This is a genomic window from Candidatus Jettenia sp. AMX1, assembly GCF_030263775.1.
Lineage (GTDB): Bacteria > Planctomycetota > Brocadiia > Brocadiales > Brocadiaceae > Jettenia > Jettenia caeni.
Window position 1 is genome coordinate 1 of sequence record NZ_SZPP01000034.1, and the last position, 49,480, is coordinate 49,480.

The 49,480-nt window shown below is 39.3% G+C and carries 43 protein-coding genes, 1 tRNA gene, 1 pseudogene and 1 riboswitch; of the genes and pseudogenes, 33 read left to right on the forward strand and 12 right to left on the reverse strand.

The window, feature by feature from the left end; genetic code table 11:
- The 20 genes and pseudogenes from FBQ94_RS10890 to FBQ94_RS10975 form a co-directional block, all read left to right on the forward strand.
- On the forward strand, positions 1-437 hold a 437-nt coding region (locus FBQ94_RS10890), incomplete at its 5' end, for a transposase (RefSeq protein WP_285442129.1).
- 661 nt (positions 438-1,098) lie between these two features.
- The gene (locus FBQ94_RS10895) at positions 1,099-2,286 is read left to right on the forward strand and encodes a sigma-54-dependent transcriptional regulator (protein ID WP_352246681.1); all 1,188 of its coding nucleotides are present in this window, start codon (positions 1,099-1,101) and stop codon (positions 2,284-2,286) included.
- Positions 2,268-2,330, forward strand: a pseudogene (locus tag FBQ94_RS17470) (hypothetical protein); the annotation flags it as partial. The gene FBQ94_RS10895 and the pseudogene FBQ94_RS17470, both read left to right, overlap by 19 nt.
- Before the next feature lie 184 nt (positions 2,331-2,514).
- On the forward strand, positions 2,515-3,216 hold the full coding sequence (locus tag FBQ94_RS10900) for a glycosyltransferase family 2 protein (RefSeq protein ID WP_007222761.1): 702 nt from the start codon (positions 2,515-2,517) through the stop codon (positions 3,214-3,216).
- The gene (locus FBQ94_RS10905; protein ID WP_040544478.1) at positions 3,213-3,542 is read left to right on the forward strand and encodes a lipid-A-disaccharide synthase N-terminal domain-containing protein; all 330 of its coding nucleotides are present in this window, start codon (positions 3,213-3,215) and stop codon (positions 3,540-3,542) included. The genes FBQ94_RS10900 and FBQ94_RS10905 overlap by 4 nt, the downstream gene beginning before the upstream one ends.
- Positions 3,543-3,612: 70 nt before the next feature.
- Positions 3,613-5,187, forward strand: coding sequence for a glycosyltransferase family 39 protein (locus tag FBQ94_RS10910; RefSeq protein ID WP_007222763.1), 1,575 nt, complete (start codon positions 3,613-3,615; stop codon positions 5,185-5,187).
- A gap of 191 nt (positions 5,188-5,378) precedes the next feature.
- On the forward strand, positions 5,379-5,543 hold the full coding sequence (locus tag FBQ94_RS17475; protein ID WP_352246669.1) for an NmrA family NAD(P)-binding protein: 165 nt from the start codon (positions 5,379-5,381) through the stop codon (positions 5,541-5,543).
- Positions 5,476-6,579, forward strand: coding sequence for an SDR family oxidoreductase (locus tag FBQ94_RS10915; RefSeq protein WP_352246671.1), 1,104 nt, complete (start codon positions 5,476-5,478; stop codon positions 6,577-6,579). The genes FBQ94_RS17475 and FBQ94_RS10915 overlap by 68 nt, the downstream gene beginning before the upstream one ends.
- The gene (locus FBQ94_RS10920) at positions 6,576-6,941 is read left to right on the forward strand and encodes an SCP2 sterol-binding domain-containing protein (RefSeq protein ID WP_007222765.1); all 366 of its coding nucleotides are present in this window, start codon (positions 6,576-6,578) and stop codon (positions 6,939-6,941) included. Before FBQ94_RS10915 ends, FBQ94_RS10920 begins: the two co-directional genes overlap by 4 nt.
- A gap of 25 nt (positions 6,942-6,966) precedes the next feature.
- Entirely contained in the window at positions 6,967-9,309 is a 2,343-nt protein-coding gene (locus FBQ94_RS10925; protein ID WP_007222766.1) for an efflux RND transporter permease subunit, read from the forward strand.
- A gap of 86 nt (positions 9,310-9,395) precedes the next feature.
- Complete coding sequence (locus FBQ94_RS10930) at positions 9,396-10,595, forward strand: phenylacetate--CoA ligase family protein (protein WP_007222767.1); 1,200 nt, start codon at positions 9,396-9,398, stop codon at positions 10,593-10,595.
- Between the two features lie 720 nt (positions 10,596-11,315).
- On the forward strand, positions 11,316-13,541 hold the full coding sequence (locus FBQ94_RS10935) for a peptidase U32 family protein (RefSeq protein WP_007222768.1): 2,226 nt from the start codon (positions 11,316-11,318) through the stop codon (positions 13,539-13,541).
- A gap of 106 nt (positions 13,542-13,647) precedes the next feature.
- Positions 13,648-14,934, forward strand: coding sequence for an aspartate aminotransferase family protein (locus FBQ94_RS10940; protein WP_007222769.1), 1,287 nt, complete (start codon positions 13,648-13,650; stop codon positions 14,932-14,934).
- A gap of 11 nt (positions 14,935-14,945) precedes the next feature.
- The gene (locus FBQ94_RS10945) at positions 14,946-15,539 is read left to right on the forward strand and encodes a cytochrome b N-terminal domain-containing protein (protein WP_007222770.1); all 594 of its coding nucleotides are present in this window, start codon (positions 14,946-14,948) and stop codon (positions 15,537-15,539) included.
- Between the two features lie 42 nt (positions 15,540-15,581).
- On the forward strand, positions 15,582-16,031 hold the full coding sequence (locus tag FBQ94_RS10950; RefSeq protein WP_007222771.1) for a hypothetical protein: 450 nt from the start codon (positions 15,582-15,584) through the stop codon (positions 16,029-16,031).
- Entirely contained in the window at positions 16,013-16,996 is a 984-nt protein-coding gene (locus tag FBQ94_RS10955; protein WP_007222772.1) for a multiheme c-type cytochrome, read from the forward strand. The genes FBQ94_RS10950 and FBQ94_RS10955 overlap by 19 nt, the downstream gene beginning before the upstream one ends.
- Positions 16,997-17,004: 8 nt before the next feature.
- Positions 17,005-18,447, forward strand: a complete 1,443-nt coding sequence (locus FBQ94_RS10960; protein ID WP_007222773.1) for a cytochrome c3 family protein — start codon at positions 17,005-17,007, stop codon at positions 18,445-18,447.
- Positions 18,448-18,452: 5 nt separating this feature from the next.
- Positions 18,453-19,415: a cytochrome c3 family protein gene (locus tag FBQ94_RS10965; RefSeq protein ID WP_007222774.1), complete on the forward strand. Its 963-nt coding sequence runs from the start codon at positions 18,453-18,455 to the stop codon at positions 19,413-19,415.
- Complete coding sequence (locus tag FBQ94_RS10970) at positions 19,412-20,107, forward strand: alpha/beta hydrolase (RefSeq protein WP_007222775.1); 696 nt, start codon at positions 19,412-19,414, stop codon at positions 20,105-20,107. Before FBQ94_RS10965 ends, FBQ94_RS10970 begins: the two co-directional genes overlap by 4 nt.
- Before the next feature lie 107 nt (positions 20,108-20,214).
- A tRNA-Ile gene (locus FBQ94_RS10975) sits at positions 20,215-20,288 on the forward strand.
- A 253-nt stretch (positions 20,289-20,541) separates the two neighbouring features.
- Here FBQ94_RS10975 and FBQ94_RS10980 read toward each other — a convergent pair.
- Positions 20,542-21,774 carry an outer membrane beta-barrel protein gene (locus FBQ94_RS10980; RefSeq protein ID WP_007222776.1) on the reverse strand — a complete coding sequence of 411 codons (1,233 nt, stop codon included), beginning with the start codon at positions 21,772-21,774 and terminating at the stop codon, positions 20,542-20,544.
- A gap of 707 nt (positions 21,775-22,481) precedes the next feature.
- On the opposite strand from FBQ94_RS10980, the gene FBQ94_RS10985 reads away from it, so the two are divergent.
- The 8 genes from FBQ94_RS10985 to FBQ94_RS11020 all read left to right on the forward strand — a co-directional run bounded on the left by FBQ94_RS10985 (position 22,482) and on the right by FBQ94_RS11020 (position 34,545).
- Entirely contained in the window at positions 22,482-24,245 is a 1,764-nt protein-coding gene (locus FBQ94_RS10985) for a formate--tetrahydrofolate ligase (RefSeq protein ID WP_007222777.1), read from the forward strand.
- Between the two features lie 222 nt (positions 24,246-24,467).
- Positions 24,468-27,086 carry a preprotein translocase subunit SecA gene (gene secA, locus FBQ94_RS10990; RefSeq protein WP_007222778.1) on the forward strand — a complete coding sequence of 873 codons (2,619 nt, stop codon included), beginning with the start codon at positions 24,468-24,470 and terminating at the stop codon, positions 27,084-27,086.
- A gap of 73 nt (positions 27,087-27,159) precedes the next feature.
- Complete coding sequence (locus FBQ94_RS10995) at positions 27,160-28,464, forward strand: 3-deoxy-D-manno-octulosonic acid transferase (RefSeq protein WP_007222779.1); 1,305 nt, start codon at positions 27,160-27,162, stop codon at positions 28,462-28,464.
- A gap of 8 nt (positions 28,465-28,472) precedes the next feature.
- Entirely contained in the window at positions 28,473-29,639 is a 1,167-nt protein-coding gene (gene metK, locus FBQ94_RS11000; protein WP_007222780.1) for a methionine adenosyltransferase, read from the forward strand.
- A 193-nt stretch (positions 29,640-29,832) separates the two neighbouring features.
- On the forward strand, positions 29,833-31,092 hold the full coding sequence (ahcY, locus tag FBQ94_RS11005; protein WP_007222781.1) for an adenosylhomocysteinase: 1,260 nt from the start codon (positions 29,833-29,835) through the stop codon (positions 31,090-31,092).
- A 7-nt stretch (positions 31,093-31,099) separates the two neighbouring features.
- Positions 31,100-32,410, forward strand: a complete 1,311-nt coding sequence (locus FBQ94_RS11010; RefSeq protein ID WP_007222782.1) for a DUF1015 domain-containing protein — start codon at positions 31,100-31,102, stop codon at positions 32,408-32,410.
- Between the two features lie 366 nt (positions 32,411-32,776).
- Positions 32,777-32,899, forward strand: a riboswitch (SAM riboswitch).
- A gap of 79 nt (positions 32,900-32,978) precedes the next feature.
- Positions 32,979-34,223, forward strand: coding sequence for a threonine synthase (gene thrC, locus FBQ94_RS11015; protein ID WP_040544482.1), 1,245 nt, complete (start codon positions 32,979-32,981; stop codon positions 34,221-34,223).
- A gap of 34 nt (positions 34,224-34,257) precedes the next feature.
- Positions 34,258-34,545, forward strand: a complete 288-nt coding sequence (locus tag FBQ94_RS11020) for a MoaD/ThiS family protein (protein ID WP_007222784.1) — start codon at positions 34,258-34,260, stop codon at positions 34,543-34,545.
- 127 nt (positions 34,546-34,672) lie between these two features.
- Here FBQ94_RS11020 and thyX read toward each other — a convergent pair whose 3' ends face one another.
- Both thyX and cobO read right to left on the reverse strand, forming a co-directional pair.
- Positions 34,673-35,404 (reverse strand): FAD-dependent thymidylate synthase, encoded by a 732-nt coding sequence (thyX, locus tag FBQ94_RS11025; protein ID WP_007222785.1) that lies wholly within the window; start codon positions 35,402-35,404, stop codon positions 34,673-34,675.
- 10 nt (positions 35,405-35,414) lie between these two features.
- A complete protein-coding gene (cobO, locus tag FBQ94_RS11030; protein ID WP_007222786.1) occupies positions 35,415-35,951 on the reverse strand; it encodes a cob(I)yrinic acid a,c-diamide adenosyltransferase in 537 nt (178 codons plus the stop codon).
- 201 nt (positions 35,952-36,152) lie between these two features.
- Here cobO and FBQ94_RS11035 point away from each other — a divergent pair, with 201 nt between their 5' ends.
- Together FBQ94_RS11035 and FBQ94_RS11040 are read left to right on the forward strand one after the other, a co-directional pair.
- Positions 36,153-36,662, forward strand: coding sequence for a cation:proton antiporter regulatory subunit (locus tag FBQ94_RS11035; RefSeq protein WP_007222787.1), 510 nt, complete (start codon positions 36,153-36,155; stop codon positions 36,660-36,662).
- Positions 36,649-37,860 (forward strand): cation:proton antiporter, encoded by a 1,212-nt coding sequence (locus FBQ94_RS11040; RefSeq protein ID WP_007222788.1) that lies wholly within the window; start codon positions 36,649-36,651, stop codon positions 37,858-37,860. The genes FBQ94_RS11035 and FBQ94_RS11040 overlap by 14 nt, the downstream gene beginning before the upstream one ends.
- Before the next feature lie 25 nt (positions 37,861-37,885).
- On the opposite strand, the gene FBQ94_RS11045 is transcribed toward FBQ94_RS11040, so the two are convergent.
- The 7 genes from FBQ94_RS11045 to FBQ94_RS11075 all read right to left on the reverse strand — a co-directional run bounded on the left by FBQ94_RS11045 (position 37,886) and on the right by FBQ94_RS11075 (position 44,478).
- The gene (locus FBQ94_RS11045; protein ID WP_007222789.1) at positions 37,886-38,908 is read right to left on the reverse strand and encodes a radical SAM protein; all 1,023 of its coding nucleotides are present in this window, start codon (positions 38,906-38,908) and stop codon (positions 37,886-37,888) included.
- Positions 38,905-39,468, reverse strand: a complete 564-nt coding sequence (locus FBQ94_RS11050) for a hypothetical protein (RefSeq protein ID WP_007222790.1) — start codon at positions 39,466-39,468, stop codon at positions 38,905-38,907. Before FBQ94_RS11050 ends, FBQ94_RS11045 begins: the two co-directional genes overlap by 4 nt.
- A 51-nt stretch (positions 39,469-39,519) precedes the next feature.
- Complete coding sequence (locus FBQ94_RS11055; protein ID WP_007222791.1) at positions 39,520-39,879, reverse strand: hypothetical protein; 360 nt, start codon at positions 39,877-39,879, stop codon at positions 39,520-39,522.
- A 315-nt stretch (positions 39,880-40,194) separates the two neighbouring features.
- Positions 40,195-41,253 (reverse strand): peptidylprolyl isomerase, encoded by a 1,059-nt coding sequence (locus FBQ94_RS11060; protein ID WP_007222792.1) that lies wholly within the window; start codon positions 41,251-41,253, stop codon positions 40,195-40,197.
- 71 nt (positions 41,254-41,324) lie between these two features.
- Positions 41,325-41,903, reverse strand: coding sequence for a MarC family protein (locus tag FBQ94_RS11065; RefSeq protein ID WP_285442132.1), 579 nt, complete (start codon positions 41,901-41,903; stop codon positions 41,325-41,327).
- Positions 41,904-41,954: 51 nt separating this feature from the next.
- On the reverse strand, positions 41,955-43,313 hold the full coding sequence (locus FBQ94_RS11070) for a sigma-54-dependent transcriptional regulator (protein WP_007222794.1): 1,359 nt from the start codon (positions 43,311-43,313) through the stop codon (positions 41,955-41,957).
- 28 nt (positions 43,314-43,341) lie between these two features.
- On the reverse strand, positions 43,342-44,478 hold the full coding sequence (locus FBQ94_RS11075; RefSeq protein ID WP_007222795.1) for a PAS domain-containing sensor histidine kinase: 1,137 nt from the start codon (positions 44,476-44,478) through the stop codon (positions 43,342-43,344).
- A 360-nt stretch (positions 44,479-44,838) separates the two neighbouring features.
- Between FBQ94_RS11075 and FBQ94_RS11080 the strand changes: the two genes are divergently transcribed.
- Genes FBQ94_RS11080 through FBQ94_RS11090 form a run of 3 tightly spaced genes read left to right on the forward strand, consistent with a single transcriptional unit; the run spans position 44,839 to position 48,447 of the window.
- On the forward strand, positions 44,839-46,359 hold the full coding sequence (locus tag FBQ94_RS11080; RefSeq protein ID WP_007222796.1) for a HAMP domain-containing sensor histidine kinase: 1,521 nt from the start codon (positions 44,839-44,841) through the stop codon (positions 46,357-46,359).
- A gap of 45 nt (positions 46,360-46,404) precedes the next feature.
- Complete coding sequence (locus FBQ94_RS11085; RefSeq protein WP_007222797.1) at positions 46,405-47,058, forward strand: coiled-coil domain-containing protein; 654 nt, start codon at positions 46,405-46,407, stop codon at positions 47,056-47,058.
- Positions 47,059-47,076: 18 nt separating this feature from the next.
- Positions 47,077-48,447 carry a sigma-54-dependent transcriptional regulator gene (locus FBQ94_RS11090; RefSeq protein WP_007222798.1) on the forward strand — a complete coding sequence of 457 codons (1,371 nt, stop codon included), beginning with the start codon at positions 47,077-47,079 and terminating at the stop codon, positions 48,445-48,447.
- Positions 48,448-48,731: 284 nt separating this feature from the next.
- Here FBQ94_RS11090 and FBQ94_RS11095 read toward each other — a convergent pair whose 3' ends face one another.
- On the reverse strand, positions 48,732-48,986 hold the full coding sequence (locus FBQ94_RS11095) for a hypothetical protein (protein ID WP_007222799.1): 255 nt from the start codon (positions 48,984-48,986) through the stop codon (positions 48,732-48,734).
- Between the two features lie 136 nt (positions 48,987-49,122).
- Positions 49,123-49,480, reverse strand: a 358-nt coding sequence (locus FBQ94_RS11100) for a glutamate ligase domain-containing protein (protein WP_285442133.1), incomplete at its 5' end; no start/stop codon positions are given.

The following is a 49,480-nucleotide window of genomic DNA, read 5'->3' on the forward strand; positions in this document are numbered from 1 at the left end:
AAGAGATAAAATATCTCAAGAGCATTCCCGGTATTGGGAGTATCCAGGCGGCGAAGATCGTCTCCCAGGTAATAGACCCGGAGAGATTTAGCAGTAAGTACAAATATTACAGCTACTGTGGGTTGGTGAGGCATAAGAGGATAAGTGACGGCAGGGGATATGGGAGTGAAAAGATTTGGGGAAATCGGATATTAAAATGCGTATACAAGATGGCAGGACATTCGGTTTTAAAGGGTAAGAGCGGTTTAAGGAACTATTACGATACCTTGCGGTTGAGAGGTATCAGTCATGACAATGCCTATAATGCAGTATGTCGTAAGATAGCGGCAATATCTTTAAGCGTATGGAGGAAGAGTGAGAACTATAATGACAGACTGATCACCGGCAATCTGTCAACAGGAACATTATTTTTTCTTGACATGCTTTTTCATAGATGACCATCAGGGTAGTCCTTCGTCAGTTGAGGATATGTTCGGTTTCATCCTTGGAATACTGTAATTCAACGTAAAGAGTAACAATGGAGCATTTCTCCTTAAGTTATCTATAGTTGCTCAAAATACTGTTGGATCGTAAGGGTATGGTATGGATAAGGGCTGTCCAAAAAGGGTAATAGGTAGTAGCATCGTATCATTGCAAAGGAGGAGCGACTGAAGCATCTTAATCCCCCTTGCTCCCCCTTTAGAAAAGGGGGAGACATATAAGTGTTTAGAAAAGGAAGGACTTGGGAATCTCTGTCAAAGGGAAAATACAGGAATTGTTAATCCTCTTTCCTCTCTCACGAAGGAAATACCCGTATCTCCTCTTTTCTCAACACTCGTACATTTCCCCCTTTTCTAAAGGGGGATCAAGGGGGATTACTTCTTCTTTGCTCTGGGCTTTGGCTTGCCCGCAATGACTATGAAAAAATAATCTCTTAGGACAACTTCCGAGTCAGGTTTGCGTCTTTGCAAGGCAAAGGCCTCGCCCTACATCGCCAAGTATTTTATAATAAAAAATCATTTTGAGAATTACGATAATTTTATGGGAAAGAAACCTACTATTATATTTACTGATGACGAAGATACGTTTCGGAATATTATGGCAAAAGAACTAAGCCGCATGGGATATAAGGTAACCTGTTGCGCCAGCGGCGCAGAGACCTTAAAAAATATGCAGGAACGGGATTTTGATGTGGTAATACTGGATATTACGATGCCTGGCATGGATGGCATTGAGACCCTGAGAAAGATAAAAGATCTGGAGTCAACGACAGAGGTAATTATCCTGACAGGCCAGGGCACTATTGAAAACGCTGTTCAGGCTATCAAGTCAGGAGCCTATGATTATCTTACCAAGCCGTGCCGGTTACATGAACTCGATGTGTTGCTGCAAAAGGCGCTTGAAAAAAGGCAATTACAGAGAGAAAACGCACATCTCAAAAGACTGGTAAAAGATGCCCAGGGAACCTCTATCATGGTCGGGAACAGCATTGCAATAAACGCACTATATAAAATGATTCATAAAGTAGCGCCCTCAGACGCAATCGTATTGATTCAGGGGGAGAGCGGCACGGGTAAGGAACTCATCGCTCAAATAATCCACCAGCTCAGCACAAGAGCACATAAGCCATTTGTCGTGGTTAACTGTGCGACCTTACAGGAAACTCTCCTGGAAAGTGAACTTTTTGGGCATATAAAAGGGGCATTTACCGGTGCTACCGAATCACGAATAGGCCTGTTTGAAGTAGCAGACGGAGGCACCTTATTCCTGGATGAGATTGGAGAATTAACGGTTAATACACAAGCAAAGCTTCTTCGTGTTGTTCAATCAGGTGAAGTTCGGCGCGTTGGCGATAACAGGATCATTACCGTAGATACCCGCATACTTGCAGCTACAAATAAAAACCTGGTACTGGAGGTAAAAAACGGAAAATTCAGAGAAGATCTCTATTTCCGGTTAAACGTAATTACATTATCCCTTCCTTCACTGCGGGAACGACAGGAAGATATCCCCATTTTAATTGATCACTTTCTCGATAATTTCTGTCAAAATACACAAAAGAAAAAGCTCCTTCCGGAAGCAATGTCGGTAATGATGCAATATCCCTGGCCAGGAAATATCCGGGAGTTGAAGAATACCCTTGAGCGATTGGTCGTGTTGACAGAAGGCGATACTATCTCTCCTGAGGATTTACCCGATAACATCCGGAACCCACTCCTGACCTCAGGAGAAATAAAAGGGGCGGAGTACTTCATGAAAAACAAGGAAATAAAACACTCACTGCAGAGGCTCTTGGTATATCTTTGAAAACTTTATATAATAAATTAAAAGCTTACCACATTGATCGATAGCTACAGTCTTTTATTCTATGATAATTTCTTTTGGCAATTTATAAAACTTGATATATAATTATTGAGAATAAGGATTATTTCCCGTCTGATACTCGTGTGTATGGACTTCACTTTTCAAATAGGCTTATAAAGGCTGGTACCACACGTTTATGATTTGTGAATTTCTCTTAAGATTCTCCTGTTGATGGAACCGGACATTTCTATCGTTATTCCAGTCTATAATGAGGTCGATAATATAGAACCTCTCGGCAACTCTATTATCAACGCCATGCAAAATCAGAATTATGAGGTAATTTTTGTTAATGATGGCAGCACTGACGGCAGTGGCGATGCATTAGAAAAATGGTGTGCTCAATATACGCACTTCCGTACCATCCACTTTATGAAGAACGCAGGCCAAACTGCTGCCATGGATGCAGGCTTTCGGCATGCCAGAGGAAAATATGTAATCTCTATGGATGCTGATTTGCAAAATGATCCTGCGGATATTCCCAAATTACTTGAGAAACTGAATACCTATGATATGGTATGCGGGTGGAGGCAGAAGAGAAACGATCCGTGGATTAAGCGCATTTCTTCCCGGGTAGCCAATTCAATAAGAAATAGACTCTCATGGGAAGATATTAAGGATACGGGATGTTCCCTCAAGGCTTATCGGAAAGAATGTCTCAATCGGATTAAGCTGTTTCATGGTATGCATCGGTTTTTGCCAACATTATTTAAAATGGAAGGTTTTACGGTTACTGAAATCGTGGTAAACCATTATCCGAGAAAATTTGGGAAATCAAAGTACGGGGTATTTAATAGAGCATTCAGGGCGTTTATAGACCTGTTGGTTATACGCTGGATGAAGAAACGCAAACTTAATTATGAGGTTAAACCATGACGAATTTCGCAGCACATCTTAATGTTTGGGTTATTCTGGGTTTTCTAGGACAATTCTTGTTCGGTTCCCGATTTTTTGTACAGTGGGTTGCTTCGGAAAAGCGCGGTGAAAGTATCATTCCGGAAATATTCTGGTACCTAAGTATGGCAGGTAGTATGATACTTTTGACCTATGCAATCTACCGTAGCGATCCCGTATTTATCATGGGGCAATGTTCAGGACTTTTTATTTATATACGTAATATCATGTTGATCTATAAGAAGAAAAAAGTAATGACCGCTACTCCAAGTAACAAATTCAGTTTACAAAAAACAGTTGCCGAATAAAAAAATTATAACCATTTACGAATCAACTGTATAGAGACATGGTGCACCGTACCCCTACAGTTTGAATTCCATGAATTTCCGTTACAGGGTAACTATCCTGTTTTGTATCTGTCTTTTGACACGTCTGTGTTTCGTTGCACAATATCTCGACAGTTGTGACAGCATAGACTTTGCCTTAGGACTCCGCGATTATGACATATCCCGCCTTCAGCCTCATTTCCCGGGGTATCCGGTATACCTGTTTACTTCATGGCTTTTTTTCAAATTATTTCATCATGATGTTTGGGCGTTAGTAATACCCGGTGTACTTTGTAGTAGCCTTACTATCTATCCGCTTTCTTCACTTGCCAGACACCTGTTCTCCGAAAGAGTCGCACTCCTAACTGCAGTCCTTTACCTTATTAACCCACTCTGCTGGTTGCAGGCTGAGCGGCCCACCTCCGATGCTATGGGTCTGTTTTTTATAATCGCATCTGCTTATTTCCTGTATCGTATAACATTTTCTGATTGTGATAATAATCAATCGTCCGGAAAGAAAATATATCTTCTTCTGGGCAGTCTATGCTTAGGCTTCGGATTAGGAGTACGGCTTTCCTACTTTCCCTTCATTATTTTGTGGATAGCTGTTGTAGTGTACTTAACTACGCGAAGTATACACCTCAAAAAACATAGTACTTTCTATGGATGCACAGGATTTATTACCGGTATATCCTTGTGGCTTTTTCCTCAGATAGCTTATATCGGCTGGTATCATCTTTGGAAAAATGGCCTTTTCTTCTCACATGGCCATTTTACCGATTGGGGTGGTTCGATAGTTACCTTCGGCGGATTGAGGAGAATCGCTTGCCTCGTGAGATCAATATGGGAATATGGACTTGGTGGCTGGTGGTCAGGTTCCTCTTTTTCCCGATTGATACCATCCTTCGTAATGGTGATTTCTCTTCTTTATTCATTCAAACAGCATTTCTCTGACCGACAACGCTGGTTCCTGGGAATGTATATGATTCCTTACCTAATCTGGATTCATTTCGGACAAAATGTTGCAAACCCACGCCATATACTGCCGGTCATACCGATACTGTTACTATTCATTTCCCACGGTCTGTGCAAGGCCTATGAGGAGGTGAGCAGGGACATCTCCATACGAAGAAATATTTTTTTATTCATAAGGTCCTTTCCCGGTTTTCCACCCAAGCCTTATAGAGGAAGAAAGGAAAGAGATGGCAGTCTCACTGCAGCGTACTGCCCTGTACTTTTTATCCTGACACTTATTGTCAGTATGTCAATATTCTCATTGAAATTGGTTATCAGATACCATCACCATATTCCTGCACCAATACGGCTGGTCCAATTTGTTGAAAGGCAGTTTGATAATCTTTCTACAAGGATCTACTGCAGTGAAGAGAAAAGATTTTTTGAGTACTATACACCCTTATGGGATGTAAGAATGGTAAGAAACGCAGCACAACTGAATTTTGACCTGCAATCTTCAATAGATAAACCCCAAAATATCCTCGTAGTCCATGTATCAGGAGAAGATAAACAATTTGGAACAGAGCGCTCATCTTTAATCATGTTTCAGGGAAATCCATATACGGATGGACTATATAAAAATTTGTTTCTCTCCGTATGGAATAATTTATAAAACAGGTAATAATTACCATTATCATCGGTAAATATTACACAGTTCTCTATTCACATTAACAATTCGTAACAGGCAAAATAAAAATTTATTCAGTGTTAACTCCTCCAAATCCAAAGCATCTGGCGTAAATATCTTCCTTACCTGACTTTCCTGAAAGACTTGGTACACTTGTTGCTTATTTAGTAAATTAAATGAGACATAAAACGATACTCATAACAGGTGCAACAGGGTTTTTGGGAAGTTACATTGCAAGGGAACTTTCTGAAGCAGGATTTCATCTCAAACTCCTTGTCAGGAAGAAATCCACCAACAAAAGAATCTGCACTTCATTTACTACGAAAACAGAATCATCTTGAAATAATTGAAGGAGATGTTTCAAAGAATAATTTTGAACTTGATATGATGAATTATTTAAGACTGGCGGAAACTGTTGATGAAGTATTTCACTGTGCTGCGGCTACAAAATTTGATGATGATATAAGTGATGTCCATACCCGTACAAACGTATTCGGGGCGGAACTCATCGCTCTATTCTGTATAACAGGAAAACTGAAGCGACTTCACTATATCAGTACAGCCTATGTCGCCGGAAGAAGACGCGAAACGATTCTTGAAAACGAATTAGAAAAAAAACAGCTATTCAATAATAACTATGAAAGGTCTAAATATATTGCCGAAAGAACTATATCGATGTTTGCCAGGCATTACCAGATTCCCTATACCATCTATCGGCCAAGCATAATTACGGGAGATGCAACCACAGGATACACGAAAAATTACGATAATATTTATGTATTTGGTAAAGGATTGAGCCACCTTAAGAATTATGAGATGCGGGATAGGCGTAAAGGCAATGACCGAACCAATTCAGGCAATGAAAACCATTTTCTATCCTTGAAAGTCCCTGGCGATAAATACGGCACGGTAAACCTGATACCCGTAGATTATGCTGCACGTTCCATTGTTACCATATCCCGGAATGAGGAAAGTTTAAACAAGACATTCCATATCGTAAATCCATCTCCCCCTACTTTAGGTGAACTTGCGGAGTGGATGAGGATCGCAACAGGTGTCCACCATGTAAAATTGATACCTATGCATGAGTTTCAAGCTCAGCAACATACCCTGCAGGAAAAGCTGCTTTTTCATTGGACTAAAGCCTTTCAACCCTATATGTTTGGAGAACCGAGTTTTGACTCCACAGGCACAAGAAATCTGCTCCGTGGCACAGGAATCGAGTGTCCCCTCATTACCCAGGAACTTGTAAATCGTTTTCTCCAGTATGCAATTGATACAAACTGGGGCAATCAAGGACAAACTGCAGCCAATATACATTTCGATGATAGGAATGTGATAAATTCCGACAATACTTTGCACAGTATTAACCAATGAATCAAAGACCAGAAATTCCAGAAAATATTACCCATGCTGAGTATTTTAACCGGTTATTAAAGGACAGGGTAAATATGTCTCCCCTTCCTAAAATATCAGATCTTCATGCTATTATCCAATTCGAGATAACAGATAATGGAAACGGAATATGGAACATCGTGGTAGAAAACGGCCTGGTAAAAGAGGTAACAAAAGAGATATGTGAACAGCCCACGTGCACCTTCACCCTGAACAGCGCAACATTTCTGTCCATTATCAGACGAGAAATAACACCCCAGCAGGCTTTTTTTAAAGGGCAGGTAGAAATAAAAGGGCATATGCTTTTGGCATTAAAGATGAACATCCTTGTTCATTATATGTAATAGGGAAAAAATTCTGGTATAAAAATTGGAAAATTACATCCGAACCATTCTCAAATACAGAAAAGTAATTCTGGCTTGTATTGCCGTTATAACGCTGTTCCTGGGTTATTCTGCCAAAAATATGAGAACCGATAATTCTATAGAAATCTGGCTTTCAAAAAATGATGCAGACCTGGATTATTATAAGAAATTTTTAAATACATTTGGAGATGAAGAGTTTTTGGTTATTGCCTTCAGTTCGGTTACCCTGTTTACCGGAGATCGTATCAAGGAAATTAATACCATAGCTGAAAGATTGAAAAAGTTGAATGGTATTGTACAGGTTATATCATTAGCCGATGTATTTAAAGACACAATCACCTCTTCCCTTTTTAAGGCAAAAATTAAGGCTCAAAACGACCGCTCATATATGAATATTTTTAAGCAACACATACTCACAGACCCAATGTATCAAAATACTATTATTTCCAAAAACGGTAAGACTACAGCTATTATAGCAACAGTTAAAAGCCCTGGACCGGAATCAAGAAGACAACTCATATCGGAAGTAAGAACACTCCTCCATGAAATGACTGACAGATCAGGAGGCACAAAGGATAGGAAATCTCATTATCATCTGGCAGGCCCCTCCGTTGTAAATGCCGAGCTTGACCGTATGTCAAAACAGGATATGGCCAGGTTTACACCGTTTATGTTTCTTATGTCGATCATTGTATTGGGATGTTTATTGAGAAAAGTCTCCGGAGTATTCGTTTCACTATTGACCGTCGGAGTTTGCATATTATGGGTTACGGGTTGCTTTGTATTACTGGGACAAACCATGAATATGATCTCCAATATGCTACTTCCCCTAACCTTCATCATTTCCCTTTCAACCTCAATCCATCTTGTCAGCCATTATTACCACGAGAGAAACTTTTCCATAAGCAATGAAGACGCTGTCTATAACACGATACAGCATATTGGTATACCTATTTTTATGACCAGTATTACAACAGTAATTGGATTTATATCATTGGCTACCAGTAGTATTCCACCCGTTTTTATTACCGGTCTGTTTATGGCCGGATGCGCAGCGCTTACCTTCGTGATCAGTTTAACGTGCATACCCATACTACTTTCCTTTATCCCGCATCAGATTTCCGTCAGTATTACAAACGCTCCCGACACCGGGAAAGGACATACGGTATCCCTCACAGAAAACTGGTTTGCAGAAGGATTAGATAAAGAATACTATTTTCATGCCATGCTATCCTGGCTAGGAGGCTTCATCGTAAAACACAAGACCCTTATACTGCTCTGTGGCCTTACTGCGGGAACGGTTTCTGTACTGGGCATCTCAAGAATCCGGATAGAATCAGACATCATGGCCTCCTTTCCAAAGAATAGCCAAATTGCCAGAGATAACAACTATATCGAGAGGCATCTTATGGGCCTGCTGCCAGTCGAGATCGTTGCTAAGACAACAGATGGCGTTACTCTTCTTCAGCCTGATATACTGAACAATCTGGCATGTCTCCAAAGATATCTTTATAGCATACCCGAAGTAACCAGTTCGCTTTCCATGGTAAACTATATCCAAAAGGCACACCAACGAGCAACCAGCAATAAACCACAGCATTCATTTATTCCGAACACTGAAAAAGAGATAGCCAATTATATGAAGCTGGCTTCTTTCTATGGCGGTAAACAGGTACATTGCTTGCATACAGAAGGATATACCGATGCAAGGATATCAGTACGGATGAAACAGGTAGGTTCAAACCGGTATCAAACTATTATACAATCAATAAAAGAACATATTTCGCAACATTTGAATACAACCGCCCTGTCATGGCACATTACGGGAATTATTCCCCTTCTCATTAACGTACAGGATAATATTCTCCGGAGCGAGATACAGTCATTTTCCCTGGCCTTTTTGTTAACCTTCATTTCAACAGTAGTTGTCTTAAAATCGGTCAGGATTGGACTCATCAGCATCATCCCCAATGTGTTGCCGATTACGATAACACTGGGCTTAATGGGTTTTACCGGTATGAAACTTGATGCAGCAACGATCATGATTGCCAGTATTGCATTGGGAATTTCCGTCGATAATACGATCCATATTTTTTATCGCTTTAAAAAAGAATTTTCTCGTGATGCCGATTATTCAAAAGCGGTATGCCGTACATTGCAGGGAGCGGGAAAAACAGCTCTGTTTACCTCTCTGTCGGCTGCCTTTGGATTTATGGTCTTTTCCTTCTCAGGTTTTAAACCCATACAATATTTTGGCATGTTAACAAGCGTTACTATGGTAAACGCCATTGTATCTGATTTATTTATATCTCCAAGCTGCCTGATGTTATTTAAACCGAGATTTTGAATGGATACAATAATTCGGATTTCTCTGGATAGTATTTTCTTTCTCCACAATTATTGGCACGTAGCCCATACAGGAGATAGTACTACATGAGCAGGATATCTACTCATACTATAAAATATTATGATCTTCTCCAGAAAGAGGACCGGCTCGTCTCAGATCAAAGGGTAAGATTGCTAACAATTCAGGATGCCAAATGGTTTTCAACGTCAAGAGATGCATGGATACAAAAGGTACTATCCATTCACTTTGATCCTGATAGTGGCTCACCATACTGGCTTCAAAAGGAAAAGATTTTAAAGATCAATGCACGAAAGGACATCTCTTCCCTGGAAGATTTACACCTATTAGGTCCTATGGAGGAAGAAGACCTTCGGCGATACCCACTTGAGTATTTTATTCCCAAAATTTACCAGAAGCATAAGGAAAAGCTCATACTGGGAGAAACAGCAGGAACAACAGGTCTCCCAAAAGTAACAGCATATTTAAGAGACGAGTTCTACATCACTTTTGTAGAGTGGTTCAGGTACATTGCAGTACATCGTGGATTCCCAAAAGGTCTTCATTGGTTATGGGTTGGACCCAGCGGCCCCCATATTATAGGCAAGGCAGTCGGTCCTGTAGCAAAAAGCATGGGGAGCATGGATCCATTTTCCATTGATATGGACCCGCGATGGGTAAAAAAACTGAAACCCGATTCCCTCGGATACAACAGATATCTTCATCATATTATTGAACAGGCATTGGACATATTGAAACGCCAGCATATCGGGGTAATCTATTCAACTCCTCCCCTGTTAATGGCTCTGGCTGAAGCGATGAAAATTGAACAAAGAATGGAGATACGCGGCATCCATTACGGCGGAGTTGCTCTCGGAGAAGAACAACTGAGAAAGCTTAGGAATGAACTTTTTCCCAATGCTGTCCATATCGCTGGTTATGGAAATACCCTGTTTGGTCTGTGTATGGAAATTGCAGAATCTCCGCATGGCAATCTGGATTATTACCCACCAGGGCCTCGTATGATTCTCCAGGTTGTTTCAGCGAAAAATGGCATGCAGCCTGATAAACAGCGTCTTACTCAAGTTGTTGAATACGGAGAAAAGGGACAAGTAGTATGCCATCGGTTTGACGAGTCCTTTTTTATCCCTAATATGTTTGAAAGGGACGAAGCCGTTCGAATTGCGCCTACAAAAAATGCTCAATCTCTCGGTATTTATCAGGATGGTGTTAGAAATCCGTCATTATTACATGGATTAGAGGCAAACGTGAAGACAGGAGTTTATTAAAAATACGATGTAAAACCGGCAGAAGGAGAGAATCTTATATGCATCAAGCTAAAATGTGCAAACGGTGAAGAATAACAAACTACCCGTAATCCCCCTTAGTCCCCCTTTAGAAAAGGGGGAAATCCAAACCCCCTTGATTCCCTTTAAAAAGAGGGAGATGGTGAATGTTTTAAAAGAAGGGGAAATGTGTGAGTGATTGAGGAAAGGGGGAAATATATGGGTGTTTTAGAAAAGAGGGAAATTCCTCGTTCCCCCTTTTCTAAACTTATCCTTCTTTCTCCACTTTTCTAAAGGGGGGTTAGGGGCATATGCATCAAGCTAAGCGCTGGTAGCTTGCTATCTTGCTCCCAAACTCTGTTTGGGAGCGCGCGTGTCCGAGAAACTCTGTTTCTCGAATCAAGAAGTATCTGGTCGTATGGTTCCTCAAAACTATAGATTCTCGAAACGGAGTTTCCAAGCAATTACGTTCCCAAACAGAGTTTGGGAGCAAGCTACTAACGAGCTACGAGAACCAATATAGGCCCAAAGGGCTGGAAGTCTATTTTTTTATGGAATAATATTCTTAACTTGATGCATATAGGGGCGAATCTTGTGTTCACCCTGATCGTGAGAAAACGCACAGGTCTTGAATTTACACAAAGGGTGGGCGAACACAAGGTTCGCCCCTACTATGATCCAGCAGTATTTTGAGTAACTACCTTATTATTGAGAGAGGATATTATGAAATTATCTGAAACAGCTATCGAACTACTTGCGCCGGCTGGCCGCTGGGAGACATTAACAGCGGTGATAGAGGCTGGCGCTGATGCAGTATATATTGGTGGTAAACGCTTTAATATGCGGCTTCACAGGTCAGATTTCAATTTTAGTAATGAGCAGATCACAGAGGCTGTGCAATTCGCACATAAGAGGAAAGTAAAACTGTATATTACGGTAAACAATTTGCTTGACAATGATGAACTGGGTGAGATCACACATTTCCTTACCTTTTTACGTGAAATTCAAGTTGATGCTATTATAGTTCAGGATCTGGGGATTTTACATCTCATGCGACAAACGGGAATTCACATACCCATCCATATCAGTACGATGATGAACATTCATAATATTGAATCTGCATTTACCCTACAGGAATTGGGGGTAAAACGTATCGTTACCTCCCGGGATATCTCCCTGTCGCAGGTAAAAGAAATACAGGAAAAAACAGGCATTGAGGTTGAGTATTTTGTACATGGAGATCTTTGTGTTTGCCAAAGTGGACAGTGCTATGCAAGCGGCGTGCTATTTGGTAAAAGCGCCAACCGGGGTGAATGTATGAAACCATGCCGATGGAATTATACCCTTGTGGAAAGCGTCTCGGGACAGCCAATAGGAGACCTCCCTTCAGGATATTTATTGGCAATGAAAGATATGTGTCTCCTGAGGCATATTCCAGACCTTATCCATGCAGGGATCTGCTCCTTTAAAATCGAGGGACGAATGAGGCATGCCGATTTTCTCAGAACAGTAGTGAGTATCTATCGTAAGGCAATAGATGCTTATCTTGATAGCCCCGCTACGTATTATATGAATTCTGCAGAGTATGAGCAATTGTATAACCATCGGGTGCGTGAATTCACAACCTCCATAGCATTTACCCCTGCATCAGCTTCCATTATTGATTTTTCGGGTAATCGTGAACCTCTCTTTTTAAGCCGTGCAGCAAAAGAAACGTCGCTTACAAAAGAAGACATCTACAACAATCCCTTTGAGGACCTCTTCACGGTTCCATGGCTACAAAGAATGCAGGAGATTCCTCCATCTAGTCCCTTCCATAAGGAAAGGAATTGCGATCTCTCCTCCCTTGTTGACAGAGATAGTAGTTCCCCTACCCTTGATGGAAGGGATAGAGGAGAGGAAGAAAACCCTTCGATACCCTCTTTAGGGGAAAACCTCTGTGTTCATCCTTCTGTAACGCCACCCGTTCTCCATACTTCTGTTACAAAATATACAGAGTCGTTACACCCTTTATTATCGGTAAAAGTGAGTTCATTAAGCGCACTCAGAACAGCGCTGGAGCAAGGCGCAGACCGCATATATATCAGCGGTGAGGTATCACCCTTGAGAAAACAGTTCTGGACAAAATCATCCTACCGGGAAGCATGTAAAAGAGTCCACGATACCGGTAAAACTATCGGAATAGGTACGCCGCGGATAACAACAGCCCTTGAAATGGATAATATGGAATGGTTATTCGAACAGGCCTCCCTATCAGGTATTGATTACATCCTGGTTCATAATCTGGGTACCATGCGCCTGGCTATGAAATTTAATGTAAAAGTCCTTGCGGATTATTCTCTGAACATTCTCAATATACAGGCGGTAAACCTTTTAGAGGATCTTGGCGCCTTAGGAATTACCGCGTCTCCGGAATGCTCTTATAAATATTTAAGACAGTTATCTCATGAAATATCTCTGCCTGTGGAATGTATCGTACATGGACCTGTTTCCAGCATGGTACTTGAACACTGCATCCCTGCCATGGTAACTTCTAAATCGCATAAAAAAGACCATTGCAGACAGGTATGTCAATACATGGGATATGCCCTGAAAGATGAACGGGGAGAAATACGCCCAATCGAAATAGACCAATACTGCCGTAATCATCTCTTACTGGCAAGGGATATCTGCGTATTACCTTATCTCCATACGTTTCTGCAAACCGGGATAAAAGCATTAAGAATTGAGGCGCAGTATTATGAAGACGGGTTTATAAAAACCCTGGTTGGCTTATACCATAAGTACTTGAATATAGCGCAAGAATATCCCTATCTCTCATTACCTATACAGGAAAGTGATTGGGATACATTAGCGAAAGAAAGTCCCCGGGGTCTTAATCTGGGTGGCTATACACAAGATATAACACATTCAAAAAGCACAGCAGGAATAATGAGAAGTATCAAATAGTCAAGAGTGCAGGGCGAGGCTTTCGCCTTGCAAAGGCGCAAACCTAAAGGTTTGCCCTACAGAATTGAAATTCCTACGTATATTAATAGTATAAGGAATTATCGTTATGATAATAAACTATATCGGGCCTGATGACATCATTCGGAAAAAACAGGAATATTTGATTCCCTGCGTCTATCACTTCTATAAAAAGCCCATGCAAATTGTCCGGGGCAAGATGCAATATCTGTATGATCATACAGGTAAACAATATCTGGATTTTTATGGTGGGGTATCCGTGATGAATGCAGGTCACTGTAATCCAGAAATTATCGAAAAGATATGTAGTCAAATTGGAACGCTTCAGCATACCACTACCATATATCTAACCCAACCTATTGTGGATCTGGCAGAAAAACTTTTTCAGATTACTCCACAGACACTGAAACGTTCATTCTTTTGTGCCAGCGGGTCCGAGGCAAACGACGGAGCTACTCTCCTGGCTCAATTATATACGAAAAGGCATAAGTTCATTGCCGTTCAGCAGGGACTCCATGGACGCACAAGACTTACTATGAACCTTACCGGTATCCCGATGTGGCGAACAGACCCTTATCCCCTGAGCGATATTGTTCATATCCCTGCCGCATACTGTTACCGTTGCGCATTTGGGCTTACTTATCCCCGATGTGATTTAACATGCGCAAAGCATATTGGAGATATTATTAAAAACGATGACTTTGCTGCCTTTATTATCGAACCGATCCATGGCAACGGAGGCATTATTACTCCGCCACCGGAATATTTTCAGATAATTCGGGAAATCCTCGATAAACACAACGTACTCCTTATAACGGACGAAGTGCAAACAGGGTTTGGCAGGACGGGAGAGATGTTTGCCATTGAGCACTGGGGTGTTATACCCGATATTATGACTATGGCCAAAGCACTAGCCAACGGCACTCCTATAGGCGCCTTTATCACAAATGATAGAATTGCTTCAGCATACACACGTCCCGGAGCATCTACAACAGGTGGCAACCCCGTATCAGCAACCGCAGCGTTAGCAACTATCGATGTTGTTGAAAAATACCAGCTTGTGCAGAGAGCAAAAGAGTTGGGTGATTACTTCAAAGACAAATTAAAAACAGTACAACAAAGTCACAACCTCATAGGAGATGTGCGCGGGAAAGGACTCATGTTAGGTATTGAACTTGTTAAAGAGGACAAAGTCCCTGCTGCAGAAGAAACAGATTATATCCTCGAAGAGTTAAAAGATCGTGGAATCCTTGCAGGAAAGACTGGTATATCGCGTAATGTGCTCACTTTTCAACCGCCTTTGATAATCACCCGCAATAATATAGATCAGGTAGTAGAAACATTGGATGAGGTATTGTCACATACACAAAAATAAAAGTGAAAATAATGCTTCAAAAAGACGTACTACATAATAAAGACCATACAGAAACCATTCATGAGATTGAAAACGAGAATTTTCTCAAGGAATTCATAGAAAGTAGTATCACCAGGCGGTTAATTCCTAAAGGTTTGAGCTGGTTTGGATGTATGGGCGGATTATCACTACTGGCATTTATAATTCAACTGGGAACCGGTATATTTCTTATGTTTTACTTTGTTCCCAGTACAAGAGAAGCGTTAGCCAGCATTCACTATGTAAGCCATAAGGTTTCTTATGGATGGCTTATCCAACGTACCCACGCTATAGGACCACATATTATGATTGGAATGGTACTAAGCCATATGATCCGTATTCTCTTCAAAGGAATCTATCATCATCCGCGGGAGCTGCATTGGGTATCAGGGGCTTGCCTGCTTATCTTAACGTTACTTATGTATTACACAGGGAGTTTACTACCCGCCCACAATGACAAATATTCAACCATACATTTGACATACCTGTATGCTATACACGTCGCAGGTATTCCACTGGCTATGGTAGTATGTATGGGTATGCATTTCTTTATGATTCGCAAAACAGGTATTTATGAACCCCTGTAATAGGTAAAATGGAAAGCAAAACCAGAGGTACTGAGATATAAAATGAAAGACTATACAAAACACAAAAGACCTGAAATGCTCGAACCATTCTTCCCAAATGAGATATTCAGGCATATCATCGTCTCCTGCTTCTTCATTGTTATCGAATTAATCGCCGTTATCGTATTCCCATTGCCTGCTAACTTAGTAATCAAAAAGCCAGATCACATTCCCTGGTTTTTGTTACCCGTGTATAAACTAAACAAACTTATTCACCATGAGACCCTGTTCATTTCTCTCTTAATGCTCTTTGCATTGTTATTTATCTCATGGCCATTTCTTGTAAGCAGAAAAAGGCATACGGCATTACCTATTAACAAGGAACAGGATACCCGTATTCATCATGTTTGCTATACTAGAAGACACGTCAATTTATGGCAAAGTCCAATTCCATTTACCATTGTTATCGTTGTTATTATCTCGGTAGTTATGTTATGTTTTGTAAACCTGTGAAATTACTCCCAAAACTTCTTCCCGTTTTCTTTTCAGCCGTAGGGCTTCTATCATCCGGCTGTGTTATCTATCCTGAATTAGTAGAAAAAGGGATGTATGCTCCGAAATCAGAACGGTGTGGAGATTGTCATAAAGATATTTATAACGAATGGAAGAATTCTCCTCATGCCCGCAGTTTTACAAATGCCGAATTTAAGGAAGAGACGAACACCTATCAGTTTACTTTTTGTTTAGGATGCCATGTCCCGGAAACTATTTTTACGGATAAAAAAATTGAACCACGCAGCGAGAATCTGGCAGAAGGTGTGCATTGTAACAGTTGCCATTTGAATGATTGCAAATTAAGTGGCCCTACGCCTGCACATGGACCGCATCCCATACATGAGAAGAATCAATTCTTTAGAACAAGTGAGATGTGCGGGAAATGTCATATAGGCACATTTCTGGCATGGCAGAAATCAGATACAATTGAAGAGAAAAAGACATGCCAGGATTGTCATATGCCCTCCATAAAACGGAAACTCATTCAGGATGATCCCTGGCAAAAGATATATCCGAAGAGAGAAGGAAAGCAACATCTGTTTTCATCACAAACCTTGTTCGATACACATAACACGTTATTAACCATGTCATTTATAAAGGTCATTCAATGCAATGGCAGGATTGAGGGTATCCTGGAATTAGAAAATACGGGTACCCCCCATGGCATACCTACAGGAGATTATGGATACAGAGAGGTTGTTCTAACAATAGAATTACAGGATGAAGCAGGCCGGGTCGAAGATTTAAAAAAGGAAAGTTTCTTTGTCGAAATGAAAACAGCTCTCCAATACAGGGAAAAAAGATGCATCCCGTTTTATTTTCATTACGATGGCGATTCGTATGCAATTAAGGCCACGATACATCGAATATCCTTTCATAAGGATACGGATATTCTCCTGGCAGAGGTAAAATATACATCGTAACATCAGGTATGTTTAAAGAGGTAAAAGAATTAAATAAAAGAACTGCTGTCAGGCTTGCAATAGCTTCCCTTATAGCGATAGGGATACTTGGTATTACTTTGTTTATCACAGGAGCACAACCGAAGCGCTCACACTATTGTGCTAAATGCCATAATCATGTCTCGTTCAATAATGCGTGTAAAAAATCGTTACCGAAAGATATTGCCTGTATTGAATGCCATACCCATGAGAATAAAATTACGGCTGTACTAGCTCTGGAGATAAGAGATGAACATTGTACTGCAGAGCAGTGTCATCCCTTAAGCAAATTATCAGCACAATCAACCCAATACAAAAAACTGAAACCGTTTCAACATAAAACACATCTTATAAAAGAAAGCAACGAAAACACCGGAAGTCTCAAACTAAGATGCACCTCATGCCATGCCGCTATGAGTGAAGAAAAACATTTTGAAATAGATACCAGTACGTGTAATATATGCCATTTTATTTCGCAATTTGCCACAGCACAATCCCGCTTTCTCACTTCTCCCTCATCTCAAGGAGAAAATGCATCAAAATCGTATACGATGATAAATACCCGGCAACTCGTTCATACAGAGGAGGAGAAAAGATCTGTTTCCGAATGTACCTTATGCCACGATCATATAGAAAAAACTAAAGAGATATATGGAAAGATTTTTGAACATGAGGTGTATGAGAAAAACGAAAAAGTATCCTGCTCTGATTGCCATTTTAAAATCATACAAGGAGATGGAATCGTAGATAAAAACAACTGTTACCGGTGCCATGTAAAGATTTCTGATGCTTTGAATACTGTTTCAGAACTGCACGATATCCATATTGACCAGCATAAGACCGCTTGCACTTCATGTCATACTCCTATTACACACGGATGGCCTAAAACAAGGAATAAGGTTTATGGGGATAATAACCTGAAATCCATCGATTCAAACTATACGATACAGAATTTGATCATGACCGGCCTGGGTGGCATGGGTATTAAAGGTGAACCTGATCCTATGTATCTTGCAACATTGAATTGTTCTGCATGCCATAAGGATGAAGAGTTCTATACAAATGTAGCATCAGAGATATGCAACAATTGCCATGACAAAGGATTTGATACAATAGTATCTGAACAAATGCAATTTGTAAAATTAAGGATACACGTGTTGAGAGCTTTATTGATACAGGTAAAGAGACATCATACTATTGATACAGATGCTATTGTGCGGCAAATTATACTCCGATTACACCCATTACTTTCTTCTCTTATGTATCCTTACAAAGCAGAAAAGAATCTTTTCCCTTTTGATACCATAGTCCATGAGGCAGAAATAAATTATAATCTCATAAAAGAGGATGGCAGTTTCGGTGTCCATAACATTAAGCATGTAAAAGATCTTTTAGACTATAGCATTGCAAATTTAAAACAAATCGTAAAATAAACCCTATGATTAAACCTCTTTTTTTCCTTATTTTTTCTCTTGGCATTATTTCATTACAACAATCAGTTCAAGGGAATAATACTCTTTTACGAAAGCCATACAGGGCAGTAAATTCCATACTATCTCATACGGGAATGGAAATGCGCATTTCTCCTTCTTCAGGAGTGTCTGAAGAGCAATTAGCAAAATCCCAAAATAAATCTCCCTTCCCTACAACTTCTTGTACTGACAGATGCCATGTAAATTATCTGGCATATCGTACTATGTATCAGAAGAAGACTTTCAAACATAAAACACATTCTCCCGATAAAGGTTTGGAATGCCATCAGTGCCACAATAACGATCCGGTTAATAAAAGCACACACGGCAATTTAGTTATACAAAATGAGGATTGTTGGATATGCCATCATAAAAGATCAGGTAAAAAATCCACAGACCCTTTATCCTCGCAAGAGAACGGAAATCTCTTTACCTCCATAGTCCCCCTTAATCCCCCTTTAGAAAAGGGGGACAAGAATTCTCCTTTTATAAAGAAAGATTGGAGAGATTATGGATTTACAGGGAAGAAAAGATCAACAGATAATGGGGATTGCTTGAAGTGCCACGCAGAGGTAGAGCAATATATCAACGGGAGTATTCAAAATATAGGCACAGAAGTACCTGATTGGATGTCTAACTGGGTCTCCTGTACTGATTGTCATAGATTGGAATCGAATGAAAATTCGTTTAAATCTGTGCGAACATATTGCATAGAATGCCACAATCCAGATTACGGGCTGTTATACGATGCGTGGAAGGAGGTTATTGACAGTAAAACTAAACACTTTTACCAAAATAACGCGCATACTTCAAGCATACAATACCGTCTGAGGTTGGTTCAATCTTATGGCATGCACAACTTTCGCCTGTCTCAAATGATCTTAAAATCAATTGAGCCGTTGGCAAATAAGGAGAAACGTAGATCATGATTGAAGAATCTGTGTACCTGTATGCTGATACATTAAAGCTGGAAGGGATATTAACCTATGATGAGGATGCACTTCCATCATCAGCAATCTTATTATGTGCACCCCATCCTAATTTGGGTGGCGATATGGATAATAATGTTATTACAAGCATTGCACGAGTATCGGCTGATATGGGATTTTTATCTCTTCGATTCAACTACCGTGGTGTGGGAAATAGTGAAAGTCACGAGAAGGACATCGTTCAAAAATTTCATTACTGGGAAGAGTCTTTACATGGAAGGAATTTAATGGATGCCGTCACTGACACACAAGCCGCTCTCGACTTCTTGCTTTCACAAATTGCCGTACACGATAGAATATTTGTTGCCGGATATTCATTTGGCGCCCTCGTTGGTATGAAAATGGGCACAGAGAGCAGCAGAGTATTGGCTTTTGCTTCTATCTCCACTCCTTTTGGCCGGTACAATCTTGATTTTTTATCCCATTGTAACAAGGAAAAATTATTTATTTATAGTCAAAACGATTTTGCAACCACGGCAGAGGAGACCGTAAACGGTTTTACAAAAATATCATCGCCCAAAATTTTAGAATTAATAGAGAATAGCGATCATTTCTACAGGAATCAGGAGGATAAGGTTTCACAAAAAGTTTGTTCCTTTTTTAGCCATATCAAGGTTCATGAAAGAAAATAGAAAATAAGGCCACTTTATAAAATCGTAACACTTTTTTCAAAAAACTAAATTGTTACTAAAAATCAAATTGAAAAGAAATAAAATCATGGTATAATTTTACTTTCTCAGGGCCCATAGCTCAGCCGGTTAGAGCAGCGGACTCATAATCCGCGTGTCCAAGGTTCGAATCCTTGTGGGCCCACTTACCTATAAAATCGCATATCCCAGATGGCAAACTCTCAATTAACCAGGGCAAATACAGGATTCGCCCCTACCTCGGTTTTGTATCATATTTTGAATAGAGTGAGTATAGATATTAAATAAAAATCCCCCTATATCTCTTTCTGGAAAATATAGGGGGATTATATACTTTTCGAATTTCACTACCCAATAGTGAATAAAACTTTGTTTTAATTCCTGTTACCGATCAGAAAACAGAGAACAAAATTAAGTTTTTAGAATAGGTATTCGATGCCAATACCATAAATATTCTCTGATGAATCATGGACACCAATAGCATCAGGATCGGAGTAATGGTTAAAGCGGTATTCAGGCCTAAATAAGAGATTCTCTCTCATCTTAATATTACAGGTAAGGGTAACTTCCCATATTGTTTGATCAAAAAATCTTACCCCATCGGTATCATCAAAATACTCGTATCGTACAACTCCCTGAATCCAATTGGTAAAATCATACAAAGCATAACCCGCAACACCCCACCAGTGGCCCGTATTCCCTAAAGCCAGGCCATTTCCGATATCCATTGCAGCATCCTGCGCTTGACCCCAATCGCCATTAAGGATAAATGATAACTTTTCAGTTAGTTGATACGTAGCTACAACATCAAACAAGTGGGTCAAACCCCCATTCGTGCTCCTTCGCTGAACATTAACTGGAATTGGGCCCTTTGGATTATCCCATCCCTCAGCTCCGTGGATTCCTCCCAGGGAAACAAAGGCTTTTTCTGTTGGTTTGTAGGTAAGATACCATCCAAATGACTTTGATGAGTTGTTATCAACAAAGGAATCCCATCCATTGACCCCATAGAGACTCAAACTTACCTTATCGGTAAAATCATAACTAGCGCTTATACCTGTGTGGGTAAAAGGAATAGCATTATTGTAAAGAATTCCATGCTGATAATTGGGGTTATTTATATTTTCTACCAATTCTGCCCCAATCCAGGTATAGAACTTACCAAACCGAAAGGTAATACCACTACCAATTGGCGCCTTCCAGGAAACGTTTGCTGTTGCAACGGTAAAAATATCATCACGGTCTGGATCACTTGTGCCAGGTTCACCCAGAAAGGTAATTCTCTTTGCTTTCTCGCCAAAATACGTATGTAATTGCCAACCTATCGGACTCTCATCAGTAACCGCCTTATCCACAAAGAGTGCAAAGCTCTCAAAGGTAAGTGAGTGATTTTCATTTTCACCAATAAAATTTAGCGGGCTGAGGTTGTTTTGTCCTGAAGGAGCCTCATCGTTATAAAAATAATTTGTATCAACAAAACCACTTACTTTCATATCTTTTAGTAAATTTACAAGTCCACTCTCTTCTGCTGGCATGACCGGCGCTGCTTCTTCTGGTACCACGTCTAAAACTTGTGCAAAAATCGGCGTAGTAAAACCCGCCATTGCACTACATAATATCCCTGCCAACCCCCACTTATATAAATTCTTCATCAGAACTTCTCTCCTTTCCTTCAATAAAAGGGCTTAACATGTAAATCCATACGCCTCAAGGCAATGAGCAAACATACCTATGGTATTTTATATATAGCTCTCCCTCCTTTCCTGACCGTAATTTATTTTATCAAAATAATTAAGAGAGTTACTCCTTTTACTAAAACGAAATTAAGCAAAACAAATACCTTTACAAATATTTCAGAATAAATAAATATTTCAGTATCTATAAATTACAAGCTCACATAAATAGGCTTGCTTAAGTCTGTAAAAATCAACAACTTACTACATACAAGACTTAAAGCAAAGGGAAAAGATACAGATCTTGCGTTTTGATCAAGAGAAATATAGAACTTATGGCATTTCTTTTATCCATTTGAATTTAGCCATAAATGTGGATGATATGGTGCAATGGCTAGCTTAACAAGCTTTTTAATTGCTGCATTTTATATTTACAAAGGCTTTTGTCAATAAAAATCTTACATAATTTAATAAAATATTAATAATCTTAGATCATTTTTCTTGACCTCTATCATTTTATGGTTATAATTTCACACTTCACTATTATTCTGTAATAGATATATATAGGGTTATGAATCGTATACTTTACATTTTACTACGTGTTAAGCAGCCATTTATATAAAAGGCAATTCGAATTTAATTTTAAGGCAATAATATCTTAAGAATATTATTAAGGAGAAAAAACAATGGCGTTGGACCCCACCAAGCACGCGGATTGGGAAATAGCAGAAGAAGCTGAAACCCGAATGAAAACGGTATATCAGTTGGCCGAAGAGTTAGGTCTGGAAAAAGAAGAACTGCTTCCTCACGGGCATTACGTGGCAAAGGTTGATTTTAATAAGGTATTGAAACGGGTTGAGAAAAAGCCCGATGGAAAATTCATTGATGTAACAGCCATAACACCAACACCTCTGGGCGAAGGAAAATCGACCACTACTATGGGATTAGTGCAGGGATTAGGGAAAAGAGATAAAAGGGTTATCGGCGCCATTCGGCAGCCATCAGGAGGGCCGACCATGAATATCAAAGGGTCTGCTGCTGGTGGCGGGCTCTCCCAATGCATTCCGTTAACACCTTTTTCACTTGGGTTGACAGGCGATATAAACGCCATTATGAACGCTCACAATTTGGCTATGGTGGCCCTTACATCCAGAGTGCAACATGAATTCAATTACAACGACGAAGAGCTTGCAAAAAGGAATTTAAAACGTCTTAATATCGATACCGACAGAATAGAACTTAAATGGATTATAGACTTTTGCGCCCAGGCACTGAGAAAAATAATAATCGGTATCGGGAGCAGGATGGATGGTTTTATGATGGAGTCTGGATTTGCCATAGCAGTATCTTCTGAAATTATGGCAATTCTCTCGGTAGCTAAAGATTTAAAAGATATGAGGGAGCGGATAGGCAAAATGGTTGTTGCCTATGATAAAAAAGGCAGTCCAATAACTACTACCGATCTTGAAGTGGCAGGCGCTATGACGGCATGGATGATAGAGGCTATTAATCCGAACCTGATGCAGACTATTGAGGGACAACCGGTATTTGTTCATGCGGGACCTTTTGCCAATATTGCTATTGGTCAGTCCTCAATTATCGCAGACAGACTTGGCTTAAAATTAGGTGACTATCACGTAACGGAATCGGGGTTCGGAGCAGATATCGGATTTGAAAAATTCTGGAATTTAAAATGCCGCTACTCAGGACAACTCCCCAATGCAGCGGTAATTGTTACCACTGTCCGCGCAATGAAATGCCATGGCGGCGCTCCTATCCCGGTACCGGGCCGTCCTTTGGATCCAGCCTACAAAGAAGAAAACGTTGGATGGGTGGAAAAAGGAACAGAGAATCTCATCCATCATATCAACACAGTGAAGAAGGCCGGAATTAATCCTGTAGTTTGCATCAATAACTTCCATACGGATACAGATGCCGAAATTAAAGCAATCCGCCGACTGGCAGAAAAGGCCGGAGCCCGTGTTGCCCTGTCTCAGCACTGGCTAAAAGGAGGTGAAGGAGCATTAGAACTAGCTGATGCAGTAATTGATGCATGCAATCAGCCTAATAATTTTAAATTCCTTTATGACTTAAGCGCTCCTTTAAAAACACGTATTGAACTGATTGCAAAGGAAGTTTACGGTGCAGATGGAGTTGATTATACATCAGAGGCCTTAACAAAAATCAAGATATTGGATAACGATCCTGACATTTCAAAAATGGGAACCTGCATGGTCAAAACCCATCTTTCGATCACCGATAATCCACAATTAAAAGGCGCACCGAGGGGCTGGAGATTACGTATTCGGGATATTTTAACCTTCAAAGGAGCAGGGTTTGTAGTACCAATGGCAGGAGATATAAAACTTATGCCAGGAACCAGCTCTGATCCTGCATTCCGGCGTGTGGATGTTGATGTAAATACCGGAAAAGTAAAGGGAGTTTTTTAGTCCTTTAATTCCTGATTGAGAGACTACGACTGCTGTTTATAAAAGGCTGTTGAACAAAATAGCTCAACAGCCTTTTTTATTCTGTTCCTAAACATTACCTTGACTATATACTTGTATTTGCTTACAATAATCAAGAATATGCCTTTTAATCCTGATAATACTATGATTTTAAGTGAAGAATCTGACTTATAAAATACCGGTAAAATTTTTTAATACTAAGCCATGAGCATATTAACAAAAATATTTGGAACCTCTAATGACCGGTTCCTGAAAAAGATTAAACCTGTTGTAGACCAAATTAATACCCTCGAGACCAGGATGATGTCTCTAACCGATGCTGAGCTTCGCCAAAAGACGGACGAGTTTAAAGAACGGTTATCCAACGGAGAAATCATGGACAATCTCTTGCCGGAAGCATTTGCAACGGTGAGAGAGGCAAGCCGAAGAATCCTGATAGCCCCCAATCCTGATAGTCCTAATCGTACCATGCGCCACTTTGATGTTCAGTTAATCGGTGGTATTGTCCTGCACCAGGGAAAGATAGCTGAAATGGCGACTGGTGAAGGAAAAACCTTGGTTGCAACATTGCCAGCTTACCTGAATGCCTTAGCAGGGAAAGGTGTTCATATCGTTACAGTTAATGATTATCTGGCGAAACGTGATAGAGACTGGATGAGTCCCTTGTATGAATTCTTAGGATTAAAAGCCGGCGCTATTCAATCGCACCAGGAATATGGAGAGAAAAAAGCTGCCTATTTATGCGATATTACCTACGGAACAAATAATGAATTCGGTTTTGATTATCTTCGTGATAATATGAGGGTTCGGTCAGAAGAGCAGGTACAGATTAGCCGGGGTCTGAATTATGCCATTGTCGATGAGGTTGATAGTATTCTTATTGATGAAGCACGTACTCCTTTAATTATCTCTGGTTCGGCAGAGGAATCAACGGAAAAATATTATATAGCAGATAAAGTTGCCAGACGTTTAAAATTCGGAAAGCATTTTGAAATAAAAGAAAAAGAGCGAATGTCGCACCTTACGGAGGAAGGCATTGAGGAAGTTGAGAAACTGCTGAATGTGGATAGCATTTACACCGATAGGAATATGGAGTGGCCACACTACATTGAACAAGCCCTTCGTGCACATCATCTCTTCAAAAACGATAAGGACTATATCGTTAAAGGGGGCGAGGTAGTTATCGTAGATGAATTTACCGGACGTTTGATGGAAGGCCGTGTATGGAGCGACGGGTTGCACCAGGCTGTGCAAGCAAAGGAACATCAGCGTATCAAAGAGGAAAACCAAACTCTTGCAACAATAACACTCCAGAATTTCTACAGATTGTATAAGAAACTTGCCGGAATGACAGGCACAGCAATAACAGAAGCTGCAGAATTTGATAAGATATACAGACTTGAAGTAATTTCTATTCCCACAAATAAACCGATGCGTCGTACAAATTTTCCAGACCGTGTTTATCGGACCGAAAAAGAAAAATTCGATGCTATCATCAAAGAGATTGTAGAAGTACACAAACAAGGAAGACCTATATTGGTTGGGACGGTATCTATTGAAAAATCGGAACTCCTCAGTGAAAAACTCATGAGAGAAGGTATCGAACATGAAGTACTCAACGCCAAACAACATGAGCGAGAAGCGCACATAGTCGCAAAAGCCGGACAACCGGGAAACGTTACCATTGCTACGAATATGGCGGGAAGAGGAACAGATATAGTCCTCGGCGAAGGGGTTGCAACTATGGGCGGACTCCACATTATCGGCACCGAGAGGCATGAGGCAAGGCGTATTGACAACCAGCTTCGTGGCCGAGCAGGACGCCAGGGAGATCCAGGCTCATCCCGATTCTATGTCTCATTACAAGATGATTTAATGCGTATTTTTGCTTCAGAGCGTGTAAGCTCACTTCTCAAAACATTCGGTATGGAAGAAGGTATGGCAATTGAGCATACCATGGTTTCCAAATCTATTGAACGGGCACAGAAAAAGGTTGAAGAGCACAATTTTGAAATTCGTAAACATCTGCTCGAATATGATGAGGTTATGGACGAACAGAGAAAGGCGATTTATACCTTAAGGCAGAATGTGCTTGAAGGTAAGTATCTTCGGGACTATGTAGTTCAAATGATAGAAGATTGTATCAGGGAAATAGTGAATTTCGCTTACAATACAAAGCACAGCAGCGACGAGGAAGAGGCATTTGATCTTGCCGCCTGGTTTAAACAAAAATTTGGTGTAGCAATTGATCTGGATGAGGTTGAAGAAAAAACCCGTCAGAACATAGAAAATTTTTTGATAAAGAAATCTACTGAGACATACGGAACAAAGGAAAATACCATTGGCAAAGATCAGATGGAAAAGATTGCTCAAATACTTTTACTGGAAAAAATTGACACGAAGTGGAAAGACCACCTGTATGCTATGGATCATCTGAGGTCGGGCATTGGTCTCCGGGGATATGCCCAGGTAGACCCGAGAATTGAATATAAAAGGGAAGCGCTCGGTATGTTTGAGGGTATGAATCTCGCAATTAGAGATGAAGTAACGGATCTCATATTTAGACTACAACTGGGAGAAGAAGCGGAGAAAAAAGATATATGGCATCCTGACCACTATGTTCACCAGGAAGTTTCTGGATTAAATACAATACAACAATCTCCGGTTGAAGTTGCGGCTGGTCATATAGAAAATACAACTCCCGAAGCGCCTGTTGAGCAAAAGTTAGAACCCATTAAAGTATCAGTCAAGATCGGTAGAAACCAACCGTGTCCATGCGGTAGTGGCAGAAAATTCAAACAGTGTTGTGGCAGAACCATGTAATTATAGAGTCGTATTCATACTCATAATACTGGCAAAGAACATACAATAAACCTGAAAGCTCATTTCATCTTGCATGCCTACAATTTTCGATGTTATTTACATAACAGCGCTTATCCTCGGTTCACCATATCTTCTTGTGAAATGTATTACCAGTAAACGGCATCGTTCCGGCTTGCTGCAGCGCCTCGGATGGATTACGATAAAACAAGAAAAAAAATCTTGTATATGGATCCATTGTGCTTCAGTTGGAGAAATTTTAACTGTAAAAACACTTGTAAAACACTTTGAAAAAGAGTTTAATAACTTAAGTATAGTAATATCTACCAACACCAACACAGGATTAACGGTTGCAAAGATGCATTTTGCTGAAAAAAACATTTTTTATTTTCCTCTTGATTTAAGCTGGATAATTTATAAGGTACTGGATGTCATACAACCGAAATGCCTCCTATTGATCGAGTTGGAGATATGGCCCAATCTCCTGATAGCAGCGGCCAGAAGGCGTATTCCCGTAGCCTTGCTCAATGCCAGGATATCCGAAAAGTCGCTAAAATGGTATCGCTTCTTAGGTAAGATTTCAAAAAAATTTCTTACAAGCTTAACCATACAAGAAAATATGTATTGCGCAAGATCTAAAATCGATGCAGTCCACCTTATGAATCTTGGTATATCAGAACCACAAGTTACTGTCACAGGAAACATGAAATTTGATAATATAATAACCGCCATTTCTGAAAATAAAAAAAAACAGTTACTGGATTTATTTGAAATTGATACGCGGGATAAGGTTATTATTTGTGGAAGCACACACGAGGGTGAAGAGGCTATTATTCTCAAGATCTTTAAGGAAATGAGTGCAAGATTTACTACATTAAGACTTATTTTAGCGCCCCGGCATATCGAAAGGGTTGATACGATAGCTACCTTAACTGAATCTACAGGGCTCAGGTTTATAAGAAAAACTTCCCTTGACAAGGGGAAAAAGATAGGTGAGCATAAGTACGGAACGGTTATCCTTATTGATACTGTAGGGGAATTACTTACTCTCTATAGCATTGCAGATTGTGTATTTATTGGAAAAAGCCTTGTGCCGCAAGGCGGCCAAAATATAATGGAACCAGCGGGGCTGGCCAAACCGATTATTGCTGGACCGCACACATTCAATTTTCATGAGGAAGTTCGGTTATTAAAAGAAGCAGATGCTATAAAGATCGTTCAGAATGAATCAGAGTTATCCAATGAAATGATGTATCTTTTAGAGCATCCAAATGAGGCCAGGGAAATGGGCAGGAGAGCACAGTCTGTTATCATAAAACAAAAGGGTGCTACAGATCGTAATTTGAAATTGTTAAGGAAAATTTTATTGAAGGAGCGGTAGTATCAGTTATGAAAAAAGGAATTCATTTATTTACTTCGGAATCAGTATCAATGGGGCATCCGGATAAGGTTGCAGACCAGATATCTGATGCTGTACTGGATGCAATGCTTGAACAAGACCCTATGAGCAGGGTAGCATGTGAGACGATGGTTACAACAGGAGTGGCCTTTGTAGCTGGCGAATTTACTACAAAGGCGAACGTTAACATTCCCGATATTGTGAGAAATACGGTAAAAGAGATTGGTTATACAGATGCTTCGATCGGATTCGATTATAATACCTGTGCAGTTATAACGAGTATCGGAAAACAATCACCCGACATTTCACAAGGGGTAAGCGGTGAAGGCCTCTATAAGGAAGAGGGTGCTGGCGACCAGGGAATGATGTTTGGTTATGCCTGCAATGATACCCCGGAACTTATGCCACTTCCGATTATGCTTGCACATAGAATTATTATAAAACTTGCCGAATTGAGGCAAAATAATATCGTGAAATACTTACGCCCTGATGCAAAATCCCAGGTAACAGTAGAATATAAAGATCATAAACCTATCAGGGTCCACACGGTAGTCGTTTCTACTCAACATGCCCCGGACGTAACGTATCAAACAATCAAAGAAGATATGGTTGAAAAAGTTATAAAAAAGGTAATCCCTGCAGATCTCCTGGATAGTAAGACAATCTACCATATAAATCCAACAGGACGTTTTGTAATTGGGGGCCCTCAGGGTGATTGTGGTTTAACGGGGAGAAAGATCATCGTGGATACCTATGGTGGCTGGGGACGGCACGGCGGCGGCGCTTTTTCCGGGAAGGATCCAACGAAAGTCGACCGAAGCGCATGCTATGCAGCCAGACATATTGCAAAGAATGTAGTGGCTTCAGGCCTGGCAGACCGATGTGAGGCACAGGTGGCCTATGCTATTGGTGTAGCAAAACCTCTTGCTATCCATATTTATACAGAGGGTACGGGTAAGATTGCAGACGAAAAACTCACTCAGATTTGCGAAACGGTTTTCGATATGACCCCAAAAGGTATTATTGAACGATTAAAACTCAGGAGACCTGTTTACAAGATTACGGCCAGACACGGTCATTTTGGCAGGCCGGAAGACACCTTTACCTGGGAAAAAACGGATATGGTCGAAGCCTTACGAAAGGCTGCAGGTATTTAAAATCTGATAATAATTCACCGCAGAAAACGTAAAGGGCACAGAGAAATATGGTAATTTATATTTTACAATTCAGACCCATAATCTCAAATCGTAAATCTAGCAGATAAATTTGTTACTCTCAGAGAATCGCTGCAACCTCAGTATTCTCTGCGGTGAATTACATTCTTTCAAAAATGCTAACAAAGGAGAATTCATGAATTATGATATTAAAGATATAAATCTTGCTCCCGGTGGTAAAAGACGCATTGAATGGGCTAACAACGATATGCCTGTTTTGTCCCAGATAAGAGCACGATTTGAAAAGGAGAAACCACTCAAGGGGATGAAAATGTCTGCATGCCTCCACGTAACAGCAGAGACCGCAAATCTCGTGAGAACACTGCAGGCAGGCGGTGCAGATATTGTTCTTTGTGCTTCAAATCCATTATCTACTCAGGATGATGTTTCCGCTTCTTTGGTAAAGGACTATGGTATTTCTGTCTTTGCTATCAAAGGAGAAGACAATAAAACATATTACAAACATATTACATCCGCACTAGATCATAAGCCGACTGTCACCATGGATGACGGCGCTGACCTGGTTTCTGCAATTCATAAAGAACGCAAAGATCTCATTCCACAACTCTGCGGTAGCATGGAAGAGACAACAACAGGTGTAATACGATTAAAGGCTATGGAAAAAGACGGATCACTGAAGATCCCCGTCATTGCTGTAAATAATGCCGACACAAAACATCTTTTTGATAACCGTTACGGGACAGGACAGTCCACCATTGATGGAATTATTCGCGCTACCAGCCTTCTCCTTGCCGGAAGAACAGTTGTTGTCGCTGGTTATGGATGGTGTGGAAAAGGTTTTGCTATGCGGGCAAAAGGTATGGGGGCGCATGTCGTAGTTACCGAAATCAATCCCATTCGGTCTCTGGAGGCAGCAATGGATGGCTTTATGGTAATGCCCATGCTGGAAGCAGCCAGGGTAGGAGATGTATTCTGCACATTAACAGGAAACCTCCATGTGATCCGGAAGGAGCATTTTGAGATCATGAAGAATGGAGCCATTGTTTGTAATTCCGGCCACTTTAATGTAGAATTGGATATTGGCGCTCTGGAGGCTCTGTCTACAAGCGTTAATAAAGATGTCCGTAATGGTGTAGATCAATACATGCTCAGGAACAATAAATCAATTTACCTTCTCGGCGAGGGCCGCCTCATTAATCTTGCCGCAGCAGAAGGTCATCCGGCTTGCGTAATGGATATGAGTTTTGCGACTCAGGCGCTGGCTACAGAATATGCAGTAAAAAATAAGGGTAAGTTAGTTCCAAAAGTCTATGATGTTCCCAAAGAAATCGATCAATGGGTTGCGAATTTAAAATTGAAGTCTATGGGAATTTCCATTGATACCCTTACAAAAGAACAAGAAAAGTATCTCGCTTCATGGGAGGAAGGTACCTGATTACTCTATGGCCATTATAAAACCATTTCAAGGATTACGGTTCAACCAGGATATTATCCATGATATTTCCTCTGTTGTAACACCGCCTTACGATGTGATTTCTCCTCAAGACCAGGAGCGGTATTATCAGGCTCATCCGAATAATATTATTCGCCTGGATCTGGGAAAGGATATTTCCGGCGATACAGAAAAAGTCAACAAGTATACCCGTGCGGCTGAATTCCTGAATACCTGGAAGAAAAATGGGATACTCAAACAAGAGGATGCTCCCGCAATTTATATTTATGATCAGGAATTTCTATCCGGCAATACATGGATAACCCGTAGAGGTTTTATTGCGCTGGTAAAGTTAGAACCTTTTGATAAAGGACATATCTATCCCCATGAGCAAACTCTTTCTGGTCCTAAAGCAGATCGTTTAAAACTTATCCAATCCTGCCAGGCAAATCTCAGTTCTATATTCGCACTCTTTCCCGATGAAAATAACATAATTGATACCTATTTATCTACGATTACTATCGCAAAGCCAAAAGTAGATTTTGTGGATGATGGTGGTGTAAAAAATAAGCTTTGGATCATAAAGGAAAATACTATTATTGACAGATTGATCTCACTTATGAAAGAAAAGCCACTCTTTATTGCTGACGGACATCATCGTTACGAGACTTCATTAACTTACCGGGAGCAAATGCGTAAGGAACAGAGTGGGCTTGGAAATGATTTACCCTTAGATTATGTAATGATGATGTGTGTGTCGATGAATAACCACGGGTTAAAAGTACTCCCGGCTCATCGCCTCATCCGTAACATAAAAGATTATCGCTTTGATCATATCCTTCGGTCAATACAGGAGGCCTTTACCGTTGTGCCGCTCGACAGCAGGTATAAGATAGAGGATTTTATATCACACTTACATGCTGAAACGAAAAGCCATACCTTCGGCATGTATGTTGGCCAGAAAGATGCATATTATACATTACACTTAAGTAATCAGAAATTGTTAGATACGGTTTTCGCCAATGATCATCCGGAATGGAAGCATATCGATACTGGTATACTGCATGGCATGATTATCAATAAGATATTAGGGATAAACGCCAGCGATGTTACCTTAAAAGACTATGTAAAATATGTAAAGGATGAAAGAGAAGCTGTAGCATTTGTAAAATCAGGTCAATATCAATTGGCATTCTTTCTGAAGCCAACCCCTATCGAACAGGTAAAAGAAATTGCCATAGAACGAAAGGTTATGCCTCCAAAATCAACCTATTTTTACCCAAAATTAATCACAGGTATTGTTATAAACAGTTTAAGCTAGCTCTGTATGATTTTTAATGAAAATTTCATCTCCAAAAATCGTACAGGGTAATGGCAAACACCCGTAGGGGCAGGTTTGAAACCTGCCTCTACAACAACCATGGAAATTCCTCATCTCGCTTGCTCCGGTATACCGGCTTCTGAGTAAAGATTTCACGCCCTTTTCTATACCAATACCCCTTCAAAAGAGTTATCAGAAGACTTACGCTCTGGAAACATTTCCAGCTTTCTTTAATCTTTGCTAATTCGCTGGTTCAATCGTCCACGATTAAACCGAAATTGCAAACAAAAATCCCTTGTTCTGATACATTAAATTAATTAATTGACAGAATGTGACTTTTTCGTTATTATGTGATAAGTTTTATTCGTCTTATCGAGAGTGGCAGAGGGACTGGCCCTGTGAAGCCACAGCAACCGGTCTTGTCTAGTAAATAAGCTAGGCAGGATGCTGGTGCTAATTCCTGTCTCATGATTTGGGAAAAGATAAGATAGGGACGTAGAAAAGCCTCTTCCTATCTTATGTAATAGAAAGAGGCTTTTTTATTTGCTGAATTTAATGGAGGCAAATGATGGGATTTGTAAAAGGTCTAAAATGCCGGGAGTGTGGCAAGGCATATCCAAAAGAGCCGTTGCATGTGTGTAGCTTTTGCTTTGGTCCTTTAGAAGTCGATTACGATTATGATAAAATCAAGAAAGTCCTTACGAGAAAAGTCATAGAATCTCGTGGTAAAACGATGTGGCGTTATCGGGAGTTGCTTCCTATTGACGGAGAACCAACTGTCGGCGCTCAAGTTGGTTTTACACCTTTAATCAAAGCAAACAATCTGGCAAAAGTTCTGGGAGTGGAAGAACTATACGTAAAAAATGACTCGGTAAATTACCCTACGTTTTCTTTTAAAGATCGGGTTGTCTCAACGGCTTTGACAAAAGCAAAAGAATTTGGGTATAAGACGGTAGGATGTGCAACAACAGGAAATTTGGGAAATGCAGTCGCTGCTCAAGCTGTACAAGCAGGTTTGGAAAGTTATATCATTATGCCAGCCGACCTTGAACAAGGCAAAATTATCGGAACATTAATCTACGGCACGAACGTAATAAAAATTAAAGGAAACTATGATAATGTAAATAAACTCTGCTCAGAAATTGCCGATAAATATGGATGGGCCATTGTGAATGTAAATTTGAGACCTTACTATGGCGAGGGATCGAAAACGTATGGATATGAAATCATGGAACAACTCGGATGGAAAGTACCGAGACATATTATCGTTCCCATGGCAGGCGGGTCTTTAATTACGAAGATAGAAAAATCCATTAAAGAGTTTGCAAAATTAGGGCTTATTGATACAGCAGATACAAAATTACATGGCGCCCAGGCTACAGGAAGTTCTCCCATAACCACAGCAGTCAAGGCGGAAACCGATATAATAAAACCGGTAAAGCCAAAGACAATTGCGCAATCAATTGCAATTGGTAATCCGGCTGATGGATTTTATTCTGTGAAAACCATTAATGTATCAGGCGGATGGGCAGAAGATGCAACGGATGATGAACTCGTGGAAGGCATTAAATTGCTTGCCAGAACTGAAGGTATTTTTACAGAAACAGCCGGCGGTGTAACGGTAGCAGTCACAAAAAAACTCATCGAGCAAGGCAAGATTCCCCGGAATGAATCTATTGTAATTAGTGTTACAGGAAATGGATTAAAAACCCAGGAGGCAGTACTGAATAAGTTAGAAATTCCAAAAATTATCAATCCTTCTCTCGCTGAATTTGATGCCATTATGGAAGAGAAAATGTCTGCTGTACATTAAAGTTTACCTATTAAATCTGAAAGGAGTATTAAGAATGTCAGTAACTGTACGTATCCCAACACCACTAAGAGCCGTTACTAAGGGAGCTGATGAGGTGAAGGTGGATGGGAAAAATATTAAGGATATTATTGAAAATCTTGAAGCTAATTATAAAGGGATTAAAGAAAGAATCTGCGATGGCGATGGTCAGATCAGAAGATTTATCAACTTTTATCTCAATGATGAAGATATCCGGTTTATGGGTAATTTAAATACACCGATAAAAGACGGCGATTATATATCCATAGTGCCTGCTATTGCTGGTGGAAATTATAGATTTTAAACTCGTGAGGTTGGGTTTCGTTCCTCAACCCAACCTACACAGCTTGAAAAAGCCCCCCTGAATACAACTTTAAAGTATCGATCAAGCACAGGGCCCTGGTAACTCTATAGTATGAATGGAAAAAATTCTATAAGAGGTTTTTAAACTTTTCCCGAACATCATCCATTTGACCACACGTCATCTGTCCCTCCGGGCATGTATCATGTACACAACCTGGACCTGCTTCTTTGAAAATATGGGGAGAAACTTGTTTAACGAGACGGAGCATCTCCGTTGCCATAGCCCTTATCTCCCACTGGGCGCGATTACAGCAACGTACCTGAAAGAAATGTAACAGTTCACGGGCATTCATAGTAATGATAATCTTTGTCTCTGCAGCATTCGGCAATAAAAAACGGACATCCTCAAGGGCGCTTTCTCCGTTAGTCTCAAATGCACCTGCAAGCTCATCATACCACTCCTGAATGACCTTCATCTTTTCAAGAAACCACTCTCTTTTGCCTATTTTTTCTATACTAGGAGGAACAATGAAATGAAATCCTCCCTTTTCCTTACCTTGCTGTCCGACATATCGCTGGCTCTGCTGGGAGTAAGATGCCAGGCGATGCCTTACGATCTGGTGAGAACAGGCGCGTGAGATACCTTCTACACCGAAAGTAAAAGTAACATGCTCTATAGGCGAGAGATGACGCATATCGATCAATTTTTCAATAAAACCTGCTTGGTCCTTGTTCTTAATCTGGTTTTTCAATTCAGCAACAGAAGCGGGACTATAGCATAGCTTAGCTGCCTGAGCTATTATTTCTTCAGGATCCGGTGTATACTGTAGTAATATTACCTGTAATTTGGATTCCGCCACAAATTTACTCTTAAAACTCAATACCTTTTTGGGCTTTAATACCCTTTTTGTAACAATGTTTAATATCGTGCATTTCCGTCACTATATCGGCTAGCTCAATAATTTTGCTATGAGCGTTGCGCCCTGTAAGAATCACATGTAATCTTTTCGGCCTCTCCTTCAATGCTGCTAGTATATCTTCAGCGTCTAAAAGGCCGTAGCTGGTCATGTTATTGATTTCGTCAAGAATAACAACATCGTACAAATCAGAAAAGATTTCTTGTTTTGCATAATCCCATGATACTTTTGCATTTTCAATAATCTCATCCGTATAGGGGGTACCCGGCAGACCCTCCTTACGGATAAATCCCAGGCCTAACTGAACAATCCGAAAACCTGGTTCTAATCGCTTCATTGCTTCAAGTTCACCGGTATGCCATGCTCCTTTAATAAACTGAAGCATAAGCACTTTCATACCATGTCCGGTAGCCCGGAGACCAAGCCCTAATGCAGCCGTAGTCTTGCCTTTTCCATCACCTGTATTTACTAGTATTAAGCCGTTTCCCATAATCAACCGTCTTTGTTAAAATAAAAAATATATAGGTATTATAATATGTAAAAAGATTCTATTAATCAAGGAATTAAAGTTTGGTATAATAAGGTAGCAGAATCTTTTCTTGGAATCTTAAAATACCATGCTTAATATGGGAACGTTTAGAGATGTTTTTCTGTTTATAAAACCGGGATATGTTGAAAGAAGGGAGATTATATGTCAGAGATCAAGGAAAGTGATCTACCGAGTATAGGCAAAAAATTTACCTTGGAGTTAGATTCAAATGATAAATTAGTTATAGTAATTCACTTTTCAGGAGAGAGAGAGGTCTTTAAATTTACCAAAGATAGCGATGAGCCTATCTCGGTAACGAGACTAACCGACGAAGAGGCTCGTCAAATTGGCGCAATACTCGCCGGGACATATTTCCAGCCAGTCATTGAAGAAAAGCAAAAGCTCATGATGAAAAATGTAACTATGGAATGGATCAAGGTCACACCCGACTCACTATTAGCCAATAAAAAGATTGAGGAGCTGGACATTCGAAAAATGACAGGGGTATCCATTACTACCATTATCAGAGGTGAAACGGTACTTCCCAACCCTCCACCTCATGAGGTTATTAAACCTCATGATACTATTATTATTATAGGAAATAATGAACAGATTAAAAACTTTATATCAACCTTTGATATCAAACAACCGGTAGAAAATGATCGTCAATGAAAGCGTATTAGTACTGGGCATCTCCCTCCTCGCCCTATTTTTTGCTGGCTTTTTAGCTACCAAGATCAATCAATCTCTCACCGCAATTTTCATTATAGTCGGCATGATTCTTCAGAATTTTTTCCCTGTTACTATTATAACAGAGTTTATCGCCACCCTGGGCATTATCTTTATGCTCTTTATGTTTGGTCTTGAATTTTCAGTTGGCAGTCTCGTGAATAACCAGAAAAAGATATTCTATACAGGAATTTATGATTTTATACTTAACTTTCCACTTGGCCTGTTAATAGGATGGCTGCTGGGATATGATCTCATCCAATCACTCTTACTTGCAGGAATTGTTTATGTAACGAGTTCCGTAATTGTGGCCAAATCTATTATTGATTTAAAGCGTTCAGCAAATCCGGAAACGGAATATATTCTTAATATCTTGATTTTTGAAGACATGTTCATTGCCACATTCCTTGCATTCATTGTCGGCATTGTTAATTATGGTAAAATAGACGCAAAGAGTATCTTTTTCGTTATGCTGAAGACTTCTGCTTTTTTTATGTTCTTTATCATACTAGCGAGAACTTCAAAAAAATATATCGATAAGATTATTGATATCGATCATACGGAATTATTTGTAATCCTGATTCTGTCGGTTATTGTACTTTCAGCAGGCGCTGCGGCAAAAATAGGACTCTCTGAGGCAATAGGTGCATTCCTTGCCGGATTGCTACTATCGGAGACGAAACAAAGACACAGGATCTCAGAGGCAATCAAACCATTTCAACAATTTTCCACAGCAATCTTCTTCGTTGCATTTGGAATGTCGATTGATTACAAACATTTCGGAAACCTCATTCCGATGGCAATATTTATATTTATTCTCTCTTCTTTCAGTAAGGTCTTTGGTGGCTACCTTATTGGTAAAAAATACGCCTTAAGTAAAAAGGCCGGTTTAAGGCTTGGTTTTAGTCTTATCCCCAGGGGAGAATTCTCAATCATCCTGGCAGGGGCCATTGCAATGAATCACAACCTGCCTTATCCTCTACAATGTCTTACCGGATTCTACGTATTGTTTAGCGCCATTCTTGGTAGTATTATCATGAAGGAATCGGATTGGTTTACAAAATGGCTTATTGAAAGAAGAGAGAAAGAAATAAAACCCATTGATGATAGTTCAACTATGGGTCCCCATAAATATTTGTAAGAGGAAAATAATAAACTCTGCAATCTTACCGTAGTACTCTTTTGCCAATCTTCCGCCTCAATGACATGAGAAGCTCTCTTGCCATGAGCCATTTATCTTCAAGAGCCCACATATGGAAAGGAAGTACACATCCGCACCGCAAGCAATCAGCTTGCGGTCCCATCATACATGGTTTTTTTATTTGGCCTTGAGGATCCAGACAAAAGGAGACCTTTTTAAAAACACAATTTCTCGTAATTTCTTTACACTTATCAGACTTCATAAGTTTAAGAACAAGGTTAGGAACACCGATAAAATCGCCATATTTCTCATCTTTCAATCTCAGCAGTTTATCTAATATTTCATCGCGCAATCTCCAACCTGGCCAGAGATCATTATTTTTCAATCCTTTTATGGGGGTATATATCTGAAATAAACATCCTTTAACGCCAACATCTTTCCATTCTTCCAGAAAATACTCAATGTCCTGGTAATTCATCGTATTAATTACCATAGATACAGAGATCTTTAATTCAGGCCTATTAGCATGTTTTTTTATCCTATCATAGCAACCCATTCCACGAATGGCATCATGGGTATCCTTTTTGCCATCCACCGATATATAGAAGTTAACATCAGGCCAATAAGGAAGTTCAATCGTGCCATTTGTAGCTATCAGATTCGACTTAAAATATTTCATCCCACGTTCTATCAAATCTTTTCTCAGTAAGGGTTCGCCGCCAATCCAGGAGCATTGATAAAAGGGAAAATCTGTCTCTTTTAAACTTTCCAATTTTCCTATCCACTCATCATCGGTAAGCTCTGGCCGCCCCTCATAATCATGTGCATAAAAGTAGCAATGCTTACAACGGAGATTACAGCGATTGGTGATATCAATTGCGCCAATGGCGCCTTTGGGTTTACCAAAAAGATCAAACCGCCCTAAATCATATAATTTAAAGAGGAATTTTGTCTTTTCTTTTCCTATCTTTTGACAGGAATAATCGAAAAGCTTGTCCCTCAATGTCCTTCTCGGACCGATCTGTTTATTTTCTAAAGTGTTAATCATTTTACATCAGAAAAATCAATCTTATATTCTTTCTGATCCTTTCTCGTTTTAATAAGAATAGTTGTATCTGCATTAGGATTTATTTTATCATAGAGAAAAATACCAACGACACTCTGCCGCCTGTCTTTATACTTCATACCAAACTCCGTATTTTGCGGCAGTATAATATTTGTTCCTTGCTTTAACATAATCTGAACGTCTTCCAGAGCCTGAATATCCTCATCAATATTTACTACAACATTGAACGTCGTGGAATGCTGAATCTCTTTTATATCTTCGGCAGTAAGGGTTTTTTCTTTCATTGCATGCATAGCCGAAGTAACTGCAATTCTCATATATTTGCTCATTATCAGGCCTCCTGGTCCTTTTGGATACTCTCCAAAACAGGCCTGTTTTACGGTATCACTGTAAAAAATATCCTTCCCTTTATGTTTTTTACCGTATTCATCCGCCTCCTGTATCTGTTCAGGGGTTAACTGAATATCAAATGCATTTGATAAAGCTGGTATCCCTGATATAATTATACTGATTGCAATTGCACACCATTTTATGTATTTCATAAAGAGACCTCCTCATGATTGACCATCCTTGATTTAAAGATACGCATTTTTTTATTCTTCACAAACTTTAAGCTCTTTACCGGTAATCATACTAATCTTTTTCCCGAGATTTTTCATTTCCTTAAGACCACCCCGGTTAGAGGATTCACCCACTTCATCTATCAACATCTTTTTTCCGTCCGTTAAACGGAGCAAGACTAAGTATCGTATATAGTTATCCGGCACGGAGTCAAGTATCTCTTTTACAACCTCTACTCTTTTTATCTTAGAAAAGGGAAAACTATCCTCATTATCAAAAAAAATTGTCCTTCTAATCTTTGTTATTATTTGTTCTGCCTTCCCATCAATAGTGATTATCTTGAAAAAGGAATTCAATACCAGTTTATTCGTAATTTTTTTCTTTGCTACCATAATAACTAACACCTCCTTTTTCAATATCAGTACAATTGAATAGGTTATTCGCAATTATCTGAATTAATTATGGAGGAATATATCACATACCGATGAGATAGTCAAAATTATTATTCCTGTAAATTTTGTTCTATCTACTTACACTAGGAGAGCTTAATTAGTATATAGCTAAGATAATATACTGAGACTAAAAAATCAAATTAAATATCAGTCAGGATTTAAGATATAAAAAAAGCTTCCCATCCTGTTTGGAACGGGAAGCTTTTTTCATGAAAATCCTGTATGAGAAAAGAATAAAGGGTATCTGTTTATCTGTTAGTTAGTCTTAATATCTATCTTAGCATTTTGTTTCAGTTGTGCTAACGTAACATTAAGGCTTTCCGACATCATATCCATTTTAACATCTTGCTTTATATCGTCGAAATTAATCTCTTCTCCCTTTTTTATTTCTGTCACCTTTATGATATGATACCCGAAATCTGTCTTTATGGGTTCACTTACCTGATCGACATTGAGCGCAAATGCCGCTGCAGCAAATGGCTCAACCATTTTTCCCTTTCTCTTAAAGAACCCTAAATCTCCACCTTCTTTTGCAGACGGGCAATCGGAATACTGCTCTGCAACTTTTGCAAAGTCTTTTCCTGCATCTACTTCTGCCTTTGCCTTGCTGATTTTTTCCTTTGCCTGTGCCAGTTCTTCCTCTGTTTTCATATTCCGTGTATCCACCAGGATGTGACTTGCCTTTACCTCGGTATCATCATAATTATGTTTGTTCTTCTCAAAATATGCCTTTATTTTCTGGTCATCAATATCCTTCCCAAAATACCTTTCCAAGGAAAGTGATATCTTTATATCCCTCTTTAAATCATCAATGCTACCTCCATGAGATGCAAGTATTTGCTCCAGCGTTTGACCCTGTAAACTTGGATTTGACTCAGCGTCCTTCCTTACTTTTTCCAATTCTGCATCTATATCTGCCTGACTTACTTCAATCTTTTTATCCTTAATAAATTGCATAATGAGTTTTTGGGTAACCAAACCATCGAGTATCTGTTTAGTCACTACGGGAATTTGCTCTTTATCTATTTTATCTGTGAACCTATTGAGTATTTTATTAACCTCTCCCTGGGTAATTGCCTCGCCATTTACTGTTGCAGCAACCTTATTTGAGTCTTTATTTGCGTCTTTTTCCTTTTTGGCAGGCGCAGCCTCTTTTTGTTTAGATGCAGAGGCTTCCTTTTTAGGTGATTCAGTAGCTTTTTTTGCTGATGCAGAAGGTTTTTTTGTCTCTGTTTCGGCAGCGAAAACACTTAAATGAATGCATAGTATTCCACTCATTACAATTCCCATCTGCCTGGTAAATCCCTTTATCATTAGTTTCTCCTATAAAAAAATTTAAAATAACAATCTCCAAATTTTAATATATTTTGGCTCATAAAGTCAAATTACTTCTTTTTTACCCCCCGTCTAATCATCATCACCGCTATGGCTGCCAGTAACAGAGAGGCAACCTTTGCAAAGGCCTTTGAACCCCCTTCACGCATAAGTCGATATATAAAATCAGATTTCAAGAGTACAATCCACACAATAAAAAGATTTGCCAGGAGTGAAACCATTGTGGGAATGTAACCATAAGTATCTATCGTAATAATAATTGAGGTCAAAACAGCCGGTCCTACAACAAGGGGAATACCTAAAGGGACTACCCCTATGGTTGAGGTCATAACCCTTTTTTCTTTCTCTCCAAAAAGCAAATCATTAATGGCAAAAACAAGCAATAAGAGTCCTCCAGCCATTTTAAAATCATATATTTCAACTCCCAATACAGAAAAAACAAACTTACCAATAGCTATAAAACTAACACTCACTGAAAGAGCGGTGATAATAGATTGATTAATAATTTTTGTCTTGAGCGGATTTTTTATACCATCCATCAGTGACATAAAAATAGGCAATACCCCTATGACATCGATTGCAACAAAAATTGGTATAAAAGCGAGGAGATAGTTATATACATGTTCCATGTTAAAGTTTTGTAGAATTTCCATAAGTTTGGATTATTGAATTATATGAGATTACAACAATTCAGTAATTTTATGCTTTTTTATTTTATTATAAAGACTGGCACGTGAGATTTGGAGTATTTTAGCAGCTTGTTCCTTATCTGCCTCCACCAATTCCATAGTGTTAACAATTATTTGGCGCTCAACCTGATCCATTAATATCTGAAGGGACTTTCCGGACAAGTCCTGTTTAAAACTTGTCTTTTCCTGATACAAAGGGATGTCTACAGGCTCAATCATCTTTCCTTTACAAAGAATTACCGCACGTTCGATAACGTTTTCCAGCTCTCGTATATTGCCTGGCCAGGCATATGACATGAGTTTACCTAGCGCTTCACGCGAAATCCCTTCTACTGTTTTCCTATTCTTTGTATTATGGATAGAAAGAAAATGTGAAACAAGCATGGGGATATCGTCCATACGCTCTCTTAAAGAAGGAAGAAAAATACGAATAACGTTCAACCTATAGAAGAGATCCCTGCGAAATAAGCCTTTTTCAACACGATCCTCAAGGTCTGCATTGGTTGCGGCAACAATACGTACATCCACTTTTACCGGCTGGTCGCTTCCTACCGCCTCAAATTCACTATCCTGCAAAACACGAAGTAATTTTGCCTGAACCGTCATAGGAATATTGCCGATTTCATCTAAGAATATGGTACCTCGATCTGCTGTTCTAAAACGACCAATTCTATCTTTTGTTGCTCCGGTAAATGACCCTTTCTCGTGGCCAAAGAGTTCACTCTCCAATAACGTCTCTGACAAGGCAGCGCAATCTACCTTTACAAAAGGATAATTCTTACGAGTACTATTGTAATGAATAGCCCTTGCTACCAATTCCTTGCCTGTTCCTGTCTCTCCCTGAATCAGGATATTAGCTTCCGTATTAGATACGTTTGATATAATTTCATAGATCTTTCTCATCTTTACACTTTCACCAACAATATTACCAAAGGTATATTTTTCACCGAGTTCTGAGCGTAACCGGTCCACTTCCCCTTCCAGTCGCTGCATTTGTAATATCTTTTCAATAATAATAATAAGTTCATCGCGCTTGAACGGTTTCGTAATATAATCCGAAGCGCCGAGTTTCATAGCTTCTACGGCATTGGTAACAGTGCCATAACTGGTCATGACAACTACATCGATATGTGGATTTTGCTGTTTAACCTTCTTTAAGACTTCTATACCGTCCATTTCTGGCATAACTAAATCAGTAAGGACAATAGTATATATTCCATCCATAGATATCTTTTCAATGGCTTCTTTACTGCTTGCAACAACGTCCGATACATATCCCCTGCTCTTGAGGAGTTCCTTACACATCTCCCCCATTGCTATATCATCATCTACAATTAATATCTTCTTCAAAACTTTTATCCCTTACCTCAATTACTACTCATATTGGCAGTGATATAATAAATTTCGTACCAGTGCCTGCCTTACTCTCTAACACTATTTTACCATTATGGGCTAAGATTATATTATTGCAAATCGATAATCCTAATCCCGTCCCTTTACCAGGTTCTTTCGTGGTAAAAAAAGGGGTGAAGATATGTTTTTGGTCTTCATCAGATATACCGAATCCGTTATCCTCAAAGACAATATCAACAGATTTCGGTTCTGTATTTATCCTGGTTTCGATACCTATATCTCCTCCTTTCGGTAAGGCATCTACTGCATTATTGATAAGGTTTAAAATTACCTGCTGAATTTGATTTCCATCCACGAATAACAGAGGCACCTTATCATTAAAAATTTTGTGTAATTTTATTTTACGGATTATCAAACGATGTTCAATAAGCGACAAGGTATTGTTAATTAAATGATGAATATTACACAATTTTCTTTCATAATTAGATTTTCTTGAAAAATCGAGCAGATTTCTGATGGTCTTTTGACATTTTACTATCTGTTCGGAAATGGTCTTAATCCGCCCTAATAACTTTTCATCAGGGGTATCCTCTGCCAATAATTCACAGTAACCGGAAATCGTTGCAAGAGGTGTATCTAGTTCATGAGCAAGACTTGATGCAATGAGACCAATAGAAGCCATTTTTTCCGTTTGCAGGAGTTGACTTTGCAAAGATTCAAGCTCTTCATAGGCATGCCGAAGTTCACGTATTCGTTTACCCAGCTCCAGTCGTTGTTGTTCCCGCTCTTCTTCGAATAATTTTCTTTCGGTAATATCCCTAAAAATTTCTACGGCATACTCCACATTTCCTTCTTTGTCTGCAATAGGGAATACAAAATGCTCCATACAATACTTCTTACCATCAAATCCCGTTTCCCATTTAATTACCTGTTGAGACTTACCAGTTTCAAAGACCTTTCCAGTTGCGCAGCTTTCACAAGGAGCACTTTTTTCCCATAGTTGTGTATAACATTTGTTTCCCAACATCGACTGCCGTTTCTTCCCACCCATCTTACTTGCAGCTTCATTTACGAATATGATTTGAAAATCTTTATTTATAATATTAATACAATCATGAATGCCATCAAGGGCTGTTTGTAGAAATTTCTCAGATACCTCCACCGTTTCTCCTCACATGAAAAGAACTATTTTAGGATTATCTCCCAATTCGCTGAGGAAATAAACAGAACTATAATTACGATAAGAGTCCATAAAAAAAATACTATATCAGAAACCTTAGTAACAGCGCAATTATATATTTTCTCTCTTGTATTAATCCTTGATAAAAATTTCTCAATGAGATAAAATGCTGCATTATTTATTCTTGCATTTCGTTGTATAGGTCTTTTTTACATCTTTTGAATAACGGAATTATCATACAAAAAATATTTTCTATAGGTAACTCTATTCCAAATCCAAATCAAATTTTTGAATCAAAATTATGTATAACTTTTTGATGTAAAGTATAGTAAGCAAAAAATTATGATAAAAAATAGCCTGTGGAGACGAATTATCTTCGGTTACATAATAATTACGCTGTTTATGTTATCAACAAGTTTTTATTTAATCTTTCGCCTGAATTTTCTGAAGAAAGTTACCGACTCAGTTATGAAATCCGATATCCCTTCCATAGAGAATGGAGAAAAGCTGATAGATAGCCTTCTCGAGCAGGTCAGAAATGAGAAAAAATACCTGATTACAAATGACCAGGCTTTTTTAAACCTCTTTGATAAGAAAAAAATAGATTTCTTTGACCGGCTTCAATCTCTGGAAGAATATATAACCGGAGAAGAAAAAGTATTAATACATAAGATAAAAGAATTTTATAATAAATACATTGCAATTGTTTCTAAGGAATTTATTCTCGTAGGTAAAGACAATATCATTCCACCTGATGCCCGCTATGAAGAAGAAAAGAAAAATACCCTTGAACAGATTACTAAATCTATCAATACAATAATCCTGTCTCAACAGACTGCATTAATTAAAAAGATTGAATTATTACAAATAATCGTGCACAAATCTACCAAAGTAGCCCTTTCTTTAATCTTATCTGCAATCTTATTCGGAACGATATTCTCCTATTTCTTTACCCGCAGTATATGTTTACCCATAAAAACATTGCAGGAAGCAACAGAACGCATTTCTCAGGGAGATTTAGATTATCGGATCGCAGTTTCATCCACAGATGAGATTGGTACTTTGGGGACTGCGTTCAATCAGATGTGTAACAGACTGAAAGAACTTGATCTCCTGAAATCGGAGTTTATTTCCAGTATCTCACATAATCTGAAAACCCCTTTAACTGCTATCCGGGAAGCTAATGAGCTCATGCTCGATAAAATTGCCGGCCAAGTCTCTGAACCACAAATTAAACTCCTTAATATTATAAAGGAGAGCACACACCGGCTTACATTAATGATTAATGACATCCTGGATATTTCCCGGGTAGAAGCAGGATTGATGAGATATAATTTTCAATACTCAAATATCCATGATATCATTCGTAAAAGCATTGGCGAACTACGCTTTCTTGCGGAACGTAAAAACATTTCCTTTCAGCATATAAATGGGACTTCTATTCCTGAAATTTCATTAGATCATGATAAAATTGCTCAGGTAATAGATAACATCTTTAGCAACGCCATTAAATTTACTCCATCAGGGGGCACTGTCACAATAAAAGTAAAAGAGGTAAATGCCCGTAGTTTTTCCCCTGGTCATGGAGAAAAAAACCAGATGAATAATGTGCATTCTTTTATTCAAGTCAGCATATCAGATACCGGGATTGGAATACCGGTAGAATATCACGAAAAAGTCTTCGATAAATTTCAACAGGTGGATAATAAAGGAAAAGGTTGTACGAAGGGAACCGGGTTAGGACTCTTTATTGCAAAACAGATCGTATTTGATCACGGAGGTGAAATTTGGGTAGAAAACAATGGAGAACAAAAAGGCACTACGTTTCATTTCACACTGCCACTAAAATACAACTACACTTAAACAGTTAAGATAATTTAACAGAAAACTCATTGGAGAATAAACCCTATGAATATAGTAAGAACGAAAAAATATTATTTTTTCTTACTCTTGTTTTTTCCAGTTCTTATGAATACCGGATGCGCCAGCCTGTCAGCGAAAAGAGAATTAAGCAAAAAAAATGAAGAAATTAAAATAATCAAAACAGATCTTCAGGTTAAAGAAAAAACTATTAACGATCTTCTCAATCGTCTTTCCTGGAAAGATCAGGAGATTGGAAAGCTTACCGATGAACTCCGTACTGCCTCAACGACAATCAAAACACTCCAGGATGATATTGAAAAGCTCAAAAAGGTAGACCTCTTAGACCGTCTTTCTTCGAAAGATCAGGAAATTGGGAAACTTACCGACACACTGAAAACATCAGATCATTTAATTAAAACGCTCAGAGATGAGATTGAAAAGCTCAAAAAAACAGATCTGCTAGAGCGCCTTTCCGTGAAAGACCAAGAGATTGGAAAACTTTCTGATGAACTCTACAGCGCTGATTCTAAAATTGAACTCCTCAAAAAAGATATAGAAAAACTCAGGGAAGTAGACGTGCAAATGGAAGAGAAAAAGAAACAAGTCGATACGAGTATTAAAGACACAATACCAGTAAATCCATCAGAAGTAAAACAGGGAAACGGTACCATAACTGAAAAAAAACAGGAGGCAGAATAGTTTCTACAAAATAACATTATGCTAAATGAGAAAATATTAGTTATTGATGACGACACAAATATTCTGGAAGTTATCCAGATGCGTTTAAGAGCGTTAGGTTATCATGTTACAACAGCAAAGGATAGCAAAGAAGCCAAAAAAGCATTATCTACTACTGCTTTTAACCTCGTTATCCTTGATTTGCGATTAGCTGAAGAAAACGGAATCCAACTGATGGAAGAAATCATGGGTTGCAATCCAATACTTCCCATTATTATCCTGACGGCACATGGAAGCATTGAAAGCGCAGTTGAAGCCATGAGCAAAGGAGCGTATAGCTATATAACGAAACCTTTTAATAATGAAGAACTATCCATCCTTATCAAGAATGCCCTTGAAAAACAAAGGCTTACCCGGGAAATCGAACAGCTCAGAAGTAAACTCAATGAACAATACAACTTTAAGAACATTATCACCCAGAATAAAAAAATGCAGGAAATCTTCGAACGGGTCATAAAAATATCCCAAACTGATTGTACTGTTTCCATTTATGGAGAGAGTGGCACAGGTAAGGAGATGATTGCAAGGGCTATCCACCACAACAGTAACCGGTCGAAGGGTCCTTTTGTCGCAACGAACTGTGGCGCCATACCAGAAGGCTTATTGGAAAATGAGCTCTTTGGACACATACGCGGCGCATATACAGACGCCCATGAATCAAAGGATGGTCTTTTCACACGGGCTGAAGGAGGAACTGTTTTTTTAGATGAAATTAGCAATACTTCAGCAACATTACAAGTCAAGCTTTTAAGGGTATTACAGGAAAGGGAAATTAAACCTGTTGGCGGCTCAAAAAATATCAAGGTCAATGTAAGGGTTGTTGCCGCCTCAAATACAGACCTGCAAAAAGCCGTACAGGAAGGAATATTTCGTGAAGATTTATTCTATCGCATACATGTTGTGCCTATTTATCTTCCCCCTTTAAGGGAAAGGAAGGATGATATCCCTTTATTGGCGAATTATTTTATGACAGAATTTTGCAAAGCACTGAAGAAAGATGCTCTTGAATTTACACCGGCTACACTCCAAAGGATGGCCCTCTATGATTGGCCTGGCAATATACGTGAATTAAAAAACAAAGTTGAACATGCCACTATCATGAGTAATAAAAATATCATAACTCCGGAAGACATGTTTAGCAACGCAGAAGTAACACCAAAGAGTACCTTCAACTCGTTTAAAGACGCCAAGGAGAGATTTGAACATGAGTATGTGGAAAATCTCCTGAAAATAAGCAAGGGGAATATCTCAAAAGCTTCAAAAATGGCAAACCGTAATAGGGCTGAAATTTATAAATTAATTAAAAAATACAATATCAATATTGAACATTATAAACATATTTCCCCGTAAATAGCCGCAGAAAAACCTCCGTACCCTTCCTCAGTTCTTTTAAATCTAAATTCCAGGACAGTAAAAGTCCCGTAGTCACCAAGAGCGGGATGAATAATAAAATCAAAGTGATTAAAACGAAAGGCTTATGGATTTCATGATGTCCGGTATTCCTCTCTGGTCGTGAAAAGTGCCTTTGCTTTTAGCAACTAATTGGGAAAAGAACAACAAAAAAGGGCAACTCAGTGAGTTGCCCTTTTTTATCTATCTTCGAGAATACTACTTACAAATTAAGGAATCTTCACTTATTGTACTAAGTGTCCGCCTTCTTTCTTTTCTTCCTTCTTCTCTTCTGTTGTTAATTGTATAAGGTGGCCCTCTTTCTTTTGTTCTTCCTTCTTTTCTTCTGTTACGAGCTGTATTAAGTGCCCACCTTCCTTCTTCTTTTCTTCTTCCTTTTTTTCCTCCGCTGTAACAGAATTTACAAATACGGTATTTAATACACCACTATAAACCAATGCACCAGCAAAAGCAACACTAAGACCTAACTTCTTCAACATTTCCTTCTCCTCCTTAGATTAGGAAAAATATCCCACGCTCCTGAGAACACTCTCATGAAAAAATACAAATCATAATAAAATAAACCTGAGTTTAGAAATTTAAGCATAGAAATGTTGGCTGCTTGCCAACAGCCTTTTATCCTAAATTTGATACTAAATCATAAGCAACTTTTCCTACATCACCTGCGCCCATTGTTATTACCACATCGCCGGGTTTTACCTGGAAAGAAAGCTCTTTTGTGATATCGCCTAAGTGTGGAATATAACGTACATCAACACCCATAGTACGGGTCTCCTCACATAATTTCATCGAGTTCATCGCCGTCCTCTCATATTCACTATCACGGGCTGCATAAATATCCGCAAAAATTACCTTATCTGCATTCTGAAAGGACCTTGAGAACCCCTTCAGTAAATGACGGGTTCGGCTATATTGATGCGGTTGGAATACACACCATATCCTTTTCCCGGGATACAGCCCCCTTGCCGCTCGT

Bases quoted from the DNA above. Each gene is read 5' to 3' on its own strand.
- FBQ94_RS10895 (WP_352246681.1), top strand. From the start codon at position 1,099: ATGGGATATAAGGTAACCTGTTGCGCCAGCGGCGCAGAGACCTTAAAA.
- FBQ94_RS10900 (WP_007222761.1), top strand. From the start codon at position 2,515: ATGGAACCGGACATTTCTATCGTTATTCCAGTCTATAATGAGGTCGAT.
- FBQ94_RS10905 (WP_040544478.1), top strand. From the start codon at position 3,213: ATGACGAATTTCGCAGCACATCTTAATGTTTGGGTTATTCTGGGTTTT.
- FBQ94_RS10910 (WP_007222763.1), top strand. From the start codon at position 3,613: ATGAATTTCCGTTACAGGGTAACTATCCTGTTTTGTATCTGTCTTTTG.
- FBQ94_RS17475 (WP_352246669.1), top strand. From the start codon at position 5,379: ATGAGACATAAAACGATACTCATAACAGGTGCAACAGGGTTTTTGGGA.
- FBQ94_RS10920 (WP_007222765.1), top strand. From the start codon at position 6,576: ATGAATCAAAGACCAGAAATTCCAGAAAATATTACCCATGCTGAGTAT.
- FBQ94_RS10930 (WP_007222767.1), top strand. From the start codon at position 9,396: ATGAGCAGGATATCTACTCATACTATAAAATATTATGATCTTCTCCAG.
- FBQ94_RS10935 (WP_007222768.1), top strand. From the start codon at position 11,316: ATGAAATTATCTGAAACAGCTATCGAACTACTTGCGCCGGCTGGCCGC.
- FBQ94_RS10940 (WP_007222769.1), top strand. From the start codon at position 13,648: ATGATAATAAACTATATCGGGCCTGATGACATCATTCGGAAAAAACAG.
- FBQ94_RS10945 (WP_007222770.1), top strand. From the start codon at position 14,946: ATGCTTCAAAAAGACGTACTACATAATAAAGACCATACAGAAACCATT.
- FBQ94_RS10950 (WP_007222771.1), top strand. From the start codon at position 15,582: ATGAAAGACTATACAAAACACAAAAGACCTGAAATGCTCGAACCATTC.
- FBQ94_RS10955 (WP_007222772.1), top strand. From the start codon at position 16,013: ATGTTTTGTAAACCTGTGAAATTACTCCCAAAACTTCTTCCCGTTTTC.
- FBQ94_RS10960 (WP_007222773.1), top strand. From the start codon at position 17,005: ATGTTTAAAGAGGTAAAAGAATTAAATAAAAGAACTGCTGTCAGGCTT.
- FBQ94_RS10965 (WP_007222774.1), top strand. From the start codon at position 18,453: ATGATTAAACCTCTTTTTTTCCTTATTTTTTCTCTTGGCATTATTTCA.
- FBQ94_RS10970 (WP_007222775.1), top strand. From the start codon at position 19,412: ATGATTGAAGAATCTGTGTACCTGTATGCTGATACATTAAAGCTGGAA.
- FBQ94_RS10980 (WP_007222776.1), bottom strand. From the start codon at position 21,774: ATGAAGAATTTATATAAGTGGGGGTTGGCAGGGATATTATGTAGTGCA.
- FBQ94_RS10985 (WP_007222777.1), top strand. From the start codon at position 22,482: ATGGCGTTGGACCCCACCAAGCACGCGGATTGGGAAATAGCAGAAGAA.
- secA (WP_007222778.1), top strand. From the start codon at position 24,468: ATGAGCATATTAACAAAAATATTTGGAACCTCTAATGACCGGTTCCTG.
- FBQ94_RS10995 (WP_007222779.1), top strand. From the start codon at position 27,160: ATGCCTACAATTTTCGATGTTATTTACATAACAGCGCTTATCCTCGGT.
- metK (WP_007222780.1), top strand. From the start codon at position 28,473: ATGAAAAAAGGAATTCATTTATTTACTTCGGAATCAGTATCAATGGGG.
- ahcY (WP_007222781.1), top strand. From the start codon at position 29,833: ATGAATTATGATATTAAAGATATAAATCTTGCTCCCGGTGGTAAAAGA.
- FBQ94_RS11010 (WP_007222782.1), top strand. From the start codon at position 31,100: ATGGCCATTATAAAACCATTTCAAGGATTACGGTTCAACCAGGATATT.
- thrC (WP_040544482.1), top strand. From the start codon at position 32,979: ATGGGATTTGTAAAAGGTCTAAAATGCCGGGAGTGTGGCAAGGCATAT.
- FBQ94_RS11020 (WP_007222784.1), top strand. From the start codon at position 34,258: ATGTCAGTAACTGTACGTATCCCAACACCACTAAGAGCCGTTACTAAG.
- cobO (WP_007222786.1), bottom strand. From the start codon at position 35,951: ATGGGAAACGGCTTAATACTAGTAAATACAGGTGATGGAAAAGGCAAG.
- FBQ94_RS11035 (WP_007222787.1), top strand. From the start codon at position 36,153: ATGTCAGAGATCAAGGAAAGTGATCTACCGAGTATAGGCAAAAAATTT.
- FBQ94_RS11040 (WP_007222788.1), top strand. From the start codon at position 36,649: ATGATCGTCAATGAAAGCGTATTAGTACTGGGCATCTCCCTCCTCGCC.
- FBQ94_RS11045 (WP_007222789.1), bottom strand. From the start codon at position 38,908: ATGATTAACACTTTAGAAAATAAACAGATCGGTCCGAGAAGGACATTG.
- FBQ94_RS11050 (WP_007222790.1), bottom strand. From the start codon at position 39,468: ATGAAATACATAAAATGGTGTGCAATTGCAATCAGTATAATTATATCA.
- FBQ94_RS11055 (WP_007222791.1), bottom strand. From the start codon at position 39,879: ATGGTAGCAAAGAAAAAAATTACGAATAAACTGGTATTGAATTCCTTT.
- FBQ94_RS11060 (WP_007222792.1), bottom strand. From the start codon at position 41,253: ATGATAAAGGGATTTACCAGGCAGATGGGAATTGTAATGAGTGGAATA.
- FBQ94_RS11065 (WP_285442132.1), bottom strand. From the start codon at position 41,903: ATGGAACATGTATATAACTATCTCCTCGCTTTTATACCAATTTTTGTT.
- FBQ94_RS11080 (WP_007222796.1), top strand. From the start codon at position 44,839: ATGATAAAAAATAGCCTGTGGAGACGAATTATCTTCGGTTACATAATA.
- FBQ94_RS11085 (WP_007222797.1), top strand. From the start codon at position 46,405: ATGAATATAGTAAGAACGAAAAAATATTATTTTTTCTTACTCTTGTTT.
- FBQ94_RS11090 (WP_007222798.1), top strand. From the start codon at position 47,077: ATGCTAAATGAGAAAATATTAGTTATTGATGACGACACAAATATTCTG.
- FBQ94_RS11095 (WP_007222799.1), bottom strand. From the start codon at position 48,986: ATGTTGAAGAAGTTAGGTCTTAGTGTTGCTTTTGCTGGTGCATTGGTT.